Source organism: Azospirillum himalayense (assembly GCF_042657465.1).
Taxonomy (GTDB): Bacteria; Pseudomonadota; Alphaproteobacteria; order Azospirillales; family Azospirillaceae; genus Azospirillum; species Azospirillum himalayense.
In genome coordinates, this window is sequence record NZ_JBHSLC010000096.1 from 124,076 (window position 1) to 178,859 (window position 54,784).

At 69.4% G+C, this 54,784-nt stretch carries 52 protein-coding genes (1 of these 52 only partly in view); 19 read left to right on the forward strand and 33 right to left on the reverse strand.

Features of this window, described 5'->3' with window-relative positions; genetic code table 11:
- Positions 1 to 262: 262 nt before the first annotated feature.
- The 4 genes from ACFPMG_RS27385 to ACFPMG_RS27400 form a co-directional block, all read right to left on the reverse strand.
- Entirely contained in the window at positions 263 to 1,252 is a 990-nt protein-coding gene (locus ACFPMG_RS27385) for a TRAP transporter substrate-binding protein (RefSeq protein ID WP_376998368.1), read from the reverse strand.
- 128 nt (positions 1,253 to 1,380) lie between these two features.
- Positions 1,381 to 1,716, reverse strand: a complete 336-nt coding sequence (locus ACFPMG_RS27390) for a cupin domain-containing protein (protein ID WP_109469328.1) — start codon at positions 1,714 to 1,716, stop codon at positions 1,381 to 1,383.
- A 34-nt stretch (positions 1,717 to 1,750) separates the two neighbouring features.
- Entirely contained in the window at positions 1,751 to 2,509 is a 759-nt protein-coding gene (gene kduD, locus ACFPMG_RS27395) for a 2-dehydro-3-deoxy-D-gluconate 5-dehydrogenase KduD (protein WP_376998369.1), read from the reverse strand.
- Positions 2,506 to 3,330, reverse strand: a complete 825-nt coding sequence (locus ACFPMG_RS27400) for a GntR family transcriptional regulator (RefSeq protein ID WP_376998370.1) — start codon at positions 3,328 to 3,330, stop codon at positions 2,506 to 2,508. Before ACFPMG_RS27400 ends, kduD begins: the two co-directional genes overlap by 4 nt.
- 90 nt (positions 3,331 to 3,420) lie before the next feature.
- Between ACFPMG_RS27400 and ACFPMG_RS27405 the strand changes: the two genes are divergently transcribed.
- The gene (locus ACFPMG_RS27405; protein WP_376998371.1) at positions 3,421 to 3,729 is read left to right on the forward strand and encodes a hypothetical protein; all 309 of its coding nucleotides are present in this window, start codon (positions 3,421 to 3,423) and stop codon (positions 3,727 to 3,729) included.
- Between the two features lie 20 nt (positions 3,730 to 3,749).
- On the opposite strand, the gene ACFPMG_RS27410 is transcribed toward ACFPMG_RS27405, so the two are convergent.
- The 6 genes from ACFPMG_RS27410 to ACFPMG_RS27435 form a co-directional block, all read right to left on the reverse strand.
- The gene (locus ACFPMG_RS27410) at positions 3,750 to 5,576 is read right to left on the reverse strand and encodes an IlvD/Edd family dehydratase (RefSeq protein WP_376998372.1); all 1,827 of its coding nucleotides are present in this window, start codon (positions 5,574 to 5,576) and stop codon (positions 3,750 to 3,752) included.
- Between the two features lie 111 nt (positions 5,577 to 5,687).
- The gene (locus tag ACFPMG_RS27415; RefSeq protein ID WP_376998373.1) at positions 5,688 to 6,665 is read right to left on the reverse strand and encodes a Gfo/Idh/MocA family protein; all 978 of its coding nucleotides are present in this window, start codon (positions 6,663 to 6,665) and stop codon (positions 5,688 to 5,690) included.
- An 8-nt stretch (positions 6,666 to 6,673) separates the two neighbouring features.
- Positions 6,674 to 7,885: a multiple monosaccharide ABC transporter permease gene (gene mmsB / locus ACFPMG_RS27420; protein WP_376998374.1), complete on the reverse strand. Its 1,212-nt coding sequence runs from the start codon at positions 7,883 to 7,885 to the stop codon at positions 6,674 to 6,676.
- Positions 7,882 to 9,465 (reverse strand): multiple monosaccharide ABC transporter ATP-binding protein, encoded by a 1,584-nt coding sequence (mmsA, locus tag ACFPMG_RS27425; protein ID WP_376998375.1) that lies wholly within the window; start codon positions 9,463 to 9,465, stop codon positions 7,882 to 7,884. Before mmsA ends, mmsB begins: the two co-directional genes overlap by 4 nt.
- 225 nt (positions 9,466 to 9,690) lie before the next feature.
- Positions 9,691 to 10,767, reverse strand: a complete 1,077-nt coding sequence (gene chvE, locus ACFPMG_RS27430; RefSeq protein ID WP_014199946.1) for a multiple monosaccharide ABC transporter substrate-binding protein — start codon at positions 10,765 to 10,767, stop codon at positions 9,691 to 9,693.
- A gap of 115 nt (positions 10,768 to 10,882) precedes the next feature.
- Positions 10,883 to 11,911, reverse strand: coding sequence for a LysR family transcriptional regulator (locus tag ACFPMG_RS27435; protein ID WP_376998376.1), 1,029 nt, complete (start codon positions 11,909 to 11,911; stop codon positions 10,883 to 10,885).
- 151 nt (positions 11,912 to 12,062) lie between these two features.
- Here ACFPMG_RS27435 and ACFPMG_RS27440 point away from each other — a divergent pair, with 151 nt between their 5' ends.
- From ACFPMG_RS27440 to yjfF, 7 genes are all read left to right on the forward strand, one after another.
- Positions 12,063 to 12,944: an SMP-30/gluconolactonase/LRE family protein gene (locus ACFPMG_RS27440; RefSeq protein WP_376998377.1), complete on the forward strand. Its 882-nt coding sequence runs from the start codon at positions 12,063 to 12,065 to the stop codon at positions 12,942 to 12,944.
- Positions 12,945 to 12,984: 40 nt separating this feature from the next.
- Positions 12,985 to 13,911, forward strand: coding sequence for a dihydrodipicolinate synthase family protein (locus tag ACFPMG_RS27445; protein WP_376998378.1), 927 nt, complete (start codon positions 12,985 to 12,987; stop codon positions 13,909 to 13,911).
- Between the two features lie 40 nt (positions 13,912 to 13,951).
- Positions 13,952 to 15,532 (forward strand): aldehyde dehydrogenase (NADP(+)), encoded by a 1,581-nt coding sequence (locus tag ACFPMG_RS27450; protein WP_376998429.1) that lies wholly within the window; start codon positions 13,952 to 13,954, stop codon positions 15,530 to 15,532.
- A 175-nt stretch (positions 15,533 to 15,707) separates the two neighbouring features.
- Positions 15,708 to 16,673 (forward strand): galactofuranose ABC transporter, galactofuranose-binding protein YtfQ, encoded by a 966-nt coding sequence (gene ytfQ / locus ACFPMG_RS27455; RefSeq protein WP_376998379.1) that lies wholly within the window; start codon positions 15,708 to 15,710, stop codon positions 16,671 to 16,673.
- Between the two features lie 38 nt (positions 16,674 to 16,711).
- Complete coding sequence (gene ytfR / locus ACFPMG_RS27460) at positions 16,712 to 18,265, forward strand: galactofuranose ABC transporter, ATP-binding protein YtfR (protein WP_376998380.1); 1,554 nt, start codon at positions 16,712 to 16,714, stop codon at positions 18,263 to 18,265.
- Positions 18,262 to 19,326 (forward strand): ABC transporter permease, encoded by a 1,065-nt coding sequence (locus tag ACFPMG_RS27465; protein ID WP_376998381.1) that lies wholly within the window; start codon positions 18,262 to 18,264, stop codon positions 19,324 to 19,326. Before ytfR ends, ACFPMG_RS27465 begins: the two co-directional genes overlap by 4 nt.
- 4 nt (positions 19,327 to 19,330) lie before the next feature.
- Positions 19,331 to 20,308 carry a galactofuranose ABC transporter, permease protein YjfF gene (gene yjfF / locus ACFPMG_RS27470; protein ID WP_137142908.1) on the forward strand — a complete coding sequence of 326 codons (978 nt, stop codon included), beginning with the start codon at positions 19,331 to 19,333 and terminating at the stop codon, positions 20,306 to 20,308.
- A gap of 6 nt (positions 20,309 to 20,314) precedes the next feature.
- Here yjfF and pth read toward each other — a convergent pair whose 3' ends face one another.
- The 9 genes from pth to ACFPMG_RS27515 form a co-directional block, all read right to left on the reverse strand.
- Positions 20,315 to 20,890 (reverse strand): aminoacyl-tRNA hydrolase, encoded by a 576-nt coding sequence (pth, locus tag ACFPMG_RS27475; RefSeq protein ID WP_035682595.1) that lies wholly within the window; start codon positions 20,888 to 20,890, stop codon positions 20,315 to 20,317.
- An 89-nt stretch (positions 20,891 to 20,979) separates the two neighbouring features.
- Entirely contained in the window at positions 20,980 to 21,591 is a 612-nt protein-coding gene (locus ACFPMG_RS27480) for a 50S ribosomal protein L25/general stress protein Ctc (protein WP_376998382.1), read from the reverse strand.
- 182 nt (positions 21,592 to 21,773) lie between these two features.
- Positions 21,774 to 22,709 carry a ribose-phosphate pyrophosphokinase gene (locus ACFPMG_RS27485; protein ID WP_014199935.1) on the reverse strand — a complete coding sequence of 312 codons (936 nt, stop codon included), beginning with the start codon at positions 22,707 to 22,709 and terminating at the stop codon, positions 21,774 to 21,776.
- Between the two features lie 199 nt (positions 22,710 to 22,908).
- On the reverse strand, positions 22,909 to 23,388 hold the full coding sequence (locus ACFPMG_RS27490; protein ID WP_376998383.1) for a bacteriohemerythrin: 480 nt from the start codon (positions 23,386 to 23,388) through the stop codon (positions 22,909 to 22,911).
- 119 nt (positions 23,389 to 23,507) lie between these two features.
- On the reverse strand, positions 23,508 to 24,275 hold the full coding sequence (pgeF, locus tag ACFPMG_RS27495) for a peptidoglycan editing factor PgeF (RefSeq protein WP_376998384.1): 768 nt from the start codon (positions 24,273 to 24,275) through the stop codon (positions 23,508 to 23,510).
- 47 nt (positions 24,276 to 24,322) lie between these two features.
- Entirely contained in the window at positions 24,323 to 25,453 is a 1,131-nt protein-coding gene (locus ACFPMG_RS27500; RefSeq protein ID WP_376998385.1) for a class I SAM-dependent methyltransferase, read from the reverse strand.
- A 17-nt stretch (positions 25,454 to 25,470) separates the two neighbouring features.
- Positions 25,471 to 26,277: a prolipoprotein diacylglyceryl transferase gene (gene lgt / locus ACFPMG_RS27505; RefSeq protein ID WP_376998386.1), complete on the reverse strand. Its 807-nt coding sequence runs from the start codon at positions 26,275 to 26,277 to the stop codon at positions 25,471 to 25,473.
- A 58-nt stretch (positions 26,278 to 26,335) separates the two neighbouring features.
- Positions 26,336 to 27,322, reverse strand: coding sequence for an ADP-glyceromanno-heptose 6-epimerase (gene rfaD, locus ACFPMG_RS27510; protein WP_376998387.1), 987 nt, complete (start codon positions 27,320 to 27,322; stop codon positions 26,336 to 26,338).
- A gap of 138 nt (positions 27,323 to 27,460) precedes the next feature.
- The gene (locus ACFPMG_RS27515; RefSeq protein WP_376998430.1) at positions 27,461 to 29,161 is read right to left on the reverse strand and encodes a long-chain-fatty-acid--CoA ligase; all 1,701 of its coding nucleotides are present in this window, start codon (positions 29,159 to 29,161) and stop codon (positions 27,461 to 27,463) included.
- A 353-nt stretch (positions 29,162 to 29,514) separates the two neighbouring features.
- Here ACFPMG_RS27515 and ACFPMG_RS27520 point away from each other — a divergent pair, with 353 nt between their 5' ends.
- A complete protein-coding gene (locus ACFPMG_RS27520) occupies positions 29,515 to 29,970 on the forward strand; it encodes a cold-shock protein (RefSeq protein ID WP_376998388.1) in 456 nt (151 codons plus the stop codon).
- Positions 29,971 to 30,079: 109 nt separating this feature from the next.
- Positions 30,080 to 30,742: a chemotaxis protein gene (locus tag ACFPMG_RS27525; protein WP_376998389.1), complete on the forward strand. Its 663-nt coding sequence runs from the start codon at positions 30,080 to 30,082 to the stop codon at positions 30,740 to 30,742.
- A 3-nt stretch (positions 30,743 to 30,745) separates the two neighbouring features.
- Here the strand turns inward: ACFPMG_RS27525 and ACFPMG_RS27530 are convergent, their stop codons facing one another.
- The 8 genes from ACFPMG_RS27530 to bioF all read right to left on the reverse strand — a co-directional run bounded on the left by ACFPMG_RS27530 (position 30,746) and on the right by bioF (position 41,467).
- On the reverse strand, positions 30,746 to 31,828 hold the full coding sequence (locus ACFPMG_RS27530; RefSeq protein WP_376998390.1) for a serine hydrolase domain-containing protein: 1,083 nt from the start codon (positions 31,826 to 31,828) through the stop codon (positions 30,746 to 30,748).
- Between the two features lie 63 nt (positions 31,829 to 31,891).
- Positions 31,892 to 34,585 (reverse strand): pyruvate, phosphate dikinase, encoded by a 2,694-nt coding sequence (gene ppdK / locus ACFPMG_RS27535; RefSeq protein ID WP_376998431.1) that lies wholly within the window; start codon positions 34,583 to 34,585, stop codon positions 31,892 to 31,894.
- 410 nt (positions 34,586 to 34,995) lie between these two features.
- A complete protein-coding gene (locus tag ACFPMG_RS27540; RefSeq protein ID WP_376998391.1) occupies positions 34,996 to 35,703 on the reverse strand; it encodes a DUF2270 domain-containing protein in 708 nt (235 codons plus the stop codon).
- 56 nt (positions 35,704 to 35,759) lie between these two features.
- Entirely contained in the window at positions 35,760 to 36,752 is a 993-nt protein-coding gene (gene bioB / locus ACFPMG_RS27545; RefSeq protein ID WP_376998392.1) for a biotin synthase BioB, read from the reverse strand.
- 26 nt (positions 36,753 to 36,778) lie between these two features.
- The gene (bioA, locus tag ACFPMG_RS27550) at positions 36,779 to 38,098 is read right to left on the reverse strand and encodes an adenosylmethionine--8-amino-7-oxononanoate transaminase (protein WP_376998393.1); all 1,320 of its coding nucleotides are present in this window, start codon (positions 38,096 to 38,098) and stop codon (positions 36,779 to 36,781) included.
- A complete protein-coding gene (gene bioD / locus ACFPMG_RS27555) occupies positions 38,095 to 39,504 on the reverse strand; it encodes a dethiobiotin synthase (protein ID WP_376998394.1) in 1,410 nt (469 codons plus the stop codon). The genes bioA and bioD overlap by 4 nt, the downstream gene beginning before the upstream one ends.
- The gene (locus ACFPMG_RS27560) at positions 39,501 to 40,289 is read right to left on the reverse strand and encodes an alpha/beta fold hydrolase (protein ID WP_376998395.1); all 789 of its coding nucleotides are present in this window, start codon (positions 40,287 to 40,289) and stop codon (positions 39,501 to 39,503) included. The genes bioD and ACFPMG_RS27560 overlap by 4 nt, the downstream gene beginning before the upstream one ends.
- A complete protein-coding gene (gene bioF, locus ACFPMG_RS27565) occupies positions 40,286 to 41,467 on the reverse strand; it encodes an 8-amino-7-oxononanoate synthase (RefSeq protein WP_376998396.1) in 1,182 nt (393 codons plus the stop codon). The genes ACFPMG_RS27560 and bioF overlap by 4 nt, the downstream gene beginning before the upstream one ends.
- A 93-nt stretch (positions 41,468 to 41,560) precedes the next feature.
- On the opposite strand from bioF, the gene ACFPMG_RS27570 reads away from it, so the two are divergent.
- Complete coding sequence (locus ACFPMG_RS27570; RefSeq protein WP_376998432.1) at positions 41,561 to 41,992, forward strand: GIY-YIG nuclease family protein; 432 nt, start codon at positions 41,561 to 41,563, stop codon at positions 41,990 to 41,992.
- A 162-nt stretch (positions 41,993 to 42,154) separates the two neighbouring features.
- Positions 42,155 to 43,225: a BMP family ABC transporter substrate-binding protein gene (locus tag ACFPMG_RS27575; protein ID WP_376998397.1), complete on the forward strand. Its 1,071-nt coding sequence runs from the start codon at positions 42,155 to 42,157 to the stop codon at positions 43,223 to 43,225.
- Between the two features lie 3 nt (positions 43,226 to 43,228).
- On the opposite strand, the gene ACFPMG_RS27580 is transcribed toward ACFPMG_RS27575, so the two are convergent.
- Complete coding sequence (locus ACFPMG_RS27580; protein WP_376998398.1) at positions 43,229 to 43,939, reverse strand: RluA family pseudouridine synthase; 711 nt, start codon at positions 43,937 to 43,939, stop codon at positions 43,229 to 43,231.
- Between the two features lie 194 nt (positions 43,940 to 44,133).
- On the opposite strand from ACFPMG_RS27580, the gene ACFPMG_RS27585 reads away from it, so the two are divergent.
- The 3 genes from ACFPMG_RS27585 to galU all read left to right on the forward strand — a co-directional run bounded on the left by ACFPMG_RS27585 (position 44,134) and on the right by galU (position 46,654).
- A complete protein-coding gene (locus ACFPMG_RS27585; protein ID WP_376998399.1) occupies positions 44,134 to 44,880 on the forward strand; it encodes a VWA domain-containing protein in 747 nt (248 codons plus the stop codon).
- A gap of 18 nt (positions 44,881 to 44,898) precedes the next feature.
- Positions 44,899 to 45,651, forward strand: a complete 753-nt coding sequence (locus ACFPMG_RS27590) for a DnaJ domain-containing protein (protein ID WP_376998400.1) — start codon at positions 44,899 to 44,901, stop codon at positions 45,649 to 45,651.
- 133 nt (positions 45,652 to 45,784) lie between these two features.
- Positions 45,785 to 46,654 (forward strand): UTP--glucose-1-phosphate uridylyltransferase GalU, encoded by an 870-nt coding sequence (galU, locus tag ACFPMG_RS27595; RefSeq protein ID WP_376998401.1) that lies wholly within the window; start codon positions 45,785 to 45,787, stop codon positions 46,652 to 46,654.
- Positions 46,655 to 46,708: 54 nt separating this feature from the next.
- On the opposite strand, the gene ACFPMG_RS27600 is transcribed toward galU, so the two are convergent.
- Together ACFPMG_RS27600 and ACFPMG_RS27605 are read right to left on the reverse strand one after the other, a co-directional pair.
- A complete protein-coding gene (locus ACFPMG_RS27600) occupies positions 46,709 to 47,317 on the reverse strand; it encodes a hypothetical protein (RefSeq protein WP_376998402.1) in 609 nt (202 codons plus the stop codon).
- The gene (locus tag ACFPMG_RS27605) at positions 47,314 to 47,874 is read right to left on the reverse strand and encodes a hypothetical protein (protein WP_376998403.1); all 561 of its coding nucleotides are present in this window, start codon (positions 47,872 to 47,874) and stop codon (positions 47,314 to 47,316) included. Before ACFPMG_RS27605 ends, ACFPMG_RS27600 begins: the two co-directional genes overlap by 4 nt.
- Before the next feature lie 278 nt (positions 47,875 to 48,152).
- Here ACFPMG_RS27605 and ACFPMG_RS27610 point away from each other — a divergent pair, with 278 nt between their 5' ends.
- Positions 48,153 to 48,905 (forward strand): isochorismatase family protein, encoded by a 753-nt coding sequence (locus tag ACFPMG_RS27610; protein ID WP_376998404.1) that lies wholly within the window; start codon positions 48,153 to 48,155, stop codon positions 48,903 to 48,905.
- A 130-nt stretch (positions 48,906 to 49,035) separates the two neighbouring features.
- Entirely contained in the window at positions 49,036 to 50,220 is a 1,185-nt protein-coding gene (locus ACFPMG_RS27615) for a pentapeptide repeat-containing protein (protein ID WP_376998405.1), read from the forward strand.
- Positions 50,221 to 50,227: 7 nt separating this feature from the next.
- Here ACFPMG_RS27615 and ACFPMG_RS27620 read toward each other — a convergent pair whose 3' ends face one another.
- On the reverse strand, positions 50,228 to 51,211 hold the full coding sequence (locus ACFPMG_RS27620; RefSeq protein WP_376998406.1) for a BMP family lipoprotein: 984 nt from the start codon (positions 51,209 to 51,211) through the stop codon (positions 50,228 to 50,230).
- A complete protein-coding gene (locus ACFPMG_RS27625) occupies positions 51,208 to 51,954 on the reverse strand; it encodes a hypothetical protein (RefSeq protein WP_376998407.1) in 747 nt (248 codons plus the stop codon). Before ACFPMG_RS27625 ends, ACFPMG_RS27620 begins: the two co-directional genes overlap by 4 nt.
- Before the next feature lie 169 nt (positions 51,955 to 52,123).
- Here ACFPMG_RS27625 and ACFPMG_RS27630 point away from each other — a divergent pair, with 169 nt between their 5' ends.
- Positions 52,124 to 52,951, forward strand: a complete 828-nt coding sequence (locus ACFPMG_RS27630) for an SDR family oxidoreductase (RefSeq protein WP_376998408.1) — start codon at positions 52,124 to 52,126, stop codon at positions 52,949 to 52,951.
- A 349-nt stretch (positions 52,952 to 53,300) separates the two neighbouring features.
- Positions 53,301 to 53,558, forward strand: a complete 258-nt coding sequence (locus ACFPMG_RS27635) for a hypothetical protein (RefSeq protein ID WP_094304109.1) — start codon at positions 53,301 to 53,303, stop codon at positions 53,556 to 53,558.
- A 70-nt stretch (positions 53,559 to 53,628) separates the two neighbouring features.
- Here ACFPMG_RS27635 and argE read toward each other — a convergent pair whose 3' ends face one another.
- A protein-coding gene (argE, locus tag ACFPMG_RS27640; protein WP_376998409.1) for an acetylornithine deacetylase crosses the window boundary here: on the reverse strand, positions 53,629 to 54,784 show its 3' portion. 41 nt of this gene lie beyond the right edge of the window; only the last 1,156 of its 1,197 coding nucleotides appear in the window; the start codon falls outside the window, past its right edge — the gene reads right to left on this strand; its stop codon occupies positions 53,629 to 53,631.

The window sequence follows — 54,784 nt, forward strand, 5'->3', positions numbered from 1 at the left end:
CTCCGCCCAGGTCGGCGAGTCGTTCAGCACGTAGCGGCCGAAGACCTGATAGAACACCACACCGACGATGGCCATCAGGCCGACCATCGCCACGCACATCCCCGACCGCGCCAGACGCGCGTTCACCCGCGTGAGCAGACCCGCGCTCTGCGGGGGGCTGTGATCCATTGCTTGCAGCTCGACATCCATGCCGCCGGCTCCCCTCGAATGACGCGGCGCCGCCCTTCGGTCTGCCGAAGGGAAGCGCCGCGTTCGACTGTGCTTACTTCGTGTCCTGGATGCGCTTCACGAGGCCGTCCAGCTTCGGCGTGCTCGCGAACTGCTTGTAGACGGGAGCCATCGCGTCAATGAACTCCTGCTTGTTCGTGACCTCGACGATCTGGGCGCCGGCCTTCACGACGACGTCCTTGGACTTCATCTCACGCTCGTCCCACAGCTTGCGCATGTAGGGGACGGAGTCCTTGGCGGCCTTGCGGATGGCGGCCTGGTCGTCCTTGGACAGGCGGTCCCACGAGACCTTGGAGAAGACCAGCACTTCCGGCGCCATGGCATGCTCGGTCAGGGTGAAGTACTTGGCGGCCTCGAAGTGGCGCGAGGACTCGTAGGACGGGTAGTTGTTCTCCGCCGCGTCGACGATGCCGGTCTTCAGCGCGGTGTAGACCTCGCCGAAGGGCATCGGCGTGGCGTTGGCGCCCAGCGCCTGGATCATGGCGACGAACAGGTCGGACTGCTGGACGCGGATCTTGGCGCCCTTCATGTCGGCCAGCGTCTTGTAGGGCTTGGCGGCCGAATACATGCTGCGCGAGCCGCTGTCGTAGAAGGCCAGGCCGATCATGCCCTGGCTCTCCATGGCGGCGAGGATCTCGTCGCCGATCGGGCCGTCCAGCACGGCGCGCATGTGCTCGGTGGAGCGGAAGATGAAGGGCAGGGCCGTGACCATCGTCTCCGGCACCACGTTGTTCAGCGGTGCCACGTTGATGCGCATCATGTCGAGCCCGCCGATCTTCAGCTGCTCGATGGTGTCCTTCTCGGTGCCGAGCGCGCCGTTCGGGTAGACCTTCACGCCGAGCTTGCCGCCGGTCCGCTCCTTCAGGAGCTTGTCGACGTACTTGACCGCCTCGACGGTCGGGTAGTCGGCCGGGTGGATGTCCGCGGAGCGGAAATCGCGGGCCACGACCGGGGTGGCGAGCAGGGTGCAGGCCGCGCAGGCGGCGAGAAGGGCGGCGCGGATACCGCGGGTCGAAAGATGCATAGCGTGTCCTCCTGGCGATTGTTCGGCAGCTTCAGGCTGGTTCTTTGGTTTGGACGGTTGGGTCCGGGAGCCGCCCGGTGCGTGTTCCTGCGCGCCGGTCAGCGGGTGAAGGTCGGCGGGTGATCTCGTCAGGCGAGGAAGTCCTCGCGCGGGGGCGTGAAGATGTCGAGCAGGACGCCCGGCTCCAGCGCGACGACGCCGTGCAGGGCGTTGGAGGGCACCATGTAGCCGTCGCCGGTGCCCAGCCGCCGGGTGACGCCCTCGATGGTGACGTCGAAGGAGCCCTTCTCGACCACGGCGCACTGAACGTGCGGGTGGCGGTGCTGCGGCCCGATGGCACCGGTCTCGAATTCCACGCGCACCATCATCATGGCGTCGTTGTGGCCAAGGATCTTGCGGCGCACCCCGGCGCCCAGATCCTGCCACGCCACCGCCTCGTCGATCACGAAAACGTCCGTGCTCATCCTCGTCTTCCCCTTACCAGTGCAAGCCAACTCGTCAGCGGGCGAGCCAGCCGCCGTCCACCGGCAGGATCGTGCCGTGGACGTAATCGGACGCATCGGACGCCAGGAACACCGCGGGACCGCCCATGTCGGCGGGCTCGCTCCAGCGTCCGGCGGGGATGCGGGCCAGAATTTCGGCGTTGCGGCGCTCGTCGGCGCGCAGCGCGGTGGTGACGCTGGTCGCGACGTAACCCGGCGCGATGGCGTTCACGTTGATGCCCTTGCCCGCCCATTCGTTGGCGAGCAGCCGGGTGATCCCGGCGATGCCGCTCTTCGACGCCGCGTAGGAAGGCACGCGGATGCCGCCCTGGAAGGACAGCATGGAGGCGATGTTGATGATCTTGCCCTTCCGCCCGTTGCCCAGCGCGTAGCGCCCGAAGGCCTGGCAGAGGAAGAAGACCGACTTCAGGTTCACGTCCATGACGGCGTCCCAGTCGGCCTCGGTGAAGTCCAGCGGGTCGGCGCGGCGGATCAGCCCGGCGTTGTTCACGAGGATGTCCAGCCCGCCGAGCGTGCCGACCGTTTCCTCCATCACCGCGGGGATCGGGGCGATGCTGGACAGGTCGGCGGGGATCGCGGCGAAGCGGCGGCCCAGCCCCTCGACCAGAGCGCGCGTCTCGTCCGGCGGGGTGCGCCCGGCGACGGCGATGTCGGCGCCGGCCCGCGCCAGGGCGACCGCGATGGCCTGCCCGATGCCGCCGTTGCCGCCGGTGACCAGGGCGGTCTTTCCGGAGAGGTCGAAGGGGGTGGTCATGACGGGGTGCTTTCTGTCTTCGTCTTCGACGGGGCGTCCGGCTGCGTGCCGGAGAAGAAGAAGGGGTTGGCCCCCTGGGTGTCCGGAACGGACTCCAGCAGGGCGCCGAGATGGATCGTCATCAGCCGTTCCGCCTCGGCCGGGTCGCGCGCCGCGATGGCGTCGACGATGCCGCCGTGCTCGGCCAGCACATGCGGGATGCGGCCGGGCTCCGGCAGGGTCAGGCGGCGGTAGCGGTCCACCTGCACCTTCACCTGCTGGGCCATGTTCCACAGGCCGGGGAAGCCGGCGATCTCGGAGATCAGGCGGTGGAATTCCTCGTCGGCCTCGTGGAAGCCGTCGAGATCGCCCGCCGCCATCGTCTCCTGCTGGAGCAGGATGTTGGCCCGCAGCGCTGCGATCTGGCTGCGCGCGGCACGGACGGCGGCGTAGCGGACCGCGGTGCATTCCAGCGAGGTGCGGATCACCACCGCTTCGGGAAGGGCGTTGACCGGGATGCGGGCGACGAAGGTTCCGGACTGCGGAAAGATCTCGACCAGCCCGTCGTCGGCCAGCCGCAGCAGAGCCTCACGCACCGGGGTGCGGCTGACGCCGAAGGACTCCGCGACGTGCTTCTCCACGATGGGCTCCCCCGGCTTGCGCCGCATGGCCACGATGTCCCCGCGCAGCGACCGGTAGATCTCCGCGGTGGCCGTGGCGCGTGCGGACAGGCGCGGTTCCTTCGCGGTTCCCAAAACGGTTTTGGGCGCCTTGCCGGGCACGGTCCCCGGAGCGGTTCCGGGCGGTTGGGCGTCCAGGGCGGGCCTGGAGGTCGAAGCCATTGCAGTCCTCCCCATGCGCCGGCCCGTGCCCCCTCCGGGGCCGTTCCGTGCTGTTCCTTGAGGAAGAGCATATTAATATATCAGCGTGCCGTGCAAGCCGATTTTGAGGAGGGGGCGAACATTTTTTCGGGCGGAGGGGAGGGGGCGATCCCACGGCGCCCGTTCGGTGGCGGGCGAGCCGCGCAGCTCAACGCCTGCCCCACCCTGATCACCCAGGCCGAGGATGATGCCCTGACGGCCGGTGCGGGCGCCGTCTTCGACGCGCTCACCGGCCCGAGGACGCTGATGCGCTTCACCGCCGCCGAGGGCGCCGACGGGCCGTGCGAGATGGGCAGCCACTCCCTGCTGAACCTCCGCATCCTCGCTTGGCTGGATCGCCGGTTCGAGGGTGGGGGCTGACGCGCTGCCGGTTCTCCTGTTCAGTGGTTGTCGCGCGGGATGCCCATGGTCTGGGCGACGCGCTGGTACTTGACGGCGGGTTTCAGCACCATGCCCTCGTCGAGCTGGTCGACGATGCCGCGCTGGATCTCCTGCCAGGGGGTCTGTGACGGCGGGATGGGGTAGCCGCCCGCGGCCTCCAGAGCGGCGCGTCGGTCGGCCAGCTCGCCCTCCGGGATCAGGATGTCAGCGCTGCCGCGGCGCAGGTCGATGCGCACCCGGTCGCCGCTGCGCAGCAGGGCCAGCCCGCCGCCCGCCGCCGCCTCCGGGGACGCGTTGAGGATGGAGGGCGACCCCGAGGTGCCGGACTGCCGGCCGTCGCCGATGCAGGGAAGGGAATGGACGCCCTGTTTGATCAGCGTGGCGGGGGGCCGCATGTTGACCACCTCCGCCGCCCCCGGATAGCCGATGGGGCCGGTGCCGCGGATGACCAGGATGGTGTAGGCGTCGATGCCCAGGCCGGGGTCGTCGATGCGGTGGTGATAGTCCTCCGGCCCGTCGAAGACGACGACCTTGCCCTCGAACGCCTCTGGGTCCTGGGGGTTGGACAGGTAGCGCTCGCGGAACTCGTCGGAGATGACGCTGGTCTTCATGATGGCGGCGCCGAACAGGTTGCCGCGCAGCACCACGAAGCCGGCGTTGGGCATCAGCGGCTCGTCGATGGGGTGGATCACCCGCGTGTCGAGGATCGGCTGCCGGCGGCAGTTCTCGCCGATGGTCCGGCCGTTGACCGTGGGTGCCTCCTCGCGGATCAGCCCCTTGGCCATGAGCTGGGCGACGACCGCGGGCACGCCGCCGGCGCGGTGGAAGTCCTCGCCCAGATACTCGCCGGCCGGCTGGAGGTTGACCAGCAGCGGCACGTCGTGCCCGTGGGTCTGCCAGTCCTCCACCGTCAGCGGCACGCCGATGTGCTTGGCGATGGCGTTGATGTGGATCGGCGCGTTGGTCGAGCCGCCGATGGCGGAGTTGACGACGATGGCGTTGAGGAAGGCGTCGCGGGTCAGGATGTCCGACGGCTTGATGTCATCGCGGACCATCTCGACGATCAGCTTGCCGGTCTCGTAGGCGGCCTGCTGGCGCTCGCGGTAGGGGGCGGGAATGGCGGCGGAGCCGGGAAGCTGCATGCCCAGCACCTCGGCCAGCGAGTTCATCGTGGAGGCGGTGCCCATGGTGTTGCAGTAGCCGGTCGAGGGGGCGGACGACGCCACCAGCTCGATGAAACCCTGATAGTCGATCTCGCCGGCCGCCATCATCTGGCGGGCCTTCCACACGATGGTGCCCGAGCCGGTGCGCTCGCCGCGGAACCAGCCGTTCAGCATGGGGCCGACCGACAGGGCGATGGCCGGGATGTTCACGGTGGCCGCCGCCATCAGGCAGGCGGGGGTGGTCTTGTCGCAGCCGATGGTCAGCACCACCCCGTCGAGCGGGTAGCCGTGCAGCACCTCGACGAGGCCGAGATAGGCGAGGTTGCGGTCGATCGAGGCGGTCGGCCGCTTGCCGGTCTCCTGGATCGGATGGACGGGGAACTCGATGGCGATGCCGCCGGCGGTGCGGATGCCCTCGCGCAGCCGTTCGGCCAGCACCAGATGGTGCCGGTTGCAGGGGCTGAGGTCGGAGCCGGTCTGGGCGATGCCGATGATCGGCGCGCCCGATTGCAGCTCCTCCCGGGTCAGCCCGAAATTCAGGTAACGCTCCAGATAAAGCGCGGTCATGTCGGGGTTGTCGGGGTTGTCGAACCACGCGCGCGACCGAAGCCGCCGGCCGGAGCCGATGTCCGGGTGCTGGGGGGAGGGTTTCGTATCGGGCATGTCGGCACCAATTCGGGTTGGGGGCGCGGACCGGGGACGGCCGGCGCCGGGGTCGTTCGGAGCCTCGTTCGGGGCGTCGTTGAGGGTCGGCCGGGCGGTGTGTCCGGCGCTTTACCAGTGAAAGGCGTCGGTGGTGCGCCAGCGCCCGACCAGACAGGCGTCGGCGACCAGTTGCAGCGGACGGGCGTCGACGTCGCCGGCCGCGTCCGCGATCAGATGGTGGAAGCGGCGGTAGATGCCCTGGTACTCGGCGTCCGGCTCGACCAGCACGGGCACGCCGTCCACGCTCAGCCGCGACCCGCCGTGGGTCAGGTCGAGCCGTCCGCTCTCCGTCTCGATGGCGATGGCCCAGGTCTGCTCACCCTCCTGAAGGAAGTCGAAGGCGGCCGTCACCGTCCCGACGGCGGAGCCCGCAACGCCTTCCATCCTCAGCTTCGCGGCGATGGGCGTGTCGCGGTTGGCGGGGACCCGCAGTTCGGCGTCGCGGACGACGACGGGGCCGGGCAGGATTTCGGTCAGGATCGACAGGGCGTTGATGCCCGGATCGAAGACGCCGAAGCCCCCCGCCGCGAAAATCCAGTCCTGGCCGGGATGCCAGCGCCGCACGTCCTCCTTCCAGGTGATGGCGGCGTGGCGGACGGTGGCGCCGGCCAGCCGCCGCCGCGTCTCCTCCACCGCCGCGTTGAAGCGGGAGTGCCAGGCGGCGAACAGCGTGCGCCCAGCGGTGTCGGCTGCGTCGAGCAGCAGGCCCAGCTCCGTGAGGGTGGCGGCCGGCGGCTTCTCGATCAGGACATGCTTGCCGGCGCGCAGCGCCTCCACCGTCAAGGCGTGGCGGACGGCGGGCGGCGTGCAGATCGCCACGGCGTCGAGGCCGGGCAGGGCGGCCAGCATCTCCGCCTGGCTGCGGAAGACCGGCACGTCGCCGTGCCCAGTCTCCTCCGGGGTGGCGCCGTGCGGGCTGACCACCGCGGCGAGTCGGAACAGGCCGGTGGCGGCGATGGCCGGGACATGCTGGTCGCGGGCGATCTTGCCGAAGCCGACAATGCCGAGGGTGAGCGGGGCGGGGGTGAGGGGGGTGGAACGGGTCATGATGGCCCTCACGCCTTGTTCTTGTTGTAGACGTCGATGGTGACGGCGGCGAGCAGCACCATGCCCTTGATGACCTGCTGCCAGTCGATGCCGATCCCCAGGATCGACATGCCGTTGTTCATCACGCCCATGATGAAGGCGCCGATCACCGCACCGGTCACCCGGCCCACGCCGCCCGACGCCGAGGCGCCGCCGATGAAGCAGGCGGCGATCACATCCAGCTCGAACGAGACGCCGGCCTTCGGCGTGGCGGTGTTCAGCCTTGCGGCGAAGATCAGCCCGGCCAGCGCCGCCAGCACCCCCATGTTGACGAAGGTGTAGAAGCTGAGCCGTCGGGTGTCGATGCCGGACAGTTTGGCCGCCTTCTCGTTGCCGCCCAGCGCGTAGACGCGCCGCCCCACCGTGGTGTTGCGGGTGACGAAGCTGTAGAGCGCGATCAGCACGCTCATGATGATCAGCACGTTGGGCAGGCCGCGGTAGGAGGCCATCAACTGCCCGACATAGATCAGCACGGCGGCCAGTGCGACGTTCTTCGCCACGAACAGCGGCAGCGGCTCCTGCTCGATGGCGACGCTCTGCCGGCGCAGGCGCACCCTGGTGTTCATCGCCACCATCGCGGCGGCCACGGCCGCGCAGAGCAGCAGGCTGGTCAGGTGGAACTTGCCCAGGTTGAAGGCGTCCAACGCCAGGAAGTCCGGGATGAAGCCGGAGCTGAGGCGCTGGAACTCCACCGGGAAGGGACCGACCGACTGGCCGGCCAGCAAAATCAGGCACAGGCCGCGGAAGACCAGCATGCCGGCCAGCGTCACGATGAAGGAGGGGATGCGCAGATAGGCGACCCAGAAGCCCTGCACCGCCCCGATCGCCGCCCCGGCCAGCAGGCACAGCAGCGTCGTTGTGACGAAATCCAGGTGGAGCCGCACCATCAGCGTCGCCGCCAGCGCGCCGATGAGGGCGACGACCGAGCCCACCGACAGGTCGATGTGCCCGGCGACGATCACCAGCAGCATGCCCAGCGCCATGATGACGATGTAGCTGTTCTGCAGCACGAGGTTGGTCAGGTTCAGCGGCTGCAGCAGCGTGCCGTCGGTCATGTACTGGAAGAAGAGGACGATCGCGACCAGCGACAGCAGCATGCCGTACTCGCGCATGTGCGCCTTCACGAACCGTCCCATGGACACCCGCGGACCGCGCGCCGGAAGGTTGAGTTCGGCACTCATGGTAGAGCCTCCCCGGACATCAGCGTCTCGCCGGAGCGCATGATCGCTCCCATGATTTTCTCCTGGCTGGCCTCGGCCGCCGGCATCTCGGCGACCATTTCGCCGGCGTTCATCACGAAGATGCGGTCGGCGACGCCCAGCAGCTCCGGCATTTCGGAGGAGATCAGGACGACGCCCCGGCCCTCGGCGACCAGCTGGTTGATGATGGTGTAGATCTCGTACTTGGCGCCGACGTCGATGCCGCGGGTCGGCTCGTCGAGGATCAGCACCTGCGGGTCGGCGAACAGCCACTTGCTGAGCACGACCTTCTGCTGGTTGCCGCCCGACAGGTTGACCGTCTCCTGGAACACGTCGGCGCAGCGGATGCGCAGCCGGCGCCGGAATTCCTCGGCCACCTGGACCTCGTGCTCATGGTCGATGACCCAGCGTTTCGCCACCCCCCTGAGGTTCGCCAGCGTGACGTTGTGGCGGATGTCGTTGTCGAGCACGAGGCCGAGATGCTTGCGATCCTCCGTCGCGTAGGCGAGGCCGTTCGCCATGGCCCGGCTGATGGTGGAGACGTCGATCTCCCGCCCGTCGAGGAAGGCCTGCCCGCGGATGTTGCGGCCGTAGGAGCGGCCGAACAGGCTCATCGCGAACTCGGTGCGGCCGGCGCCCATCAGCCCGGCGATGCCCACCACCTCGCCGCGGCGGACGGTCAGGTTCACGTCGCGGACGACGCGCCGGCCGGGATGGGCCGGGTGGTCGGCGCTCCAGCCCTTGACCTCGAACAGCACCTCGCCGGGCACGGTGGTCCGCCGGGGGTAGCGGTCCGACAGGGCGCGCCCGACCATGCCGCGGATGATGCGGTCCTGGCTGACCACGGCCTCGCGGCAATCCAGCGTCTCCACCGTCGTGCCGTCGCGCAGGATGGTCACCCGGTCGGCGACCTTGGCGATCTCGTTCAGCTTGTGCGAGATGAGGATGGAGGCGATGCCGCGCGCCTTGAATTGCAGCAGCAACTCCAGCAGGGCGTCGCTGTCGCTCTCGTTCAGGCTGGCGGTCGGCTCGTCCAGGATCAGCAGCTTGACCTTCTTGGACAGCGCCTTGGCGATCTCCACGAGCTGCTGCTTGCCGACGCCGATGTCGGTGATCAGGGTCTCCGGCGGGTCGTGCAGCCCGACCAGACGCAGCAGCTCCCGCGCCCGCAGGGTGGCGGCGTCCCAGTCGATCACCCCACGGCTCGCCTGCTCGTTGCCGAGGAACAGGTTCTCGGTGATCGACAGCAGGGGGACGAGCGCCAGCTCCTGGTGGATGATGATGATGCCCAGCCGCTCGCTGTCGGCGATGCCGCGGAAGGCCTGGGGCTGGCCGTGGAAGCGGATCTCGCCGTCGAAGCTGCCTTGCGGGTAGACCCCGCTCAGCACCTTCATCAGCGTCGACTTGCCGGCGCCGTTCTCGCCGATCAGCGCGTGGATCTCGCCCTCGCGGACCGACAGGTTGACGTCGTCCAGCGCCTTCACGCCGGGAAACGTCTTGGTGATGCCCTTCATCTCCAGGATCGGCATCGCCAGACTGGACCGCTCCAGGATGGAGTCCATGAGAATCCTCCGATCGCGCGATCGCCCGAGCGCACTTCAGTCCGGTTGCGGGGCGCTCGCATTTTCAATCCCCTCTCCCCTCTGGGGAGAGGGTCAGGGTGAGGGGGTTGCGCTTTTGCCGAACGTACCGAAAAGCACATCCCCCTCACCGGCCCTGCGGGCCACCCTCTCCCCAGAGGGGAGAGGGTTATGAATGCCGCATGGCGCCCGCCCCGCGCCGCTTCGTCACTTGAACTGGGCTTCGGTGTAGTAGCCGCTGCCGACCAGCGTGCTCTTCCAGTTCGACGCGTCGACGCTGACCGGCTTCAGCAGATAGGCCGGGACGACCTTCTTGCCGTTGTCGTAGGTCTTGGTGTCGTTGACCGGCGGCGTGCCGCCACCCAGCACCGCGTCGACCATCTCCACAGTGACCCGGGCCAACTCACGGGTGTCCTTGAAGACGGTGGCGCGCTGCTCGCCCGCCAGGATCGACTTGATCGAGGGGACCTCGGCGTCCTGCCCGGTCACCACCGGCATCGGCTGCGACGGCGAGCCGTAGCCGACGCCCTTCAGCGAGGAGATGATGCCGATGCTGATCCCGTCGTAGGGCGACAGCACGGCGTCGACGCGGCGGTTGCCGTAGAAGGCGCTCAGCAGGTTGTCCATGCGGGCCTGGGCGGTGGCGCCGTCCCAGCGCAGGGTGGACACCTTGTCCATGCCCACCTGGCCGCTGCCCACCTTCAGCTTGCCGCTGTCGATGTGGGGCTGCAGCACCGACATGGCGCCGTTGTAGAAGAAGTAGGCGTTGTTGTCGTCGGGGGAGCCGCCGAACAGCTCGATGTTGAAAGGACCCTTGCCATCCTTCAGGCCCAGCGCGTCGACGATGTAGCTGCCCTGGAGCACGCCGACCTGGAAATTGTCGAAGGTCGCGTAGTAGTCGACGTTCTCCGACCCGCGGATCAGCCGGTCGTAGGCGATGACCTTGACCCCGCGGTCCTTGGCCTGCTGGAGCACGTCGGTCAGCGTCGTGCCGTCAATGGCGGCGATCACCAGAACCTTGCTGTTCTTGGCGACCATCGTCTCGATCTGGGCGAGCTGGTTGGGGATGTCGTCCTCGGCGTACTGCAGGTCGGTCTTGTAGCCCTTGGCCTGGAACTGCTTGACCATGTTGTTGCCGTCGTCGATCCAGCGGGCCGAGGACTTGGTGGGCATCGCGATGCCGACGGTGGGCTTGTCCTGCGCCAACGTTGGTGCGGCGGCAACGGTAAGGGCCAGCACGCCGACGGCCATCCCGGCCAGTGTGGTCGTGAATGAAGAAGACATGGGCCGATTTCCTCCCCCTTCTGCGGCACCGGGTTGGCCACACCCGCGGCTCTTGAACGGGTGTCGGGTGGCGCAATGTTTGTAAGGCTAGCAATCGGCCGAAAAACCATAACTGTCAAATACGATTATTGGCGGAATCCATACACATTTCGGTATCGCTTGGGGAACTGAGCTGCGGCGTTTCCAGCGCGCGGCGCATCTTGGCGTCGGACGCCGCCCGCAGGGCGGCCAGGGCGGTGCGGGCGCCCGGCGACAGCGGGCGGTCCTTCAGCCAGAAGATGCCGTAGGGCTCGACGCTGAACCGCTTGTGGAAGGGCACGATGGTGCAGCTGCCGGTGGGGGAGAACACCTGGGCGAGCGCGCGGGCGAAGACGGTGACCGAATCGTTCTCGGCCACCATCGCCAGGGAGATGACCGGGGAGGCGCTTTCGATCACCTTGCGCGGCGGCGGAACCCCCTCGGCGCGGAACAGCGCCTCCACCCGGCTGCGCAGCAGGCTGCCCAGGGGCTGGAGAATCCAGGTGGCGTCCACCAGATCGGCCGCGGTCAGCGGGCGGCCGAGCCGCAGCAGAGGGTGGCCGTCGCGGCAGACGAAGCACAGCTCCTCGCTGCTGATTTCCTGATAGTCGAAGCACGATGCGTCGACGTGGTCGGGCAGGCGGCCGATCGCGAAATCCATCACGCCCTGCCGGACCCGCTCGGCCAGCACGTCGCTGGTCTCCACCGCCACGGCGATCTTCAGGTCGGGATGATCGCGGGTCAGCGTGGTGATCACCGGCACCACCAGTTCGACCGCCGGGGCCATCACCGTGCCGATGGAAACGCTGCCGCTGTGGCCGGCCAGCAGGTCGTTCAGCTCCTCCCCCGCCTCCTGCAGGCCACTGAGGATCGCCCGCGCGTGGCGGATCATCAGGCCGCCGTACCAGTTCGGCTCGACGCCGCGGCCATGGCGCTCGAACAGGGTGACGCCCAGCGACTCCTCCAGGTCGCCCAGCAGCTTCGAGGCGGCGGGCTGCGACATGGTCAGGCTGGCGGCGGCGCGGTGCAGGTTGCGGTGCTCGTCGAGCGCCACGAAGAGTTGGAGATGGCGCAGCTTCAGCCGGGCCTTGAGGAACCAGTTGGCCGGGAAACGGTGCGGGGTCACGGGCGGGGGCCTCCGGTCTGGCGAGGCGCCGACATACGAAATCTCGTATCGCCGGCGCCGATATTCGTATTGGACGATTATCAGAACGCTCCCTATTGTTGGCATGGTCAACAAAATTCGGAATGGGACCGCGAGGGGGAGGCGACACGGCATGCCGCAGGAGGTTCGTTGCGTCTGGCCCGCCCGGGCGCTCCTGGGCGAAGGCCCGCTGTGGTCGCCGGGGCAGGGCGCCGTCTTCTTCGTCGACATCCACGGATCGCGGATCCTGCGCCACGGGCTGGACGACGGGTCCCGAACGGACTGGGCGCTGGAGGACGCCGCCTGCTGGCTGGTGGAGTGCGCCGATGGCGACGGCTTCATCGCCGGGCTGCGCTCGCGCCGGGTGGTCCGCCTGCGACTGGAGCCGGGCCGCGCGGTGATCGCCGGGGAACTGGCGCGGATCGACCCCGACCGGCCGGGCAACCGGCTGAACGACGCCAAGGCCGACGCGCAGGGGCGCCTGTGGATCGGCAGCATGGACGACGGTGAGGAAACACCGTCCGGCGCCTTCCACCGGCTCGACCCCGATGGCTCGATCGCGCGTGTGGACGAGGGCTACACCGTCGCCAACGGCCCAGCCTTGTCGCCGGACGGGCGGACGCTCTACCACACCGACAGTGCGGCGCGGACGATCCACGCCTTCGATCTGGACGGCGCGGGGCGGTTGTCCGGCAAGCGCGCCCACATCCGCTTTACCGAGGCCGACGGCTATCCCGACGGCATGACCTGCGACGCCGAGGGTGGCCTGTGGGTCGCCCATTGGGACGGCGGTCGGGTCAGCCGCTTCCGGCCCGACGGCACGCTGGACCGGACGATCGCGCTGCCGGTGTCGCGCGTCACCTCCTGCGTCTTCGCCGGCCCCGCCCTCGACCGTCTGTTCGTGACCACGGCGGCGCATGGCCGCCCCGACGAACCGCTGTCCGGCGCGCTGTTCGAGTGCGATCCCGGCGTTCGCGGCCTGCCGCCCGGCCGCTTCGGGCATCCGCCCGGCTGACCCGGCCTGCAATCCACCCGACAGAAGGACCCCAACGGCCATGGCCCCCAGCGCCCGCCCCTACCGGGGAGTGTTCCCCGTCGTTCCCACCATCTTCACCGAGACGGGGGACCTCGACCTCGCCGGGCAGACGCGCTGCGTCGATTTCATGATCGACGCCGGCTCCGACGGCCTGTGCATCCTCGCCAACTTCTCCGAGCAGTTCGTGCTGACCGACGCCGAGCGCGAGCTGCTGATGGAAACCATCCTCGGCCACGTCGCCGGCCGGGTGCCGGTCATCGTCACCACCACCCATTTCAGCACCGCCGCCTGCGCCGCGCGCAGCCGCCGCGCACAGGAGCTGGGCGCCGCCATGGTGATGGTCATGCCGCCCTACCACGGCGCCACCATCCGCGTGCCCGAGGCGGGCATCGTCGCTTTCTTCCAGCGGGTGTCCGACGCCATCGACATCCCGATCATGATCCAGGACGCCCCGGTCAGCGGCACCGCGCTGTCGGCGGAGCTGCTGGCCCGCATGGCGCGGGAAATCGCCAACGTCGCCTATTTCAAGATCGAGGTGCCGCAGGCCGCCGCCAAGCTGCGCCGGCTGATCGAGCTGGGCGGCGACGCCATCGAAGGGCCGTGGGACGGCGAGGAGGCGATCACCCTGCTGGCCGACCTCGACGCCGGGGCCACCGGCGCCATGACGGGCGGCGGCTATCCCGACGGCATCCGCCAGATCATCGACCCCTTCCTGGCCGGCGACCGCGAGGCGGCGGTGGCCGCCTACGGGCGCTGGCTGCCGCTGATCAACCACGAGAACCGCCAGTGCGGGCTCGCCACCGCCAAGATCCTGATGAAGGAGGGCGGCATCATCGCCTGCGACGCCGTGCGCCACCCGCTGGCCGACCCGCACCCGGCCAGCCGCGCCGGCCTGCTCGACGCCGCCCGCCGCCTCGACCCGCTGGTCCTGCGCTGGGCGCGCTGAGGACGGCGTCCCTCCTCGCCAAACCGGGAGACCTCTGATGATGACCATCACCGGCGCGATGCTGATCGGCGCCGAGAGCCACCGCGGCTCCGACGGGGCCTTCCGGGCCGTCGATCCCGCCACCGGCGCGGCGCTGGAGCCGGCCTTCGGCGGCGGCGGGACGGCGGAGGTCGAGCGCGCCTGCGCGCTGGCCTGGGTCGCCTTCGACGCCTTCCGCGAGACCGGGCTGAAGGCGCGGGCCGCCTTCCTGGAGACCATTGCCGCGAACATCCTCGAGCTTGGCGACGACCTGATCGTCCGCGCCATGGCCGAAAGCGGCCTGCCGCGCCCGCGGCTGGAGGGGGAGCGCGGGCGCACCGTCGGCCAGCTCCGCCTGTTCGCCCAGACGGTGCGCGAGGGCGGCTGGCTGGAGGCCCGCATCGACCCGGCCCAGCCGGAGCGCACGCCGCTGCCGCGTTCCGACGTCCGGCAGCGCCACATCCCGCTCGGCCCGGTCGCGGTGTTCGGTGCGTCCAATTTCCCGCTGGCCTTCTCGGTGGCCGGCGGCGACACCGCGTCGGCGCTGGCCGCCGGTTGCCCGGTGGTGGTCAAGGGCCACTCCGCCCATCCCGGCACGTCGGCGCTGGTCGGCCGGGCCATCCGGGCGGCGGTGGCCTCCTGCGGGCTGCCCGAGGGCGTCTTCTCGCTGCTGTTCGGCGTCGGCAACCCCATCGGAACGGCGCTGGTTTCCGACCCGCGCATCAAGGCGGTGGGCTTCACCGGCTCGCGCGGCGGCGGCTTGGCTTTGATGGAAGCGGCGGCCCGCCGGGCAGAGCCGATCCCGGTCTATGCGGAGATGAGCAGCATCAACCCGGTCTTCCTGATGCCGGCGGCGCTGGCTGCGCGGGCGGAGGCGCTGGGCAAGGGTTTCGTGGCGTCGCTGACCATGGGCGCCGGCCAGTTCTGCACCAACCCCGGCATCCTGCTGGGCGTCGACGGGCCGGACCTCGACCGCTTCACCGCCGCCGCGGTGGAGGCGCTGGGCGGCAGCGCCGCCGCGACCATGCTGACCCCAGGTATCCACGCCGCCTATGATTCGGGGGTGGCGCGGCTGTCCGGCAGCGCCGCCGTGGCGACGCTCGCCCGCGGGATGGCCTGCAGCGGCCCGAACCAGGCGCAAGCCGCCCTGTTCGGCACGACGGCCGACGCCTTCCTCGCCGAGCCGGGTCTGCAGGACGAGGTGTTCGGGGCGGCGTCGCTGCTGATCCGTTGCCCGGACACGGCGGCGATGCGGACCGTCGCCGAGCGGCTGGAAGGCCAGCTCACCGCGACCGTGCAGATGGACGCGGCGGACGGCGGCGCCGTGGCGGCGCTGCTGCCGACGCTGGAGCGCAAGGCGGGCCGCATCCTGGCCAATGGCTGGCCGACCGGGGTTGAGGTCTGCCACGCCATGGTCCATGGCGGCCCCTTCCCGGCAACCTCGGACAGCCGGACCACCTCGGTCGGCACCTTGGCGATTCGGCGCTTCCTGCGCCCGGTCTGCTACCAGGACATTCCCGCCGCCCTGCTGCCGGAGGCGCTGCGCGACGGCAACCCGCTCGGCCTGTGGCGGCGGATCGACGGCATGCCCGGACAGAGTTGAGGGAAGGATCGGCAACGCTTTGCCCGCATTGGGCGATCATGCCGGTTTCGGTATCGCTTTGGTCGAGAATCGTATTGGACAGATATGGTTTTCGATGCCTAAAGTTGGCACAACGAACAGATGCGAGCGGGCGCCGCCCGGATCGATGACAAGACACCCAGGGGAGTGAAACGGTATGTCCAGGACATGGCTGATCTCCGCCGCTGCCGCCGCGGCCTTGTTGATCGGGCTCGGCGGTGCGCAGGCCGCCGACAAGAAGCTGGTCGTCGGCTTCTCGCAGATCGGCTCGGAATCGGGCTGGCGCGCCGCCGAGACCAAGACCGCCAAGGCGGAGGCCGAGAAGCGCGGGATCGACCTGAAGATCTCCGACGCCCAGCAGAAGCAGGAGAACCAGATCAAGGCCGTGCGCTCCTTCGTTGCCCAGGGCGTGGACGCCATCTTCATCGCCCCCGTGGTGGCGACCGGCTGGGATTCGGTGCTGAAGGAGGCCAAGGAGGCGAAGATCCCCGTAGTCCTGCTCGACCGCCAGATCGAGACCCGCGACCCCGGCCTCTACATGACCGCCGTCACCTCCGACACGGTGCTTGAGGGCCGGGTCGCCGGCGAATGGCTGGCCAAGCAGACCGGCGGCACCTGCAACGTGGTCGAACTCCAGGGCACCGTCGGCTCCTCCCCCGCCATCAACCGCAAGAAGGGCTTCGACGAGGTCGTTGCCAAGAACCCCGGCATGAAGATCGTCCGCACCCAGTCCGGCGACTTCACCCGCGCCAAGGGCAAGGAGGTGATGGAGAGCTTCATCAAGGCGGAGAACGGCGGCAAGGGCATCTGCGCGGTCTACGCCCACAACGACGACATGGCGGTGGGCGCCATCCAGGCGATCAAGGAGGCCGGGCTGAAGCCGGGCAAGGACATCCTGGTCGTGTCCATCGACGGCGTGCCCGACATCTTCAAGGCGATGGCCGAAGGCGAGGCCAACGCGACCGTGGAGCTGACGCCGAACATGGCCGGCCCGGCCTTCGACGCGCTGATCGCCTTCAAGAAGGACGGCAAGGCGCCGCCGAAGTGGATCCAGACGGAATCGGCGCTGTTCACCCCCGACACCGCCAAGGCCGAGTACGAACGCCGCAAGGACGCCTACTGACCCGGCCGTCCCACGGCACCGCCGGCGAGGCCCCCCGCATGACGGACCCCATCCCCACCGCGTCCCCGCCGCTGTTGGCGGTGCGCGGCCTGTCCAAGGCCTTCCTGGGCGTCCAGGCGCTCGACGGCGTGGATTTCACCGTGCGCCACGGCGAGATCCACGCCCTGCTCGGCGAGAACGGCGCCGGCAAGTCGACGCTGATCAAGACGCTGACCGGCGTCTACCAGCGCGACGCCGGCACCGTGACGCTGGAGGGGCGGGCCATCGCCCCCCGCGGCGTGGAGGAGGCGCAGCGCCTGCACATCGGCACCGTCTATCAGGAGGTGAACCTGCTGCCGAACCTGTCGGTGGCGGAAAACCTGTTCCTCGGCCGGCAACCCATGCGCTTCGGCTTCGTCGACCGCGGCGCCATGCGGCGGCGGGCGCGGGCGGTGCTGATCCCCTACGGCCTGTCCATCGACGTGACGGCGCCGCTGGGGCGCTTCTCGGTGGCGACGCAGCAGATCGTCGCCATCGCCCGCGCGGTGGACATGTCGGCCAAGGTGCTGATCCTCGACGAGCCGACGGCCAGTCTCGACGCGCAGGAGGTGGCGGTCCTCTTCAAGGTGATGCGGACCCTGCGCTCACGCGGGATCGGCATCGTCTTCGTCACCCATTTCCTCGACCAGGTCTATGCGCTGTGCGACCGCATCACCGTGCTGCGCAACGGCCGTCTGGTGGGGGAGCGGCGCACCGCGGAACTGCCGCGCCTCGACCTCGTCGCCATGATGCTGGGGCGGGAGCTGGAGGCGGCGGCCCACCGCATCGCCCCACCGGCCGATGAGGGGGAAGAGGACGCCCGGCCGCCGCTGGTCCGCTTCCGCGGCTACGGCAAGGCGCGCAGCGTCGAGCCCTTCGACCTCGCCATCCGCCCCGGCGAGGTGGTGGGGCTCGCCGGGCTGCTCGGCTCCGGCCGGACGGAGACGGCGCGGCTGGTCTTCGGCATGGACCGCGCCGACCGCGGCGAGGTGGCGGTGGATGGCCGGACGGTGCGGCTGCGCGGGCCACGCGACGCCATCCGGCTCGGCTTCGGCTTCTGCCCGGAGGACCGCAAGAAGGAGGGCATCGTCGGCGCGCTGTCGGTGCGCGAGAACATCATCCTGGCGCTCCAGGCGCGGCAGGGCTGGCTGCGGCCGATTCCGCGCCGCCGTCAGGAGGAGATCGCCGACCGCTTCATCCGGCTGCTCGACATCCGCACGCCGCACGCCGAGCAGCCGATCCAGCTCCTGTCCGGCGGCAACCAGCAGAAGGCGCTGCTCGCCCGCTGGCTGGCGACCGAGCCGCGCCTGCTGATCCTCGACGAGCCGACGCGCGGCATCGACGTCGGCGCCCACGCCGAGATCATCCGCCTGATCGAGCGGCTGTGCGCCGACGGAATGGCCCTGCTGGTCGTCTCGTCGGAGCTTGAGGAGATCGTCGCCTACAGCCGCCGCGTCGTGGTGCTGCGCGACCGCCGCCATGTGGCGGAGCTGAGGGGAGGGGAGGTCGCCGTGGACCGCATCGTCGCCGCCATCGCGTCGGAACCGGCCGTGGCCGGGGAGCCGCGCCCATGACGCGTCCGGCTCCCGGTCCGTCGCGCAACCTGCCGCAATACGGCGCGCTGGCCGCCGTGCTGCTGGCCAACTGGCTGCTCTTCCCCGACTTCTTTTCCATCCGTCTGCAGGACGGCCGGCTGTTCGGCAGTCTGGTCGACGTGCTGAACCGCGGCGCTCCGGTGGCGCTGCTCGCCATCGGCATGAGCATGGTCATCGCCACCCGCGGCGTCGACCTGTCGGTGGGCGCGGTGATGGCGATCTCCGGCGCGGTCGCCGCCACCCTGACCCAGGCGGGCTGGGGCTTGGCCCCGGTGCTGGCGGCGTCGCTGGCGGCCGGCCTGCTCTGCGGCCTGTGGAACGGGATTCTGGTGGCGGTCCTGCGCATCCAGCCGATCGTCGCCACCCTGATCCTGATGGTCGCCGGCCGTGGCATCGCCCAGCTGGTCACCGAGGGGCAGATCGTCACCTTCACCAGCCCCGGCCTCGCCTTCATCGGCAGCGGGTCCTTCCTGACCGTGCCGATGCCGGTGGTCATCACTGCCGTCCTGCTGGGGGTGACCGCGCTGCTGGTCCGGATGACCGCGCTGGGGTTGATGATCGAGGCGGTCGGCGTCAACCGGCTGTCCAGCGCCGGGGCGGGGGTCAACACGCCGGTCGTGCTGATCGCCGTCTATGTCTGGTGCGGCCTGTGCGCTGCGGTCGCCGGTCTGGTGGTCGCCGCCGACATCCGCGGCGCCGACGCCAACAACGCCGGCCTGTGGCTGGAGCTGGACGCCATCCTGGCGGTGGTGGTCGGCGGCACCTCCCTGCTCGGCGGCCGGTTCGGGCTGCTGCTGTCGGTGGTGGGCGCGCTGATCCTCCAGGCGATGAACACCGGCATCCTGCTGAGCGGCTTCAAGCCGGAGTTCAACCTGATCGTCAAGGCCGGCGTCCTGATGGTCGTCCTGCTGCTGCAGTCGCCGACCCTGACGCTGTTCCTGCCGCGCCCGGCCGGCCACCGACCCGCCCAGCCGCCGGTCCGGCCGCCGACCCCGCCGCGGGCCAAGCCCGAGCGCCCAAGCCCGAGCGCGGGAGCGTGACGCCATGATCCACCGCTTTCTTCCCCTGCTGGTGACCAGCGCCGTCCTGGTGGTCGGCTTCCTGCTCTGCGCCGCGCAGTTCCCCAACTTCGCCTCGCTGCGGGTCGTCGGCAACCTGCTGACCGACAACGCTTTCCTCGGCATCACCGCGGTCGGCATGACCTTCGTGATCCTGTCGGGCGGCATCGACCTGTCGGTGGGGGCGGTGATCGGCTTCACCACCGTGCTGCTGGCCGTGCTGATCGAGCAGGGCGGCTGGCACCCCTTCTCCGCCTTCGCGGTCGCGCTGGCGGTGGCCGGCGGTTTCGGGGCGGCGATGGGCGCCGTGATCCACGTCTTCCAGATGCCGCCCTTCATCGTCACGCTCGCCGGCATGTTCGTCGCCCGCGGCCTCGGCTTCGTGCTGAGCACCGATTCCATCCCGATCAACCACCCGCTCTACGCCGAGCTGGGCGATCTCGCGCTGCGCTTCGACGGCGGGGGCAAGCTGACGCTGCCGGCGCTGCTGATGCTGGGGGTGGTGGTGGCCGCGGTGGTCTGCGCCCATTGGACGCGCTTCGGCGCCAACCTCTACGCACTGGGCGGCAACCGGCAGTCGGCGGAGCTGATGGGTGTGCCGGTGGGGCGCACCACGGTGGCGGTCTACGCCCTGTCGGGGCTGCTGGCCGGGCTGGCGGGAATCGTCTTCTCGCTCTACACCGGCGCCGGCTACTCGCTGGCGGCGACGGGGGTGGAGCTGGACACCATCACCGCGGTGGTGATCGGCGGCACCCAGCTGACCGGCGGCTACGGCTACGTGATCGGCACCTTCATCGGCGTGCTGATCCAGGGGCTGATCCAGACCTACATCACCTTCGACGGCAGCCTCAGCAGCTGGTGGACCAAGATCGCCATCGGCGTCCTGCTGTTCGTCTTCATCCTGCTGCAGAAGGGCCTGCTGGCGGTTTGGACCGGCCGCGGCGGCGCCCCGGCTGAGGCGTGATCCCGCCTATTTTGCGGGCGCGGTCGCCAGGGTGACCTTGTTCATGAAGTTCTCCGCCTGCCCCTTCACGACCAGCGGGAAGGCGTCGGCGACGGCGTCGATCAGCGGGTCGAGCCAGCTCTGCTCGGCCTTGGCGAAGTCGTGGAGGACGTAGCCGCTGACCCGGTCCTTGTCGCCGGGATGGCCGATGCCCAGGCGGATGCGCCAGTATTCCTTGCCGAGATGCGCGTCGATCGAGCGCAGGCCGTTGTGCCCGCCATGCCCGCCGCCCTTCTTCACCCGAATCTTGCCGGGCGGCAGGTCCAGCTCGTCATGGATGACGACGACGTCCTCGGGCTTCATCTTGAAGAACTGAACGGCGGCGGTGACCGACTGGCCGGACAGGTTCATGAAGGTCAGCGGTTCCAGGGCGATCACCTTTTCGCCCCCGATCGTGCCCTCGGCGGTCTGGCCCTGGAAGCGCTTGCGCCAGGGGCCGAAGCCGTGGCGGCGGGCGATCTCCTCCACCGCCATGAAGCCGATGTTGTGCCGGTTGCGCGCGTACTCGGCGCCAGGGTTGCCCAATCCCACCAGCAGCAGCATGGCGCATTCTCCTCATCTCGAAACAGCGTAGGCCGGAAACGAAACAGGGGGCCGAAGCCCCCTGTCGCAACCCCAAAGGCGGCTTCCGATCAGGAAGCGGCGGCCTCGGTGCTCTCGGCCTCTTCGGACTTCAGGCCCGACGGGGCGACGATCGTGGCGATCGTGAAGTCGCGGTCGGTGATGGTCGAGGCAACACCCTCCGGCAGCTTCACCGAAGAAATGTGGATCGAATCGCCGACGTCGTAGCCCTCGCAGGAGATCGTGATCTGCTCCGGGATGTTGCCGGCGGAGACGGTCACGTCCAGCTCGTGGCGGACGATGTTCAGCACGCCGCCGCGCTTCAGGCCCGGCGACTTCTCCTGGTCGACGAACTCGACCGGAACCTGCACGGTGGTGCGGGTTTCGGCGGAGACGCGCAGGAAGTCGACGTGCAGCGGGACGTCGGTGACCGGATGGAACTGCACGTCGCGCGGCAGGACCCGGTGGGTGGCGCCATCGACGGTGACGTCGAACAGGTGCGTGAAGAAGCCCGCCTGGTTCAGAACACGGGTGAACGTGAACTTCTCCAGCGAAATCATGATGGGGGCCTGCTTGCCACCGTAGATCACGGCCGGGATACGGCCATCACGACGGGTCTGGCGGGCGGTCCCCTTGCCGGCCCGGTCGCGCGCTTCGGCGCTGAGCGGAACGATCTGCGTCATCGGAAGAACTCCTTGAACGGAAAAAAGCGCCAGCCTCCAGGGGTGCTGACGCGTGGGCGCGGTGATTAAGCCATGCGGGGCGCGGCGTCAAGGAAAGAGTCCACAGCGCCGCCGGATGGCGCCCATGAAAAAAGCCCTTCCCCCGTGGAGAGGAAGGGCTTTTCGCGTGTGGTCCGGCGCCGTTAGGAGAACAGGCTCGACACCGAACGCTCTTCGCTGATGCGGGTGATTGCGTCGGCGAGCAGCGGGGCGATGGTGAGCTGGCGGATGTTGCGCGACACGCGCACGGCCTCGGTCGCCTGGATGCTGTCGGTGGTGACCAGCTGCTCCAGCGGCGACACGGCCACGCGGGCCACCGCACCGCCGGACAGAACGCCGTGGGTGCAATAGGCGTGGACAGACTTCGCACCGGCGTCCATCAGGGCGACCGCGGCGTTGCACAGCGTGCCGCCTGAATCCACGATGTCGTCGAGCAGGATGCAGCGGCGGTTCTTGACGTCGCCGATGATGTTCATCACCTCCGACACGCCGGCGCGCTCACGCCGCTTGTCGATGATGGCGAGATCGGCGTCCAGCCGCTTGGCCAGCGAGCGGGCGCGCACCACGCCGCCGACGTCGGGCGACACCATCGTCACCTCGCCGATGTCCTCGAAGGTCGCGCGGATGTCCTTCTCGAACACCGGGGCGGCCATCAGGTTGTCGGTCGGGATGTCGAAGAAGCCCTGGATCTGGCCCGCGTGCAGGTCCATGGTCAGCACGCGGTTGGCGCCGGCCTGGGTGATGAGGTTGGCGACCAGCTTGGCCGAGATCGGCGTACGCGGGCCGGTCTTGCGATCCTGGCGCGCATAGCCGTAGTAGGGGAGGACCGCCGTGATGCGCCGGGCCGACCCGCGACGCAGGGCGTCGATGGTGACCAGCAGCTCCATCAGGTTGTCGTTGGCCGGGAACGACGTCGACTGGACCACGAACACGTCTTCGCCGCGCACGTTCTCCAGGATTTCGACGAACACCTCCATGTCCGAAAAACGGCGGATGCTCGCTTTGGTCAGCGGCACGCCGAGACAGGTGGAGATGGCCTCGGCCAGCGGACGGTTGCTGTTGCCGGCAAGCACCTTCATCGCAGTCGGCTCTCTCTGCAGGGAATAGGTTCCGGTGCGCCCGTCAGTCCCTTGCCGACGCCGCCCCTTGAAAACGCGGCGGACCATAACAAAGGGGCGCACCTATGTAAACGTTCCATGACGGGCGGTTCAAGACGCCGCAGCCAGCCGGCCCTGCGATTCCCGCATGGCGCAAGCGTGGCGGCAGGACGCTTGCGCATCACCGCACGGCGAACTTCGCAAGGTGCGATTTCATGGGCAGGTCGGCCTTCACGAAATGGTCGAAGAACCAGAACTGCAGAAGTTCGTCCGCCTTGGCCTTCACATAGCTGTACTCGAAGGCCGACTCCTCGGCGTCCACCTGCCCGATGATGTCGTCCAGGAGAGTGGCCAGCCGGCGGTGCTGCGCCCGGTGTTCCTCCAGATGCGGGTAGCGCATCGAGGCCTGGACCCGCTCCTCCCGCAGGAAGTGGCGGACCGAGACGCGGCGCAGCTCGTTCAGCAGGGCCAGCGCCGGCTTGCGCTCCGCTTCCTCGCCCGGCAGGGCGACGAAGCGGCGGATCAGTTCGTGCTGCATCCGGTGGTCGGCGTCCAGCCCGCCGTTGTCGAGCACCATCCGCGCGCTGCGCCAATCGCCCCGCCCGTCGCCGCTTCGCCCGTCGCCCCGATGCGTCTCTTCCCGGTGTGTGTCCATCGTCATGCCGGCGTCTCCCTCTCCGGAATGCCCTCACCCTTGAGAATCAATCTTACCCGAAATGGGTCGTATCGCAATCAGTCAGAGGTAAGAACAAATTTCGGGCGGGAACTTTTCTGTCGCGCTCAGCCCTGAAGGACGATGGCCGACAGGCCGCGCCCATAGTCCTTTTCGCCGCGCAGGCAGGAGCGGCGGTAGCTGAAGAAGCGGTCCTCCTCGACCACCGTGTCGTTGGGACATCGCTGGATGATCTCCACCCCGGTGTCGCCCAGGCGACGGGTGATGTAGCCGGCCAGATCGAACAGGAAATGATCCGGGCGGCGGGCCGGGGCGAAATAGTCGCGGTTGCGTGGGTCCTCCGCCAGGAAGGGAGCGGGGAATTCCGGCCCGACCTCGTAGGAGCGCTGGGCGATGCAGGGGCCGATGGCGGCGACGATGCGGTTGCGCTTGGCGCCCAGCTCCTCCATCCGCGCGATGGTCGCCTCCAGAACGCCGCCCTTGGCGCCCTTCCAGCCGGCGTGGGCGGCGCCGATGACGCGGGCCTTCTCGTCGGCGAACAGCACCGGGGCGCAGTCGGCGGTGAGGATGCCCAGCGCGATGCCCGGACGGTCGGTCGCCATGGCGTCGGCGTGGGGCGCCTGATCGGGCGTCCAGGGCTCGGTGACGGCGACGCAGGTCGGGCTGTGCACCTGATAGCAGGTGACGAGGCGCTCCGGCGGCACGTCCATGCGGGCGGCGGCGCGCGCGCGGTTCTCCGCCACGGCGGCGGGCGCGTCCCCGGACCCGAAGCCGACGTTCAGCGAGGCGTACAGCCCCGTCGACACGCCGCCGGTGCGGGTGAAGAAGGCGTGTCGGATGTGGGTGATGTCGTTCAGCGCGCCAAGCGTAATCACGAACCCGTCCCTTTGCTGTCGCGGTCTCTTGTTTAGGGTGTCAGTGCCTAGGATGCCAGATCCGGGCTTTCGAAGCCCGCCGGAGGCCCCAGGCCGGGGGAGGCGAGGGCCATCACCTTGAAGAGGGTGCCCATTTGGTCGGGCCCGATCAAGCGGGCCAATGCGGAGTCGATGTCCGCCGCCTGCTTCGCCGTGGCGCTGCGCTTCAGGGCGGCGGCGCGCGGCTGGATGCCCAGCCGGACCAGCCAGTCGCCCTGGTCCACCGGGCCGAAGCCCTCCGCTCCGCCCTCGCGCGCCGCGGCGGCGATGGCGGCGAAGTCCACATGGGCGGTCAGGTCGGCCTCGCCCGGCGCGTCCAGCACCGGGGTGTAGGCGTGGCGGCGCAGCGCTTGGAGCGTGTCGCCGACCGCCGGACCACCGCGGTAGCCGTAGTCGATCACCAGCGCCGCGCCGGGGTGGGTGGCCAGACGCTCCCCGATCAGGCGTGCCACCGCCTGGGACGCCGGGGAGACCTCGACCACGCTGCCCTCCGGCGCGTCGCGCAGGGCCGACGGGATCAGCCGGGCGCCGGCGCTGCCGAAGGCCTCCAGGACGAAGCGGAAGCGGGGCGTCTCGGCGGGCGCGGCGGGGTCGAGGTCGATCAGCCGTTCGAACCAGCCGTGGCTGGTCTTCTGGACCTGACGGATGGGCAGGGCGTCGAAGAACTCGTTGGCGAGGATCAGGGTCGGGCCTTCCGGCACATCCTCCAGCCGGTCGTGCCAAACGACCGGAGTGCCGGCCAGGGTTTCCTTCTGACGGGCGCGCAGCGTCGGGCTGGTCTCCACCAGATGGACTCGGGCGGCCTCGCGGAAGGCGGGGACGAGCGCGGCGGCGCGCAGGGCGTCCTGCATCAGCGTGCCGCGGCCCGGCCCCAGCTCCACCAGATGGAAGGAGGCGGGGCCGCCCAGCCGCGCCCAGGTATCGACGCACCACAGCCCGGCCAGCTCGCCGAACATCTGGCTGATTTCCGGGGCGGTGGTGAAGTCGCCGGACACGCCGAAGGGGTCCTGCCGCATGTAGTAGCCGAAGCGCGGATGCCCCAGCGCCTCCGCCATGAAGGCGGCGACCGACAGCGGCCCGTCCATCAGGATACGGCGGGCGAGGTGGTGGGCGAGGCTGTCCGGGGCGGCATCACTCATGACGGGACCTTCCGACCTCAGACGGCGGCGGGGCGGCGGCGGGCTTGGGTGACCAGCCACACACCGAACAGAACCATCGGCACCGACAGAAGTTGTCCCATCGTCGCCCCGGCATAGAGAAAGCCCAACTGCGCGTCCGGCTCGCGGAAGAACTCCGCGATGATGCGCGACAGGCCGTAGCCGATGAAGAAGATCCCTGCCGTCATGCCGGCCCGTCCGCGCACGGCGGGCATCCGCACCAGAATGGCCAGGAGGACGAACAGCACCGCCCCCTCCAGGAAGGCTTCATAGAGCTGGCTGGGGTGCCGCGGCAGCTGGAGCGGGTCGCGCGGGAACACCACCGCCCAGGACACGTCGGGGGCCGGGCGGCCGTACAGCTCGCCGTTGATGAAGTTGGCGATGCGGCCGAAGAACAGCCCGATGGGGGCCGCCGCGGCGATCAGGTCGCCGAAGGCCAGCGGCGACAGGCCGCGCTTCCAGCAGAACAGCAGGATCGCGCCGAGGACGCCGATCAGCCCGCCGTGGAAGGACATGCCGCCGTGCCAGACCATCAGCGCGTCGAGCGGATTCTGGAGGTAGAAGGGCAGGTTGTAGAACAGCACGTAGCCGATCCGCCCGCCCAGGATCACGCCGACCACGGCCCAGGTCAGGAAGTCGTCGTAATCCTCCGCCGAGGGGCGGCCCGGCGTGCTGCGGGCCAGCGCCAGGCAGTAGCGCCAGCCGAGCACGAAGCCGGCCAGATAGGCCAGCGCGTACCAGCGGATGACGATCGGCCCGAGTTCGAACGCCACGGGGTCGATGGCGGGGAAGGCGATGGCGAGCATGCGCGGCGGGTGCCTTATGTTGTTTGGGCGTTTCCCCGATCGGGGAGAGGCGGGACCGTCAGCGGTAGGGGTCGGGCCGCGACAGGAAATCCTGGACGTAGCGGCGCACGCCCTCCTCCAGCTCCGTGAAGGGCTGGTCGAAGCCGGCGGCGCGCAGGCGTTCGGTGCGCGCCTCGGTGAAATACTGGTACTTGCCCTGAAGCTCGGCCGGCATGTCGAAATACTCGACGCGCGGCTCCAGCCCCAGAGCGGCGAAGGTGGCGAGCGCCAGGTCCTTGAAGCTGCGCGCCTTGCCGGTGCCGACGTTGAACAGCCCGCTGACCTGCGGGTTGTCGTAGAGCCAGAGCATCACGGCCACGCAGTCGTCCACGAAGATGAAGTCGCGGAGCTGGCCGCCGTCCTCGAACTCCGGGCGGTGCGACTTGAACAGGCGCGCCGGCTCGCCGGCCTTGAGCTTGGGGTGCAGCTTGGCGACGACGCTCATCATGTCGTCCTTGTGCCGCTCGTTCGGGCCGTAGACGTTGAAGAACTTCAGGCCCGCCCACTGCGGCGGCACGATGTCGCCCTCGCTCACCACGCGGGCGACGCGGCGGTCGATCAGATGCTTGGACCAGCCATAGGCGTTGAGCGGGCGCAGGGTCGCCAGCGCCTCCGGCGACCCGTCGTCGTCGAAGCCGGCGGAGCCGTCGCCGTAGGTCGCGGCGGAGGAGGCGTAGATCAGCCGCGCCCCCCGCCAGGAGGACCAGCGCCAGAGGTCCAGCGTCAGCGCCACGTTGTTGGCGACGATCCGGTCCACGTCGCGTTCCGTCGTCGCCGAGATGGCGCCGAGGTGGAAGATCACGTCGATCTCCGCGGCGTGCTGGTCGAGGAAGGCGAGCGCGTTCTCCGGCGCGACGAGGGTGGCGAGTTCCCGCTTGGCGAGATTCTGCCACTTCTCCCCGTCGCCGAAGCGGTCGATCACCGCGACGTTGGTGATCCCGCGCGCGGCCAGGGCCGCCACGAGGTTCGAGCCGATGAAACCGGCCCCACCGGTGACCACGATCATGCGCTTTTCCTTGCCGCCGGACCGAAAGAAAGGACGAGCGTCCTTATAGGGTCCGGGCGGCGGGGCCGCAAGGTGGGGTGGGGCGTATGGCCACCCTGCGGCTCCGGAAGAGGCGGTTCCGGAAGGGCACGCGGTGCCTTACGAGCCTTTCCGCCGCTCCGCCTCCTCGTCGAGCAGGGCCTTTCGCGACAGCTTGCCGATCATCGTCTTGGGCAGTTCGCCGCGGAACTCGACCGCCTTGGGCATCTCGATGGGGGAGAGCTTGTCCTTGAGGAAGTCGATCAGTTCCTCGCGCGTCAGGGTCTTGCCGTCGTCGACGCGGATGTAGGCCTTCACCGTCTGGCCGCGGTACTCGTCGGGCAGGCCGGCGACCACGCATTCCGCGACAGCGGGGTGCAGGTAGATCGCCTCCTCCACGTTGCGCGGGTAGACGTTGAAGCCGCTGCACAGGATCATGTCCTTGATGCGGTCGACGATGTGGGTGTAGCCGTCCTCGTCCATGTAGCCGACGTCGCCGGTGTGCAGGCGCCCCTCCACCAAGGTCAGCGCCGTTTCCGACGGCTTGTTCCAATAGCCCTTCATCACCTGCGGGCCGCGGATGCACACCTCGCCTTTCTCGCCGACGGGCAGGACGCGGCGCGGCTCCTCCAGGCTGACGATCTCGATCAGCGTGCCGGGCAGGGGCAGGCCGATGGAGCCGGCCTTGTTCAGCCCGGTTATCGGATTCGCGGTGGCGACGGGGGAGGATTCGGACAGGCCGTAGCCCTCCACCAGGACGCAGCCGGTGTTCCGCTCGAACGCCTCCTTGACCTCCACCGGCAGGGGCGCGCCGCCCGACAGGCAGTAGCGGATCGAGGAGAGGTCGTATTTCTCCAGATGCCTGTGGTGGTTGATCGCCGTGTAGATGGTCGGCACCGCCGGGAACAGCGTCGGCTTCTTGGCGTGGATGGTCTCCATCACCTGATCCAGCTCGAAGCGGGGCAGCATCACGATCTCCGCCCCGATGCGGATGCTGAAGTTCATCACCACGGTCATGGCGAAGACGTGGAAGAAGGGAAGCACGCCCAGCATCCGCTCCTCCCCCTGCCGCGCGCCGACGAACCACAGGCTGCACTGCTCGGTGTTGGCGAACAGGTTGGCGTGGGTCAGCATGGCGCCCTTGGGCACGCCGGTGGTGCCGCCGGTGTATTGCAGCACCGCCACGTCCTCCGCCGGGTCGATGGCGACCGGCTTCGGGGCGCCGTCGTTGGCGACGAGCCGGCGGAAGGACAGGTGGCGGTCGTCCGCGGGGATGCGCGCGACCTCCGCCCGCTTCACGATGGGGAACAGCCAGTTCTTGGGGAAGGGCAGGATGTCGGCCATCGGGCAGATCACCAGCCGCTTCAACCCTGATTCGGCAAGCATCCGGGCCATCTTGCCGTAGAGCACCTTGAGGTCGAGCGTGACCATCAGCTCGACGCCGCTGTCGGTGATCTGGTGGTGCAGCTCGCGCTCGGCGTAGAGGGGGTTGAAGTTCACCACCGTCCCGCCGGCCTTCAGGATCGCGAAATAGCAGATCACGAAATAAGGCGTGTTGGGCAGGAACAGCCCGACGCGCACGCCCTTGCCGACGCCGATCGCCTGGAAGCCGCGGGCGGCGCGGTCCACCATCCGCGCCACCTCCGCGTAGGTCGAGCGCTTGCCCATGAAGTCCAGGAAGGGACGTTCGGCGAAACGGGCCGCCGCGTCCTCAAGCAGCGCGGTCAGCGGCTTTACCGGAATCGGCGCGTTCCAGTCCACATCGGGCGGGTAGCCCAGGGTCCAACTCTGGTCCGGCAATCTGCGGGCCGCATCCCCCATCATCGTCGTCCCTCCCATGTTCGGTTCTTGTTGGTTTGCTTCTTGTTCGGCCCTGGCGCCCGTTCGGGCTTATTTGCGGGCCTTTGGCGCATTGTAGCCCTTTTTGAAACCCGTCATCCGGAGAAATGGTCCCTGTGACGGTGCCGCCGCCAGAGGCAAAGGGCGGATGTGAAGAAAAAATTACGCTGGAAACCCTATTTTCCGTGTGGCTAAATTCGTGTTCGGCGGACGATCCGCTTTCCGCGCTTGGCGCCTTGACCGAAAGGATCGGATCCTTGCCTTCAGCCGATTCGCATCCCAGCGGCGTTCCGGATGTTTTCTCCTCAGGCGAAGCAGCCCCGCTCCGCGCTTCGGTGAAGTGGTTCGATCCGGTCAAGGGCTTCGGCTTCGTGGCGCCGCAGGACGGGACGACCGACGCCTTCCTGCACATCTCCGTCCTGACCCGGGCCGGGCTGCACGAGATCGGCGAGGGGGCGGAGCTTCTGTGCCGGGTGGTTCCGGGGGGCAAGGGGCCGCAGGTGGCCGACATCCTGGACGTTCTGAGCACCGGCACGCCCGCCGAAAGCCGCAACGCGCGCCACGACGCGGCGTCCGGCCCCGAGGAGGAGCTGACAGGCACCGTGAAGTGGTTCAAGCCGGAGCAGGGCTTCGGATTCGTCACGGCGGACGACGGGGCCAAGGACGTGTTCGTCCACAAGAGCGTCCTGCGCCGCTGCAACCTGACCGGACTGGAGTCCGGACAGCGTGTGCTGTTGCGGGCGCGCGCCGCGCCGAAGGGGCGGGAGGCATCCTGGGTCGTTCTGTTGTGACGCGGTCGCGGACGCCGAAAGGTCGGCAGGGCATACGGATTTATTGTATTTCCTTTAATTACCATTGATTACCATCGTCGATGCCTTTGCCCCTTCCAGGCTGCCGGTGATGCCTCTGTCCGGACCGCTTCACTTCCAATCCTCCGCCGGAGTCGACCGCCACGGCGCGGACGGTGACGGGTCGCGCACCGACGGCAGCTATCTGGACCGCGAGTTCGGGGCCTTTGTGGTGCCGGTCGTGCTGGGCCATCATCGGATCTCCAGCCGTGACGACGACATGCTGGTGACCACACTCGGGTCCTGCGTCGCCGCCTGCATCAACGATCCGATCGCCCGGGTCGGCGGCATGAACCATTTCCTGCTGCCCGGCTCCCCGTCCGGCGGCGAGGGGTATGGGGTGGCGACCCGCTACGGCAGCGTCGCGATGGAACGGCTGATCAACGACCTGTTGGAGCGCGGCGCCCGCCGCGAGCGGATGGAGGTCAAGCTGTTCGGGGCGGCCCGAGTCATCGACACCAGCCTGGACATCGGCGCCGCCAACGCCGCCTTCGCGGTGGACTATGTGCGGCGGGAGGGGTTGGCGTTGGCCGTTCAGGATCTGGGCGGGGACAAGGGGCGGCGCATCCATTTCTTTCCGGCCACCGGGCGGGCCTTCCGCCGCCTGCTGCGTCCGGAGGTGGAGCGGGAGACGGTGCATCAGGAGATGGACTATCTCCAGGCGCTGCGGCGCAGCCCCGTCGAGGGAGAGATGGAATTGTTCGACCGACGCTGACGGTTACTCCCGCAGGATTTCCGCGGCTTCCACGGTCATCCACTCCGCCTGGTCGTTGTCCTCGCCATCGGTGAGGAGGGCCACGGTCACCGGCTCCTCGCCCGCATGGCGGGCGGGGAAGTGATAGGCGCAGGCCGACCCGCCCGGCCCGCCGCCGGTGTGTCCCCAATAGGGCCCGGCCTGCCCGTCGCGTTCCACCATCAGGCCGAGGCCGTAGCCCGGCTCCACCCAGGGGCGCCCGCGCATCGTCCCCGGCACCGGGAGGGAGTCGTGCATCCGCGCCGCCAGGGCGACGGGGAGCAGGCCGCCTGCGAACAGCGCATGGAGAAGGCCGGCGATGTCCTCCGCCGTCGCGGCCACCACACCGTGGGCCACCCAGCCGGGATGGTAGAGGGCGGCCACGTCGGCGGGCGGACCGTCCTTGCCGCCGAGATAGGGGCTGGGGCCTGTCCACAGGCCGGACAGGTCGCCGCGCTCCGTCGGCACCGACCAGCCGGTCAAGGCCAGCGGACCGAACAGCTCGCGGTCGAGGGCCTGGGCGAAGGGCAGGCCGGTGGCCCGCTCCAGCACCCGCTTCGCCAGCAGATAGCCGATGTTGGAGTAGGAGAATTCCCGCCCCGGCGGGGCGAACAGGTCGGCGGCGCGGCAGCGCTCCAGGAAGCCGTCCTCGCTCCACGGCTCCTCGCCCGCCCGCACGGCGGCGTGATAGGCGGGGTTGCCGCCGTAATTGCGCAGGCCCGCGCGGTGGGCGAGGAGCTGGGCCAGGGTGATCCGGTTCGCCGCTGCGAAGTCCGGCAGCCAGCGGTCCAGCGGAGCGTCGGGGTCGATCAGGCCTTGCCCGCACAGGCGCAGCAGGGCGGCGGCGGTCAGGGTCTTGGTGATGCTGTAGACGAGGAATCGGGCTGTGACCGGCGGAGCCGCCGCGCCGCCGCGGGCGAAACCGGCGGTCCAGGAACGCGGACCCGAGCGGACCGCCACCACCGCGGCGCGGGCCGAGGCGGGGCCGTCGCCCTCGTCGAGACAGGCGACGAGGCGGTCGGTCAACAGATCGATGTGCCGGGTCGGAAGGGCGGCGTCAGTGTCCACGGAACCATCCCTCAAAAAACGAAGGCCCCCAGGGGTGGGGGCCTTCGCGTCGTCGGGTACCGGTCAGTCGCGCTTCACCGTATCGGCGTCGAGCGCCGCCTGGGCGGCGGCCAGGCGGGCGATCGGCACGCGGTAGGGCGAACAGGACACGTAATCCAGCCCGACCTTCTCGCAGAAGGAGATGGAGGCCGGGTCGCCGCCATGCTCGCCGCAGATGCCGAGCTTGATGTTCGGACGGACCTTGCGGCCGCGCTCCGTGGCGATGGCGATCAGCTCGCCCACGCCGTCCTGGTCCAGCGTCTGGAACGGGTCGTGCTCCAGGATGCCCTGGCGCTGGTACTCCGGCAGGAAGGCGCCGGCGTCGTCGCGCGACAGGCCGAAGGTCGTCTGGGTCAGGTCGTTCGTGCCGTAGGAGAAGAACTCCGCCGTCTCGGCGATCTCACCGGCCTTCAGCGCGGCGCGCGGCAGCTCGATCATCGTGCCGACCATGTACTCGAACGTGACCCCAGTCGAGTCCATGACCTCCTTGGCGACGCGGTCGACGACGGCCTTGAGGATGTCCAGCTCCTTCTTGGTGCCGATGAGCGGGATCATGACCTCCGGCATCACCGTCTCGCCCGTGCTCTTGGAGACCTCGGCGACCGCGCTGAAGATGGCGCGGGCCTGCATCTCGTAGATCTCGGGGTAGGTGATGCCGAGGCGGCAGCCGCGATGGCCGAGCATCGGGTTCGCCTCATGGAGCTGCACCACGCGGTGGTTCACCTTGAGCTGGTCGGTGCCGGTGGCCTTGGCGACCTCCGCCATCTCCGCCTCGGTGTTGGGCAGGAACTCGTGCAGCGGCGGGTCGAGCAGGCGGATGGTCACCGGCAGGCCCGACATGATGGTGAACAGCTCGGCGAAGTCCTTCTTCTGGAAGGGCTCCAGCTTGGCCAGCGCGGCGCGGCGGCCGGCCTCGGTCTCCGCCAGGATCATCTCGCGCACCGCGAGGATGCGGTCGGGGTCGAAGAACATGTGCTCGGTGCGCGACAGGCCGATGCCCTCCGCGCCGAACTTCCGCGCGGTGCGGGCGTCCAGCGGGGTCTCCGCGTTGGTGCGGATCTTCATGCGGCGCAGCGAATCGGCCCAGCCCATCAGCGTGGCGAAGTCGCCCGACAGCTCCGGCTGGATCGTCGGCACCTGGCCCAGCATCACCTCGCCGGTCGAGCCGTCGATGGTGACGATGTCGCCTTCCTTGATGGTGACGCCGCGGACCGACATGGTCCTGGTCTTGTAGTCCACGCGCAGGTCACCGGCGCCCGACACGCAGGCGCGGCCCATGCCGCGGGCCACCACGGCGGCGTGGCTGGTCATGCCGCCGCGGGTGGTCAGGATGCCGCGGGCGGCGTGCATGCCGTGAATGTCCTCAGGCGAGGTCTCCACGCGGCAGAGGATGACCGCCTCGCCCTGGCCGGCCAGCGTCTCCGCCTCGTCGGCGGTGAAGACGACCTTGCCCGAGGCGGCACCCGGCGACGCCGGCAGGCCCTTGGCGATGACCTTGCGCTCCGCCTTCGGGTCCAGCGTCGGGTGGAGGAGCTGGTCGAGCGAGGCCGGGTCGATGCGGCGCACGGCCTCCGCCTTGTCGATCAGCCCTTCCTCGGCGAGGTCGACGGCGATCTTCAGCGCCGCTGGGGCGGTGCGCTTGCCGTTGCGGGTCTGCAGCATGAACAGCTTGTTCTGCTGGACCGTGAACTCGATGTCCTGCATGTCGCGGTAGTGCTTCTCCAGCGTGAGGCGGACCTCGTTCAGCTGGTTGAAGACCTCCGGCATGACCTCTTCCATGGCGGGGAGGTCGGACTTGTTGGCCTCCTTGCCGGCGATGGTCAGGTGCTGCGGCGTGCGGATGCCGGCCACCACGTCCTCGCCCTGGGCGTTGACGAGGTATTCGCCGTAGAAGGCGTTCTCGCCGGTGGACGGGTTGCGGGTGAAGGCGACGCCGGTGGCGCAGTCGTTGCCCATGTTGCCGAACACCATGCACTGCACGTTGACGGCGGTGCCCCAGTCGGCGGGGATGTCGTGCAGCTTGCGGTAGGTGATGGCGCGGGCGTTCATCCAGGAGCCGAACACGGCGCCGACGGCGCCCCACAGCTGCTCCTGAACGTCCTGCGGGAAGGGCTTGCCGAGCTCGTGCTCGACGGCCTTCTTGTAGTCCTCGATGACGGCCTGCCAGTCGGCGGCGCTCAGGTCGGTGTCGAGGTTGTGGTTCTTGTCGCGCTTGTGGTTGTCCAGGATCTCCTCGAAGTGGTGGTGGTCAACGTCCAGCACCACGTTCGAGTACATCTGGATGAAGCGGCGGTAGCTGTCGTAGGCGAATCGGGCGTCGCCCGAGCGCTTGGCGAGGCCGGCGGCGGTCGCGTCGTTCAGCCCGAGATTCAGCACCGTGTCCATCATGCCCGGCATGGAGGCGCGGGCGCCGGAGCGCACCGAGACCAGCAGCGGGTTGGCCGGATCGCCGAAGGTGGCGCCCATGGCCTGCTCCAGCCCCTTCACCGCGCCGTCCACCTGGGCCTTCAGCTCCGGCGGATAGTTGCGGCCGTTGGCATAGAAATAGGTGCAGACCCCAGTCGTGATGGTGAAACCCGGAGGAACCGGGAGGCCCAGATTGGCCATCTCGGCCAGATTGGCTCCCTTGCCGCCGAGCAGGTTCTTCATGTCCGCCCGGCCTTCGGTGGCATCGGCACCGAAGCAGTAAACCCACTTGTTCTCGCCCTGGCTCGCCATCGTGAAATCCTCGTTCACCTCTATGGTCGTCCGGCCGTCGGCTGTGCGGGGAACCGGTGAAGATCAGCCCGGCGAACGGGTGTCCTTCTGGTATGACCGCGCAACCGCATCCGATGGAGCCCCTTCTAGCCCCCCGCGGAAGGAGAACACAAGACGATCCGTTGCATAGCGTGAGCGCGACGGTGCTGATCCCATTTATGCCACGGCGCGCAAAAGGGGCAGGCCGGACGGTTGGGGTGCTGCTAAGGGGTTGATAAATCCCCTCTCCCGCCCCGGGAGAGGGTGCCCGCGAAGCGGGCGGGTGAGGGTAAAGCCGAGGATCAAATTGCTGATTCTTGCCGGGACCCTCACCCTCCCGCCGCTTTGCGGCGGGTCCCTCCCTCTCCCGGGGCGGGAGAGGGGGTGGGGTTTCAAGGCCCCCGTGCCAGATCCAGCACGGCGTCGGTGGCCGGCGGGGGCGGGCGTTCGCGGTCGGCGCCGCGGCGGCTGCGGAAGGTCCGGAAGGCGATGGCCATCCAGGTGCCGTGAAAGGCGAGGCCGCAGAGCAGGACGATCTCCCCCGGCACCGGCCCGATTGTCGCCCGCGCGAACAGCTCGTCCAGGCTCGACAGCGGCACCGGGTGGATCATCAGCTTGCCGAGATAGGCCACCACCTGGATCAGGAAGATCCAGCCGTAGTTCCGCCGCAGCCGGCGGCCCACCGCCTCCAGGTAGGTGATGTGCAGGTTGGGGTGCTGGTAGTCCTGGAACAGCGTCTCGTTCCAGCCCCGGGCGAACTGGTCGCCCTGGCCGCGCAGGATGGGGCCGAGAAAGTACAGCTCCAGCACATGGGCGCGGATTCGCCAGAAGTCGAAGAAGCGGTAGCGCCGCGCCTCGATGTAGAGGAACACGGCGACCAGAAGCCCCACCAGCACCAGCGGCAGGGGGGAGGCGGTGGCGCTGCTGAAGGTCAGCGACAGGGCGATGCCGGTGGTCACCACCGCCCAGTTGGTGGTGGCGTCCAGCCGCGTGCGCCAGACGGTGCTGCGGTAGATCTCGGCCCTGTAGAGATGCGACAGGGCCGTGACCTCGGCCGAGGTGTAGTGGGTCTTGGGTGCTTTGGCGGCGATGTCGTCCATGCTCGGCGTCCTCCCCCCTTGGCGTTTCTTGCGCAGGGGCCGGAGACGCCGGCGCGTCAGTGGGCGCCGCCGTCGGCCTCCAGCCCCAGCCGGTCGAACAGCCGCCGGTCGGCCTCATGCTCCGGGTTGCCGGTGGTCAGCAGCTTGTCGCCATAGAAGATGGAGTTCGCGCCGGCGTAGAAACAGAGCGCCTGACCCTCGTCGCTGAGCGAGCGGCGGCCCGCCGACAGGCGGACGTAGGAGCGCGGCATCAGGATGCGGGCGACCGCGATGGTGCGGATGAACTCGAAGGCGTCCAGCGCGTCGACGCCGCCCAGCGGGGTGCCGGCGACCGACACCAGCTTGTTGATCGGCACGCTCTCCGGCTGCGGCGACAGGTTCGCCAGTGTCTCCAGCAGGCCGGCGCGGTCGGTGCGGCTCTCCCCCAGCCCGACGATGCCGCCCGAGCAGACCTTCAGCCCGGCGTCGCGGACGTTGGCCAGCGTGTCCAGCCGGTCGCGGTAGCTGTGGGTGGAGACGATCTGCTCGTAGAACTCCTCCGACGTGTCGAGGTTGTGGTTGTAGTAGTCGAGCCCGGCGTCCTTCAGCGCGTCGGCCTGCGGGCGGGTCAGCATGCCCAGCGTCATGCAGGCCTCCAGCCCCATCTCCTTCACGTCGCGGACGATGTTGGCCAGCTTCTCGACGTCGCGGTCCTTCAGCTCCCGCCACGCGGCGCCCATGCAGAAGCGGCCGGCGCCCGCCTGCTTGGCCTTCTCCGCGGCGGCGCGCACCTGGGCGCGGTCCAGCAGCTTCTCCGCCCCGACGCCGGTGTCGTACTTCACGCTCTGCGCGCAGTACTTGCAGTCCTCCTGACAGCCGCCGGTCTTGATGTTCAGCAGGGTGGAGAGCTGGACCTTGTTCGGGTCATGGTGCTGGCGGTGCGTCTTGTGGGCGCGGTGCAGCAGCTCCATGAAGGGCAGCTCGAACAGGGCCAGGATGTCGTCGCGGGTCCAGCGCCGGGCGGTGGTGGAGGCGGTGGCATCCGCGGTCTGCATGGCGGTGTCGGGCATGGTCGGTCCTCGGGTGGAAAAGCGAATCAGAGAAGGGTGTCCGCGGCGTCGCGGATCGCGGCGTAGGCGCGGTCCAGCTGCCCGTCCGTCACGCAGTAGGGCGGCAGCAGGTATATCACGGGGCCGAGCGGGCGCAGCAGCAATCCCCGCTCCAGGAAGAAGCGCTTCAGCGTCTGCCCGACCGCGGCGGTGTAGCCCTGCGCGTCGGTCACCTCGATGGCGGCGATGGTGCCTATGACGCGCCCGCGCGACAGCTTCGGGTGGCTGGACAGGTCGGCGATGGCGGCGCGGTGCCGCGCCTCGATGCGCGCGAGGTTGGCGGTGGTCTCCGCCGAGGTGGTCAGGTCGAGCGAGGCCAGGGCGGCGGCGCAGCCCAGCGGGTTGGCGGTGAAGCTGTGGCCGTGGGCGAAGGCCCGGTCGAAGCCGGCGCCGAGGAACGCCTCGTAGATCGAAGCGCCGCAGGCGGTGACCGACAGCGGCAGGAAACCGCCGGTCAGCCCCTTGGACAGGCAGATCAGGTCCGGTGCGACCCCGGCCTTCTGGCTGGCGAACAGGGCGCCGGTGCGGCCGAAGCCGGTCATCACCTCGTCGAAGATCACCAGACCGCCCGCCGCCCGCACCCGCGCCGCCATGGCCCGCAGGAACTCCGGACGGCAGAAGCGCATGCCCGACGCGCCCTGGACCAGCGGTTCGATGATGACGGCGACCAGCTCCGCCCCGTTGGCGGCCAGCCAGCGATCGAGCCAGTCCAGCGCCGCGGCCTCCTTGGCCTCGACCTCCGGGTCGCCGTCCCAGGTGGCCGGGTAGGGCATGCGGTCGACGGCGAACAGCAGCTCTTGGAACGGCGCGTAGAAGCCGGAACCAACCCCCGCCGCCATCGCGCCGAAGGTGTCGCCGTGGTAGCTGCCCTCGAAGGCGAGGAAGCGCCGGCGCTGCCCCTCACCTTGGTTGCGCCAGTACTGCCAGGCGAGCTTCAGCGCCACCTCCACCGCCGTCGAGCCGTTGTCGGAGTAGAAGACGCGGCCGAGGCCGCCCGGCAGCACTTCGGCCAGCCGGGCGGCGAGGCGGGCGGCGGGGCTGTGGGTGAAGTCGGCGAAGATCACCTGCTCCAGCCGGTGCGCCTGCTCCGCGATGGCCCCGGCGATGGCCGGGTGGGCGTGGCCGTGCAGGTTCACCCACCAGGAGGAGATGAGGTCCAGGATCTCCCGCCCGTCCTCGGTGAACAGGCTGACCCCCTTGCCGTGGGTGACGGCCAGCGGCTCCGGCGCGGTCTGCGCCTGGGTGAAGGGGTGCCAGACGTGGCGCCGATCCAGGGCGATGGTGTCGAGAGAAACGGTGTCGGTCATGGAAACACGCTGTCGAAGGAAGGGATGAGCGCCGCCGCGTCCGCGACGGTTTCGGCGTCGATTCGGTCGAGGGTTGGAATTTCGGCCAGCACGCGGACCTTGCCGAACCGCTCGATGGCGGCTCGGTTGCCGGGGTTGGGCGGGCCGTTCAGAACCACTCCGGTAACCGCCAGCCCGCGCGCCCGCAGCGCCTCCAGGCTGAGCAGCGTGTGGTTGATGGTGCCGAGCGTGCTGCGCGCCACCAGCACCACCGGCAGGCCGAAGCGGGCGATCAGGTCGATGATGAAGACGTCCTCCGTCACCGGCACCAGCAGCCCGCCGGCCCCCTCCACCACCAGCGGACGGTCGGTGTCGGGCAGAGCCAGGGCGCCGGGGTCGATGGCGGCGCCCTCCAGCTCCGCCGCGGCGTGGGGGGACAGCGGCTCGGCCAACGCGTAGGCCGGCGGATGCACGCGTTCGGCAGGCAGGTCGGCGAGGGCGGCGACGGTGGGGGTGTCGCCGGCCTCGTCCTTCAGGCCGGTTTGCAGGGGCTTCCAATAGGCGGCGTCCCAGGCCCGCGCGAGGCACGCGGACACCAGCGTCTTGCCGACGCCGGTGTCGGTGCCGGTGACGAACACCCCGCGGGGCCGGGCGCCATCCTTGCGGAACAGGCCGTAGGCGATGTGGTGGGTCATGGTCAGTCCTTCCGGCCGTTCCAGCCGGCGCAGCACGCGGCGCAGGGCGCCCGGCGGCAGGGGGCGGCGGCCCTCCGCCGGCAGATGGGCGCCGATGCCCTTCAGTTCGGCCAGGAACTCCAGCCCGTCGGCGTGACGGCGGAGCAGCCGCTCCTCCTCCACCGATCCATTGCCCCCGGCGGGCCACAGCCGGTCGAGGGCGTGGCGGGTGGGGTAGGGGGGAATCCCGGTCTCCAGTCCCAACGCATGGTGAGCCTCCCGCCACTCCCGGAAACTGTCGGCGGCGAGTGTTGCGACGGCGATTCGCCCACCGGGCGCCAGCAATTCTGCCCAGCGCGCCAGGGCGGAGGCAGGATCGCGGAACCATTGCAGGGCGAGGCTGGACACGATCAGGTCGAAGGGGCCGTCGAGGTCGGGCTGTTCCCCGTCCACGATCCGGAACTCGGAATCGGTCGGGCCGCCCAGCGCGGCACGGCAGCGCGCCAGCATGTCCGGTGACAGATCGGTGAGCAGCCAGTCCGCCGGTCCGATCCGCTCGCGCAGGGAACGGCTGAGGAAGCCGGTGCCGCAGCCGATCTCCAGCACGCGGGGGCGGGGCGGCAAGGGCAGACGGGCGACGCGTTCCGCCAGACGCTCCGCCGCGACGCGTTGCATGGCGGCGTGCTCCTCGTAGCGGGGGGCGGCCTTGCCGAAGGCGGCGGCGATGGCGGCCTTGCGCGGGTCGATGGTCATGCCGTCAGTCCGGCGGCGAAGGCGGCGATCCGCTCCGCGCACCAGCCCGGTGCGGTCAGCGGCAGCAGATGCCCGCCGTCCGGGTGCCATTCGACCGAAATTCCGCCGCATCCATCATCCCCTCTCCCCTCTGGGGAGAGGGTTAGGGTGAGGGGGGCCTGCGCTGCCTGATCGTTCGGTTCCCCGAGAACCCCCTCACCCGGCGCCTTCGGCGCCACCCTCTCCCCGGAGGGGCGAGGGACAGAGTGGTCGCGAAACGCCTGTTTGGTCATGGCCGGCGGCACGATGGGGTCCTGCCCGCCGGCCAGGGCCAACGCCGGACCGGTGAGCGCGTCGCGGGCGTCCCAGTCGCGCAAGGCCCGCAGGGCTTCGCCCAACCGCTCAGGGTCCAGTCCGCCGGGCGGCGGAGCCTCATCGCCGCAGCGGCGCAGGAAGTCGGCGGTCACCGCCTCCGGTGCTGTGTCGAAGCGCGCGATCATGCGGTCCAACAGCCGGCGCGGCGTGGCGGGGGTAAAGCCGTCGCCCTCGGTGAAGCGCGGGAAGCCATTGACCAGCACCAGCCCGTCCCAGGCGAAGGGCCGCTCGTGCAGCAGCCACAGCCCCCCGAAGGAATGGCCGACCGCGACGATGGGGCGCCCGGCGGGAAGATCGGGAAGCGACGGCGGGCCATAGAAGCCGAGATCCACCGCCACGCTCTCCCCCTCGGGAAGGGCGTTCCGCACCCCGCCCCAGACGGCGGGGCCGAACCCCCAGCCATGGACGAAGACGAACAGTGGTGCGGTCATTGCGGGCTCCAGGCGTCGGCCACCGCGCTCACCAACGTCTCCAGGTCGGCGTCCGTGTGGGCGGTGGACAGGGCGAAGCGCAGGCGGCTGGTGCCCGGCGGCACGGTCGGTGGGCGGATGGCGATGCCCAGGATCCCGCGCTCCTCCAGCCGCCGGCTGAGCGCAAGAGCGTCCTCCTCCGCTCCGGTGATGGCCGGGACGATCTGGGTGCTCGACCCCGCCGTGGCGATGCCCAGCCCGTGGAAGGCGGCGCGCAGCCGTTCGGCCATAGCCTGGAGCCGGGCGCGCTCGGCGTCCAGCGTCGGCACGAGGTCGAGCGCGGCGTCCATGGCCCCTAGCACGGCGGGCGGCAGGGCGGTGGCGTAGATCAGCCCGCCGCAGCGGTTCACCAGATAGTCGCAGAGCGCCCCGGACCCCGCCACATAGGCGCCGAAGCCGCCCAGCGCCTTGCTGAAGGTGCCCATGGCGAGGTCCACGCGCCCGCCGCCCAGCGCCGCCAGCCCCATCCCGCGCGGGCCGAGCACGCCGGTCGCGTGCGCCTCGTCGAGGAACAGGAAGGCGCCGTGCCGCTCCGCCAGCGCGGCCAGTGCCGGCACGTCGGCGCGGTCGCCGTCCATGCTGAAGACGCTCTCCGTCACGATGAAACGCGTTCCCGGCTCGCCCGCGCGCTGGGCCAAAAGGCTGTCCAGATGGTCGAGGTCGTTGTGGCGGAAGCGGATCTGCCGCACCCCGGCGGCGGCGCAGCCATGGTGCAGGCTGGCGTGGTTCAGCCGGTCGGTGAAGACCAGCGCGTCACCGCCCAACAGCTCGCGATCGAACAGGGCCGGCAGGATGGCGGCGTTGGCCTGCCAGCCGGAATTGAACAGAAGCGCCGCTTCCGTGCCCTTCTGTCGGGCGAGCTTCGCCTCGACCTCCGCATGAAGCTCCAGCGTGCCGCAGACGAGGCGCGACGCCGTGGCCCCCGCGCCCCAGCGTTGCGCCCAGTCGCAGGCGCGCTCCACCAGCCTGGGATGGGAGGCGAGGCCGAGATAGTCGTTGCTGGAGAAGTTCAGCAGCGTCCGCCCGCCGCGCCGGATGCGCCCCGCCCCCTCCGGGCGCACGGGCAGCAGGGTGCGGCGCGTGTGGCGCTGGTCGAGGCGGTCGAGATGCTGGCGGAACAGCGGGTCGAGCAGGGACATGATGCGGGGGTGATAGCAGAGCGTGCCGCTGGGGCGAAAGGTCCGATTGGCACAGGTGCCCCGACGCTTCGGCGGCGGTAGACTGGCGTGGCCATGCCGCCCGATCCGCAATTCCACGACCGCCCCGACACGCTGCCGCCCGAGCCCGGCGCCTATGTGCTGCTGATCGCGCTGGAGCGCGAACTGCCGCTTCGCCTCCCCGGCAAGCCGGAGCGCGTGCTGGCGCCGGGCCGCTACCTCTATTGCGGCAGCGCGCGCGGGCCGGGTGGCCTGCGGGCACGGGTCGGGCGCCATTTCCGCCACGACAAGCCGGAGCGCTGGCACATCGACCGGCTGACCGCGGTCGGCCGGATGCTCGGCGCCTGGATCGTTCCGGGCGGCGACGAATGCGCCCTGGTCGCGGCGCTGTCCGGCCTGCCGGTGCCGGTCCCCGGTTTCGGCAGCAGCGATTGCCGCCGTTGCGCCAGCCATCTGATGAATTGGCCGGAAGGGGCCTCGATGCCGCTTTCAGGGCCGCAGTTTTGAGGCTCCGGACGGGGGGCGAAGCGGGAATTGAGGCGAATTGCTTGGTTCGACCGACTTCCGGAGGTTATAGTCCCCCGTCATCGGGAGGCGGGCATGAAGACATTGACCCATAACCGCCGGGATATCCTCCGGGCTTTCGGGGGTGCCTTCGGGACCGCGGCCATGCTTCTGACGGCGCCCCAGGCGTTGGGGCAATCGGCACCGTCCACTCTTGCACCGCCCAATCTGGGCGTCGGCGTCCTCTATTGCGGCGACCGCACGGATTTCGGCTTCAACCAGGCCCATGCGGAGGCCGCCCGCGCCCTGACCGGCCTGCCCGGCCTGCGGCTGGAGGAGCGGGAGCACGCCGCCGGCACGCTGGCCGCCACGGCGGAGGAATTGGTCGGACCCCAGGGTTGCCGGATCGTCATCGTCACCGCCGCGGGCGACGCCCTGCCGGGGTTGCTGGCCCAGGCCGACGCCCACCGCGACACGGTGTTCCTGTTTTCCGGCGCACCGCTGGACCGCGACCGGTTGCCGATCAACACGGGATTCTTCGAAGGCTATCTGGAGGAAGCGCAGCATATCTCCGGCCTCGTCGCCGGTTACGCCAGCCGGGCGAAGACCATCGGCCTCGTCGCGTCCCATCCCGCGCCGGAGGTGCTGCGCTGCGTGAACGCTTTTGCGCTGGGCGCCCGGCGCGCCGATTCCGCCACCGCGCTGCGCGTCGCCTTCGTCGGCGAGACGGCGACGCCGCGGCAGGTCGCGGAGGCCGCCCGCGCATTGGCTGAGGGCGGCGCCGACGTGCTGGCCGCCCAGCTCGACGGGCCCCGCCCGGTCTGCGAGGTGGCGGAGGCCCACGGCATCCTGTGCTGCGGCCTGCACACCGACCTGTCGGCCTTCGCCCCGCAGGGCTTCCTGACCGGGGCCGAATGGGCCTGGGAGAAGGCCTACGCCGAGACCGTCGCGCTGATCGCCGCGGGCAAGCCGTGGAAGCATCTGCGCCAGGGCGGCTTCGATCAGGGCTTCGTCCGCAACACCCCTTACGGACCGGCGGTGGGGGTGGAGGCACGGGCGCACGCCGACGCGGCGCGGATGCAGCTCGCCAACGGCAACGCCGCCGTCTTTCGCGGGCCGATCCAGGACAACACCGGGCGGACGGTGGTCGCCAAGGGCAAGGCCCTGCGCGGCGGTGACGCGGAGCTTGGCCGCATGGTCTGGCTGGCCGACGGCGTCACGGAGGTCGGACGCTGATTCTCACATCCCGCTTCGTTCCGTCCAGCCGCAGGCGGTCAGCGCGTCCCGCATGTGCGGTGGGGGTGGCGCCACGGCGGTGACCGGCTCGCGGTCGAAGGCCATGGTGAAGGTGACCGACCGTGCCAGCAGATGCAGGTTTCCCGGCGGCACGCGCACCGGGCCGTAATAGGGCTCTCCCACCAGCGGGCAGCCGATGGCCGCGCTGTGGACACGGAGCTGGTGCGTGCGCCCGGTCCGCGGCCGAAGCTCCAGCCACGCCCTTCCGTTTCCGGTTCCCAGCACCCGGTACTCGGTGACGGCGGGTTGGCCGGTGGGGTGCGTCACGATGTTCCAGGCGCCGGGGATCAGCAGCTTCAGCAGCGGGAAGTCGATGACTCCCTCCGCCTCCTCCGGAATGCCCTCGCTGACCGCCCAGTAGGTTTTCTCGACATGGCCGGCGGCGAACATGTCGCCCATCCGTTTCAGCGCCCAGAGCGACCGCCCGAGCACGAGGCAGCCCGCCGTGTCGCGGTCCAGCCGGTGGGCCAGCCGCGGCGGCGTGCCGTCCCCCTCCGCCAGGAAGGGCAGGTAGAGGTCGAGATGGTCGGTGATCCGCCCGGCCTTGTGCACGGCCAGCCCGGCGGGCTTGTCGATGATGAAGACGTCCTCATCCTCGTGCAGGATGCGGGCGCGCAGCGTGGCGGGGGTGAAGGTGGGTCCGGCGTCGCTCATGGGCGCACCCAAGCACGGCGCGGGGGGAGGGGCAAGCCCGCCGGCTGTTTCGCGTCGCGGAACCCTATCGGCGCACAGTCTGTTGCCCAACGGGCGGCGTCGTGGACGAGTCTGGATGGACGAGTCTGGACCCATGCCGCCGCGCCGCCCATCTTTACGGAATGAAGACTCACCGTGGCGAAGGGATGCGGGCGATGGCTGAACGCGACAATCTGCCGGCGCAGCAGCGGTCCACCCAGACCGAGGTGGACGACTTCCTGAGCCGTGTGGCGGCCCTGCCACGGGCGACGGGGGGGCCGCGCGGGCGGCTGATGTTCGCCATGGATGCCACGGCCAGCCGCGAGCCGACCTGGGACCGCGCCTGCCAGATCCAGGGGGAGATGTTCCAGGCGACCTCGGCGCTGGGCGGGCTGGACATCCAGCTGGTCTATTACCGCGGATTCCGGGAGTGCCAGGCCAGCCCGTGGGTCGGCAACGCGCAGGATCTGCTGCGGCGGATGACCGCGGTGTCCTGCATGGCCGGCCAGACCCAGATCGCGCGTGTGCTGGGGCATTGCATCAAGCAGACGCGGGACCGCAAGGTCAACGCGCTGGTCTTCGTCGGCGATTGCATGGAGGAGGACGTCGATCAGCTCGCCCATCAGGCGGGCCAGTTGGGGCTGTTGGGGGTGCCGGTCTTCATGTTCCACGAGCGGGGGGATCTGATCGCCAAACGCGCCTTCCAGACCATCGCGCGGCTGAGCGGCGGAGCCTATTGCCCGTTCGACGGCTCGTCCGCCCAGCAACTGCGGGATCTGCTGAGCGCGGTCGCCGTCTACGCGGCGGGCGGCCGGGCGGCGCTGGAGCATTACAGCCGCGGACGGGGTGACGCGGTGCGGCTCCTCACCAGCCAACTCGGAAGCGGGCAGGGGGGACGCGGGGAGCAAACCCATGCATCATAGGGCAGGATTCGGCTAGCGATGGGGCAGAGCGGGATGTTTGGGTTTTTTCTCCTGGGCATCGCTCTGGTGGCGGGCCTCGCCATGCTGGCCCGCGTCTTCGTGTCCGCGGACCCGCGCACGCTTGCCACGGCGGTGCGTTATGGCGGCATCGCGCTGGCGGCCGTGACGGTCGTCATCCTGACTCTGACCGGGCGGCTGGGCACCGCCATAATGCTGGGGGCGCTGGCCTTTCCGTTGCTGACGCGCTGGCGGACGCTGCGTGACGCCCTTCGCCCGTCGTCCTACAGGAGCTCGGGGGGCGTGCAGACCTCGCAAATCGAGACGCTCTATCTGCGGATGACGCTGCAGCACGACACCGGGGCGATGGCGGGGGAGGTGCTTCACGGGGCTTGGCGCGGGCGGACGCTGGAGTCGCTGACCCTGGGTCAACTGCTGGCGCTGCTGGAGGAGTGCCGGCGCGACGATCCGCAGTCTGCCTCCGTCCTGGAAGCGTGGCTGGAGCGTGCCCGTCCCGGCTGGCAGACGGCCGAGGAACAATCCGCTGGCTCATCAAACAATCCCGGTTCGAAGGACAATGGCGGCGGTCGTGGCGGTGGTTCTATGACCCGTGACGAGGCCTATGATATTTTGGGGCTGTCCCCTGGAGCCACACCCGAACAGGTAAAGGACGCCCACCGAAGGCTGATGATGAAAGTGCATCCAGATCATGGGGGGTCCACCTATTTGGCCGCCAAGATCAACCAAGCGAAGGATTTGCTGCTGCGCAACTAACCTTTTGCCGGGTTACGGAAGGGGAGTTGCGTCACCGAATTGCCTGTGGCAGAAAGCTGGACGAGCGTTTTGCAAACCTGCGAATCGTCTCCATATTCGAAGTATTTCCTCAAGCAACCACAAGAGAACCCCAATGCGAAAGCCTGTGCGCAAGGTGGTGTTCCCCGTCGCCGGTCTCGGTACGCGCTTTCTGCCGGCGACCAAGGCGATTCCAAAGGAAATGCTGCCTTTGGTCGACCGGCCTCTGCTCCAGCATGCCGTGGAAGAGGCGCGGGCCGCCGGCATCGAGGATTTCGTGTTCGTCACGGGCCGCAGCAAGCGCGCCATCGAAGACCATTTCGACACCGACACGGAACTGAACCGCACCCTTGAGGAGCGCGGCAAGCAGGACGCCCTTGATGTGGTGCGCGACAGCGAGATCGCGCCGGGCCGCTGCTTCTACACGCGCCAGCAGGTCCCGCTGGGCCTTGGCCACGCGGTGTGGTGCGCGCGGGCGGTGATCGGCAACGACCCCTTCGCCATCGTCCTGCCCGACGACTTCGTCCAAGGCGACACCCCCTGCCTGAAGCAGATGGTGGACGCCTACAACGAGGTGGGCGGCAACATCGTCGCCGTCGTGGATGTCCCGCGTGAGCGGACCAGCAGCTACGGCATCCTGGACGTGGAGAAGGACGACGGCCGTCTGGCCACGGTCCGCGGCCTCGTCGAGAAGCCGAAGCCGGAAGAGGCGCCCTCCACCCTGTCGATCATCGGCCGCTACATCCTGCAGCCGGAGGTGTTCGACCATCTGGAGAAGCAGCAGCGCGGCGCCGGCAACGAGATCCAGCTCACCGACGCCATGGCCAAGCTGATCGGCACGCAGCCCTTCCATGGCCTGCGCTTCGAAGGCACCCGTTACGACTGCGGCGACAAGGTCGGCTTCATCGAGGCCACGCTCGCCCATGCGCTGCGTCGTCCGGACATGGCGGACAAGGTCCGCGACATGCTGCGCAAGTACTGCTGACGCGGAGGGCCGGCGGGGAAAGGGCCCTCTCCTTTTCCCGTCGGCCGGGCGCTCTCAGCGCGCGCCGGCGGCCCGGCGCGGCGTGCGCGCGGCCTCCTCCGGCGCGGCGGAGCGGCGGAAGGTGCTGAGTTCGGGGATGCGGTTCACCGACAGGCCGGCGACCCGGCAGGGCACCACCTCCAACACCTGGAATCCCGCCTTGCGCGGGTAGCGGGCGCTGACGCGCTCGCGCACCTCCCGTTCCGTTTCGGCGGTCAGAAGACAGCGGCGGATGCCAACCCAGCCGCGCTGGCCCGTCATCACCGTGGCGTCGCTCGGCACATGGCGCACCGCGGCTTCCCAGAACCGGCCCGGACGGGGTTCGGAGCGGTCGAAGACGTGATAGCGCACGACCGGCGCCGCCTGTCTGGCGTCCAGCTCGTTCAGGGCGGCCTGCATGTCCTGTTCCGCCTTCAGAGCGCGTTTCTCGGCTTCGGCGTGCTTCTGGGCGACCTGGGAGTAGGCGGTGGCGATGTCCTCCACGTCCTTTCCCACCTCCTCCATCTTCTCGCGGATGCGCAGCTGGGCCTGCCGCAGACCTTCCAACTGACGCCGCCAATAACGGTTGGACAGCACCGTCAGCACCATCAGTCCGAGGCTGAGATAGAGCATCATCCCGGTCATGCCGGCGCTCCTTCCGCGTCGGGGTCGGGCGCCTGGGCGAGCGGGACGACCATGGTCGGCAGGACGCCGTTCTTCACGGTGAAGGCGACACGCGCCATCGCCGCCGCCTGATCGACGGAGTAGGTCCAGACATGGGCGACGTTCGGATAGCTCCAGATCTGGCGGGCGAAGATCACGTCGCGCCGTTCGATGGAGGGGAACTCGTCCTGCACGGTCAGCCGCACCCAGAAACAACCGGCCTCCTCGCCGTCGCCCAGCTCATGGACGAACTCCACCTTGGTGAGTTCCAGCGCCCTGATCTCCGACAGCGCCTTCTGCCGTCGCCCGTTGCATTCGGTGGTGCGGGCCTGGAAGGCGGTCATTTCCTCCTGCCGCTGTTCCAGCTTGCGGGTCCATTCGCCCAGCGCCGTCTTCTTCCGGTCGTGCTGGCGCATCATCATGGTCTGGCGCGCCTTCTCCGACGTGATCTGCCCGACGTCGATGACGATGGACAGGCCGAGCGCCGCGGCGCTGGTGACCAGCAGAAGCATGCCCAGGAACTCGGCCGATAGAACCATTGGTGTACCTTATGGTTGCGGCGGAAGCTTCGCGTGGTCTTTATTGAGTACCGGGTTTCACGACTTGGCACCGCGGTATTCCGTCGCATGGGCCGCCGGATGCAGACAGGAATATGTCCGGCACTTGCAACAAACGGTCGATCGGCCTGAATCCCATTGATCTTTTCGGACCCATGCGCAAGCGTTCGGCCACAATGTCGCAGTGCTTGGACACAGTCCTGAAATGTTGTGCACTCCGGTCACGGGACTGACATTTCCACATTTCAAGGGGAGGACCCATGCTGGACCTGATGATCCGCAGCGACGAGGCGCTGGACACCGTCCGCCGCACCTTTCCGGTGGCGCTCGGCGATTACGCGATGCCGGCCGGGGGCACCGGGCTGGTGATCATCGACGAGGTGAAGGGGTTCGCCGCCGTCGGTTGCGGTCCGCTCGCCCCGGCGGCGCCGAACGCCCAGGTCGACCGCATGATCGCCGAGACGGACCGTCTGGCCCGCCGCTTCGCCGGGGCCGGCTGGCCGATCTGCGTCTCGCTGGACCGCCACGCCCCGGACAAGCCGGAACCGCCCTATCCCCCGCACTGCTTGGTCGGCACCGGCCATGACGAGCTGGTGTCCGAGCTGGCCTGGCTCGAGTCGGAGCCGTCGGCGACCTTGATCGCCAAGGATTGCATCAATTTCTTCATCGGCGCGACCGAAATGGGCGCGGATGGCAAGGCCGGGCGCAACCGGCTGGTGGACTGGGTCAACGGCAATCGGCTGGTGTCGGTCGTCACGGTGGGCATATGCACCGACGTGTGCGTGATGGATTTCGTCCTGACCCTGCTGTCCGCGCGCAACCACGGCATGATGCCGACGCTGAAGGACGTGGTGGTCTACGAGCCGGGCTGCGCCACCTACGACCTGCCGGCGGAGACGGCGCGGGACCTCGGCCTGCCCGAGACGGCGGCCCACCCGCAGGAGCCGGCGCACCACATGGGCCTCTACATGATGGCGTCGCGCGGCGCGCTGCTGGTCGACACGCTGCGCTGAGGCGAGACAAATCAGGGCTTTCGCTTTTTCCAAACGGCTCTGGTAACATCCCTGCGTGGCAAGGGTCCCGATCGTTCAACCGGCTGTCCTTTGCCGGCGGGAACGGACGGACGGCGCGGAGACGTCGCACGTGGAAGAGCGCTATCTGAGGGCGATCCGCAACGCGCTGGTCAAGCATCAGCAATGGCTGACGCGCGACCCCAGCATGAAAGGGCGCTGCGCCGACCTCAGCTTCCACAACCTGTCGGGCCTGGGGCTGCGCCGCATCAACCTCAGCGGCGCCAAACTCAGCGGCGCGAACCTGAACAGCGCCCGGCTGAACGGGGCCGTTCTGTCGCGCACCGACCTGTTCGGCGCCGATCTGTCCAAGGCCGACCTCACCGGCGCGTCGTTGGAGGGTGCCGACCTGCGGGGCGCGCGGGTGGAGGGCGCCATGATGGAGGAGGCCAACCTGCGCGGCGCCGACCTGCGCAAGGGCATGATGCTGGGCGCGGACGAGCGCAAGCCGGCGGGCAACGCCGACGGCAGCACCACCTTCATCGGCTCCAAGATGGCCCGCGCCATTCTGTCCGACGCGCGTCTGGCACAGTGCGACTTTTCCGGCTGCGATCTCTGCGGCGCGACCTTTTCCGGCAGCGACATGACCGGAACCATCCTGATCGGCGCCAACCTGATCGGCGCGGTGATGGAGCGGGTGGAGATGCAGGGCGCCCTGCTGTGCGGCGCCCGGCTGGACGACGAGTTGCGCCAGACGCTGGAGCGGCGCGGCATCGACGTCGACGGCACCGGGCTGGTCAGCCTCGCCGGGCGGATGGCCGACAGCATTTCCGCCCACCAGCTCTGGGTCGAGCGCAACGCCGCCGCCGGCCTGCGGCTGGAGATGCAGCGCGTCGACCTGCGCGGCTACAACTTCGCCAACCAGCTCCTGGCCGGCAGCGTGATGCGCTTCTGCGGGCTGCGCGGGGCGGACTTTTCCGGGGCGAAGCTGGTGATGGCGGACCTGTCCTACTGCGACCTGCGCGAGGCGGATTTCACCAGCGCCGACCTGTCCGGCTGCAACCTGCGCGGCGCCAATCTGGCGGGGGCGAAGCTGTGGCGGGCGCGGCTGCGCCCGGTGGACCTCGCCGGGGACGGCAGCCGCCTGTGGCCGACCAACCTCGCCGAGGCCAGCCTGACCGGCGCCGACCTGCGCGACACCAGCCTCGCCCGCGCCATCCTGCACGGCACCGACCTGACGCGCATCCGCGCCACGGCGGAGACCCTGCGCGGCGCCGACCTGAGCTTCGCCGTCGGGGTCGAGCCGCAATACGCCTGAGGCGGTTTTACGAGGCCTCCGCCACCCGGATGCGGCCCTGGATGATGCCTTCGCGCGCCTCCTCCAAACGGTCCTTCATGGCGGGGGTTACCAATGCGCGGTTGTTGTCGTCCAGCGCGTAGTCGACGCCGCGCTCGGCCAGCCCGAGGGCGCGCGGGCCGGGGGCCCAGGCGCCGCTGCGGCCCTCCCCGAAGGCGCGCTCCACCGCCAGATCCACCCGCTTCAGCATCGAGGTCAGGATGGTGCCGGGGTAGAGGTGGTTCTGGTTGCTGTCCACCCCGATGGCGAGGCGCCCGCCGTCCTTGGCCGCCGCGAAGATGCCGAAGTTGGACACGCCGGCCCCGGCGAACACCACGTCGGCGCCGCGCTGGAACTGGGCCTTCGCCAGCTCCGCTCCGGTGGTCGGGTCGTTGAAGGCGGCGGGGGTGGTGCCGACGAAATTGACCAGCAGGCCGATGTCCGGTCGGGCGTGGCGGGCGCCCTGCTGGAACCCGGCGATGAATTTGCGGATCAGCGGGATGTCCAGCGCCCCGATGAAGCCGACCGTCCCCGTCCGCGAGGCCATGGCCGCCAGCATGCCGACGAGGAAGGACCCTTCCTGCTCCTTGAAGGTCACGGACTGGACGTTCGGCGCCTCCACCACCGCATCGACCAGGGTGAAGCGGACGGCGGGGTGTTTCGGCGCGAGGCTGGCGAGCGGGGCGGCGTAGTAGAAGCCGATCAGCGCGAGGTCGGTCACGCCGCGGCGCAGCAGGGCGGCCACCGCCTGATCGAACTGCGCCGCGCTGGCCGGCAGATAGTCGCGGTAGGCGACCCCGGTGGCCTCCTTGAACCGCTCCGCCCCCGTGAAGGCGCCCTCGTTGAAGCTCTTGTCGAACTTCTGCCCGACCGCGTAGAGCAGCCCAGGCGCGAAGTCCTGCGCCCGCGCCGGAGCGGCGAGCGTGGCGAGGCCCAGCGCCAGGACGGAACGGCGGGAGAGAGGGGTCGTCATCGGGCGGGCTCGGTGGTCAGGATTTCGGACACCAGCGCCGCGTGCCGCGCCCGCAGCGGGGCGAGGGCAGGGCTGTCGGGCTGGGGCGGCTGGAGGACCAGCCGCGCGTCGGCGCGTCCGGTCGCGGCCAGGACCGCGCCGGGGAAGGCGTCGGCGGCGCGGCGCAGAAACTCCACGAAAGCGTCGTCGGTCAAGCCGCTGTAGGACGCCCCGTCGCCGTCGCGCAGATTCAGGAACAGCAGCGTGTCGCCGAAGGCGGTGTAGCCGCCACCCAGCCCCTCATGCTCCGCCGCCGCGGCGAGGAAGAAGCGCTGGGCGCGGTCCGGCGTCAGGCTGCCCGCGGGAAAGCGGACCAGGGCATAGCCGGTGGCGCCGTCCGCGCTGTCGAAGTCCGCCACCAGGACGCTGTCCTGTTCGAGGCTCCAGGCGATGGCCCCGGCCAGCCGGTCGGCGGGACCGTCCTCCCACCGCAGGGTCAGGTGGAGCGACGGGTTGGTCCGGAGCCGGTAGCCGCCCATCCGCAGGTCGGCGACCGTGCCCGTTCCATCCAGGCCGGCGGCGTCGAGAATGGCGGGCAGCAGGTCGGTCCGGGCACGCTCGGTCAGGCGTTGCCGTGCCTCGTACGATGCATCCGGTGGTGCGCCGGCCGGCACGGCCTCGAAGAACAGGTGCTGCGCCACCGCCTGCGCGAAAGCGGGCGCCGTAGCGAAAATCAGCGCGAGGGCGAGGATGTGACGGCGCACCGGCCGGAACTCCCGAACGAGAGGGGCAGGCGCAGTCTAGACGGGATAAGGGATCTGACGCATAGGTCAATTGAATGACGCTTGCGTATGGACGGCGCCCTGGGGATGTGTGGTAGCATCGCCGACAACCGGCCGGCTGCGGCGGAAGAAACATGGGGAGGGAAGCGACATGACGGACGCGCGCACGCTGAAGGGCAAGACCCTGTTCATCACCGGCGCCAGCCGGGGCATCGGCAAGGCGATCGCGCTGCGCGCCGCCCGCGACGGCGCCAACGTCGTCATCGCCGCCAAGACGTCGAAGCCGCACCCCAAGCTGCCCGGCACCATCTTCTCCGCGGCGGAGGAGGTCGAGGCCGCCGGTGGCAAGGCTCTGCCGATCCTCTGCGACATCCGCGACGACGTCCAGGTGGCCGAGGCGGTGGCCCGCACGGTGGAAACGTTCGGCGGCATCGACATCCTGGTCAACAACGCCAGCGCGATCAGCCTGACCGGCACGCTGGACACCCCGCTGAAGCGCTGGGACCTGATGATGGGGGTCAACGGGCGGGGCACCTTCGCCTGCTCCCAGGCCTGCCTGCCGCATCTGCTCAAGGCGGAGAACCCGCACATCCTGACCCTGTCGCCGCCACTGAACCTCAATCCGCGCTGGTTCCAGCACCACACCGCCTACACCATCGCCAAATACGCGATGAGCCTGTGCACGCTGGGCATGAGCGCGGAGTTCCGCGGCAAAGTCGCCGTGAATTCCCTGTGGCCGCGCACGATCATCGGCACGGCGGCCGTCGCCATGCTGAAAGGCGCCGCCGAGTTCGACAATTGCCGCAAGCCGGAAATCCTGGCCGACGCTGCCCACGTCATCCTGACCCGCGACGCCGGGACCTGCACCGGCCATTTCTTCATCGACGACGAGGTGCTGGCGGAGGAGGGCGTCACCGACCTAAAGCCCTACGCGGTCAAGCCGGGCGCCCCGCTGGCGCCGGACATCTTCCTGGATTGAGGGCGGTCCGACGGAGCCGTGAAGCGTTGCGGGTGGCCGTGCCGGATCTACTCCTTTCGTGCCCCTCTTTTGCCCAGCGTGGACGCGCCTTGTGCAGGGCAGCGTTCCGACGATATCACAAGCATCGGCCGCCGGTTTCGATTACACTGCGGTTTGTTTGCTCCCCAAATCGAAAGGGACCCTTTTCGCCGATCGGCTGATCCCCGGATTCAATCCGCCAACCGGCAAGTGTCCGCACGTCCCTTTCCAGTCTTGTTTGCACACACCGTCCGGTTGGGGCGGAGCGGATGCTCGAACAGCGTCAAACACTGAGCTTGTCCCAGAACAATCGGTTCATTCCGGAGCTCTTATGACCATCGAGCTGCACACCTTTACCGTTACCCTGAATCAGTCGGAAGCAACAGCGTACAAGAGCATGGCCGAACATCGGGCCTGGGTCCGCACCGCGGTGTCCGACCTGTCGGAGGTGCTGCGCACCGCCGGCATGGGCGCGGAGGCCCGCCTGCGCGGGCACGACCGCTGCGGCCACCTCGTCGTCGAGGCGACCGACACGGGTGCTGACTTCCTGCGCACCCTGCCGGCCATCGTCAGCGTGGAGGTCCACTGACCGGCGAAGCGCAACGGTCTGATGGATATCGATCAAGGGGTCGGAGCGGAAACGCTCCGGCCCTTTTGCGTTAAAGGCCCTTCTTCGCGGCATCCCTCAGCCGGTGCAGGAAACGCTCGGCGCGGGCGAGTTCGCTCAGCTCCACATACTCGTCGGGCTTGTGGGCCTGCTCGATGTCGCCGGGGCCGCAGACCACGGCGGGGATGTTGGCGATGCTGGTGAACAGCGCGCCCTCCGTTCCGAAGGCCACCTTGCCGTGGCCGTTCTGCTCCGCGAGGTTCTTGACCAGCGTCACCTCCTCCGAGTCCGGCGGGGTGTCGAGCGCCGGGCTGTCCGACAGGGTTTCCCAGGAGAAGCCGGCATCATGGCGGACGGCGCGCATCTCCGGTTCCAGCGTCTTGGCGAAGTCCCGCAGCTCCTTCAGCATCGGCGCCACGGGATGGTCGGCCAGATGCCGGATCTCGAACTCGAAGGAGGCGTCGGAGGGGACGATGTTGCGGGCCGTCCCGCCCTCCATCACCCCGGTGTGCACCGTGGTGTAGGGCACGTCGTAATCGTAATCGAACGGCCCCTGCTCGGCGAAGCGGCGGCCCATGCCGCGCAGGAAGGACACCAGCTCCGCCGCATACTCCACCGCGTTCACCCCCTGCGGGGCGAGCGAGGAGTGACAGGCGTGGCCGTGGACGCGGCAGCGCAGCGCCACCTTGCCCTTGTGGCCGACGATCACCCGCATCCGCGTCGGTTCGCCGACAATGCACAGGCGCGGCTTGACCGCCATCCCGGCGAGTTGGGTCAGCAGGCCGGGCACGCCGAGGCAGCCCAGTTCCTCGTCGTAGGAGAAGGCGTAATGGACCGGCGTCGTCAGATTGGCGGCCAGGAAGTCCGGTGCCATGGCCAGCGCCGCCGCGATGAAGCCCTTCATGTCCGCCGTGCCGCGCCCGAACAGCTTGCCGTCGCACTCCGTCAGGGTGAAGGGATCGCTGGACCAATCCTGGTCGTCCACCGGCACCACGTCGGTGTGGCCGGACAGACAGACGCCGCCGCGGTCCATCGGGCCGATGGTGGCGTAGAGGTTGGCCTTGGTCCGCTCCTCGTTGAACACCAGCGTGCTGGACACGCCCAGCGCTTCCAGATGGTCGCGGATGTAGTGGATCAGGTCGAGGTTGGAATTGCGGCTGGTCGTGTCGAAGGCGATCAGGTCGCGCAGCAGCTCCAGCGTGCGCGGG

Excerpts from the sequence above, each read along its gene's own strand:
- ACFPMG_RS27385 (WP_376998368.1), bottom strand. The coding sequence starts at position 1,252 with ATGCATCTTTCGACCCGCGGTATCCGCGCCGCCCTTCTCGCCGCCTGC.
- ACFPMG_RS27390 (WP_109469328.1), bottom strand. The coding sequence starts at position 1,716 with ATGAGCACGGACGTTTTCGTGATCGACGAGGCGGTGGCGTGGCAGGAT.
- kduD (WP_376998369.1), bottom strand. The coding sequence starts at position 2,509 with ATGACCACCCCCTTCGACCTCTCCGGAAAGACCGCCCTGGTCACCGGC.
- ACFPMG_RS27400 (WP_376998370.1), bottom strand. The coding sequence starts at position 3,330 with ATGGCTTCGACCTCCAGGCCCGCCCTGGACGCCCAACCGCCCGGAACC.
- ACFPMG_RS27410 (WP_376998372.1), bottom strand. The coding sequence starts at position 5,576 with ATGCCCGATACGAAACCCTCCCCCCAGCACCCGGACATCGGCTCCGGC.
- ACFPMG_RS27415 (WP_376998373.1), bottom strand. The coding sequence starts at position 6,665 with ATGACCCGTTCCACCCCCCTCACCCCCGCCCCGCTCACCCTCGGCATT.
- mmsB (WP_376998374.1), bottom strand. The coding sequence starts at position 7,885 with ATGAGTGCCGAACTCAACCTTCCGGCGCGCGGTCCGCGGGTGTCCATG.
- mmsA (WP_376998375.1), bottom strand. The coding sequence starts at position 9,465 with ATGGACTCCATCCTGGAGCGGTCCAGTCTGGCGATGCCGATCCTGGAG.
- chvE (WP_014199946.1), bottom strand. The coding sequence starts at position 10,767 with ATGTCTTCTTCATTCACGACCACACTGGCCGGGATGGCCGTCGGCGTG.
- ACFPMG_RS27440 (WP_376998377.1), top strand. The coding sequence starts at position 12,063 with ATGCCGCAGGAGGTTCGTTGCGTCTGGCCCGCCCGGGCGCTCCTGGGC.
- ACFPMG_RS27445 (WP_376998378.1), top strand. The coding sequence starts at position 12,985 with ATGGCCCCCAGCGCCCGCCCCTACCGGGGAGTGTTCCCCGTCGTTCCC.
- ACFPMG_RS27450 (WP_376998429.1), top strand. The coding sequence starts at position 13,952 with ATGACCATCACCGGCGCGATGCTGATCGGCGCCGAGAGCCACCGCGGC.
- ytfQ (WP_376998379.1), top strand. The coding sequence starts at position 15,708 with ATGTCCAGGACATGGCTGATCTCCGCCGCTGCCGCCGCGGCCTTGTTG.
- ytfR (WP_376998380.1), top strand. The coding sequence starts at position 16,712 with ATGACGGACCCCATCCCCACCGCGTCCCCGCCGCTGTTGGCGGTGCGC.
- ACFPMG_RS27465 (WP_376998381.1), top strand. The coding sequence starts at position 18,262 with ATGACGCGTCCGGCTCCCGGTCCGTCGCGCAACCTGCCGCAATACGGC.
- yjfF (WP_137142908.1), top strand. The coding sequence starts at position 19,331 with ATGATCCACCGCTTTCTTCCCCTGCTGGTGACCAGCGCCGTCCTGGTG.
- pth (WP_035682595.1), bottom strand. The coding sequence starts at position 20,890 with ATGCTGCTGCTGGTGGGATTGGGCAACCCTGGCGCCGAGTACGCGCGC.
- ACFPMG_RS27480 (WP_376998382.1), bottom strand. The coding sequence starts at position 21,591 with ATGACGCAGATCGTTCCGCTCAGCGCCGAAGCGCGCGACCGGGCCGGC.
- ACFPMG_RS27485 (WP_014199935.1), bottom strand. The coding sequence starts at position 22,709 with ATGAAGGTGCTTGCCGGCAACAGCAACCGTCCGCTGGCCGAGGCCATC.
- ACFPMG_RS27490 (WP_376998383.1), bottom strand. The coding sequence starts at position 23,388 with ATGACGATGGACACACACCGGGAAGAGACGCATCGGGGCGACGGGCGA.
- ACFPMG_RS27500 (WP_376998385.1), bottom strand. The coding sequence starts at position 25,453 with ATGAGTGATGCCGCCCCGGACAGCCTCGCCCACCACCTCGCCCGCCGT.
- lgt (WP_376998386.1), bottom strand. The coding sequence starts at position 26,277 with ATGCTCGCCATCGCCTTCCCCGCCATCGACCCCGTGGCGTTCGAACTC.
- rfaD (WP_376998387.1), bottom strand. The coding sequence starts at position 27,322 with ATGATCGTGGTCACCGGTGGGGCCGGTTTCATCGGCTCGAACCTCGTG.
- ACFPMG_RS27515 (WP_376998430.1), bottom strand. The coding sequence starts at position 29,161 with ATGGGGGATGCGGCCCGCAGATTGCCGGACCAGAGTTGGACCCTGGGC.
- ACFPMG_RS27525 (WP_376998389.1), top strand. The coding sequence starts at position 30,080 with ATGCCTCTGTCCGGACCGCTTCACTTCCAATCCTCCGCCGGAGTCGAC.
- ppdK (WP_376998431.1), bottom strand. The coding sequence starts at position 34,585 with ATGGCGAGCCAGGGCGAGAACAAGTGGGTTTACTGCTTCGGTGCCGAT.
- ACFPMG_RS27540 (WP_376998391.1), bottom strand. The coding sequence starts at position 35,703 with ATGGACGACATCGCCGCCAAAGCACCCAAGACCCACTACACCTCGGCC.
- bioB (WP_376998392.1), bottom strand. The coding sequence starts at position 36,752 with ATGCCCGACACCGCCATGCAGACCGCGGATGCCACCGCCTCCACCACC.
- bioA (WP_376998393.1), bottom strand. The coding sequence starts at position 38,098 with ATGACCGACACCGTTTCTCTCGACACCATCGCCCTGGATCGGCGCCAC.
- bioD (WP_376998394.1), bottom strand. The coding sequence starts at position 39,504 with ATGACCATCGACCCGCGCAAGGCCGCCATCGCCGCCGCCTTCGGCAAG.
- ACFPMG_RS27560 (WP_376998395.1), bottom strand. The coding sequence starts at position 40,289 with ATGACCGCACCACTGTTCGTCTTCGTCCATGGCTGGGGGTTCGGCCCC.
- bioF (WP_376998396.1), bottom strand. The coding sequence starts at position 41,467 with ATGTCCCTGCTCGACCCGCTGTTCCGCCAGCATCTCGACCGCCTCGAC.
- ACFPMG_RS27570 (WP_376998432.1), top strand. The coding sequence starts at position 41,561 with ATGCCGCCCGATCCGCAATTCCACGACCGCCCCGACACGCTGCCGCCC.
- ACFPMG_RS27575 (WP_376998397.1), top strand. The coding sequence starts at position 42,155 with ATGCTTCTGACGGCGCCCCAGGCGTTGGGGCAATCGGCACCGTCCACT.
- ACFPMG_RS27580 (WP_376998398.1), bottom strand. The coding sequence starts at position 43,939 with ATGAGCGACGCCGGACCCACCTTCACCCCCGCCACGCTGCGCGCCCGC.
- ACFPMG_RS27585 (WP_376998399.1), top strand. The coding sequence starts at position 44,134 with ATGGCTGAACGCGACAATCTGCCGGCGCAGCAGCGGTCCACCCAGACC.
- ACFPMG_RS27590 (WP_376998400.1), top strand. The coding sequence starts at position 44,899 with ATGGGGCAGAGCGGGATGTTTGGGTTTTTTCTCCTGGGCATCGCTCTG.
- galU (WP_376998401.1), top strand. The coding sequence starts at position 45,785 with ATGCGAAAGCCTGTGCGCAAGGTGGTGTTCCCCGTCGCCGGTCTCGGT.
- ACFPMG_RS27600 (WP_376998402.1), bottom strand. The coding sequence starts at position 47,317 with ATGACCGGGATGATGCTCTATCTCAGCCTCGGACTGATGGTGCTGACG.
- ACFPMG_RS27605 (WP_376998403.1), bottom strand. The coding sequence starts at position 47,874 with ATGGTTCTATCGGCCGAGTTCCTGGGCATGCTTCTGCTGGTCACCAGC.
- ACFPMG_RS27610 (WP_376998404.1), top strand. The coding sequence starts at position 48,153 with ATGCTGGACCTGATGATCCGCAGCGACGAGGCGCTGGACACCGTCCGC.
- ACFPMG_RS27620 (WP_376998406.1), bottom strand. The coding sequence starts at position 51,211 with ATGACGACCCCTCTCTCCCGCCGTTCCGTCCTGGCGCTGGGCCTCGCC.
- ACFPMG_RS27630 (WP_376998408.1), top strand. The coding sequence starts at position 52,124 with ATGACGGACGCGCGCACGCTGAAGGGCAAGACCCTGTTCATCACCGGC.
- ACFPMG_RS27635 (WP_094304109.1), top strand. The coding sequence starts at position 53,301 with ATGACCATCGAGCTGCACACCTTTACCGTTACCCTGAATCAGTCGGAA.